The 57,671-nt window shown below is 76.3% G+C and carries 7 protein-coding genes (2 of these 7 only partly in view); 2 read left to right on the forward strand and 5 right to left on the reverse strand.

Annotated features, from left to right (window positions below; translation table 11 throughout):
* From GA0070622_RS19245 to GA0070622_RS19260, 4 genes are all read right to left on the reverse strand, one after another.
* Positions 1-10, reverse strand: partial view of a type I polyketide synthase gene (locus GA0070622_RS19245; protein WP_425412771.1) — the beginning only. The gene continues 11,270 nt to the left of window position 1, outside the view; the window shows 10 of its 11,280 coding nt (coding positions 1-10); the start codon lies at positions 8-10; the stop codon falls past the left edge of the window.
* A 7-nt stretch (positions 11-17) separates the two neighbouring features.
* The gene (locus GA0070622_RS19250) at positions 18-14,828 is read right to left on the reverse strand and encodes a type I polyketide synthase (protein ID WP_091574859.1); all 14,811 of its coding nucleotides are present in this window, start codon (positions 14,826-14,828) and stop codon (positions 18-20) included.
* Between the two features lie 38 nt (positions 14,829-14,866).
* Positions 14,867-25,120 (reverse strand): type I polyketide synthase, encoded by a 10,254-nt coding sequence (locus GA0070622_RS19255; protein ID WP_091574863.1) that lies wholly within the window; start codon positions 25,118-25,120, stop codon positions 14,867-14,869.
* A gap of 406 nt (positions 25,121-25,526) precedes the next feature.
* A complete protein-coding gene (locus tag GA0070622_RS19260) occupies positions 25,527-31,253 on the reverse strand; it encodes a tetratricopeptide repeat protein (protein ID WP_091574866.1) in 5,727 nt (1,908 codons plus the stop codon).
* Between the two features lie 239 nt (positions 31,254-31,492).
* On the opposite strand from GA0070622_RS19260, the gene GA0070622_RS19265 reads away from it, so the two are divergent.
* A complete protein-coding gene (locus GA0070622_RS19265) occupies positions 31,493-31,933 on the forward strand; it encodes a hypothetical protein (RefSeq protein WP_141684593.1) in 441 nt (146 codons plus the stop codon).
* Positions 31,930-32,790: a pentapeptide repeat-containing protein gene (locus GA0070622_RS33220; protein ID WP_245666423.1), complete on the forward strand. Its 861-nt coding sequence runs from the start codon at positions 31,930-31,932 to the stop codon at positions 32,788-32,790. Before GA0070622_RS19265 ends, GA0070622_RS33220 begins: the two co-directional genes overlap by 4 nt.
* A 22-nt stretch (positions 32,791-32,812) precedes the next feature.
* On the opposite strand, the gene GA0070622_RS19275 is transcribed toward GA0070622_RS33220, so the two are convergent.
* A protein-coding gene (locus tag GA0070622_RS19275; RefSeq protein ID WP_091574873.1) for a type I polyketide synthase crosses the window boundary here: on the reverse strand, positions 32,813-57,671 show its 3' portion. The gene runs 4,814 nt beyond the window's last position; only the last 24,859 of its 29,673 coding nucleotides appear in the window; its start codon lies off the right edge, out of view; its stop codon occupies positions 32,813-32,815.

A 57,671-nucleotide genomic window follows, 5' to 3' on the forward strand; every position in this document is an offset into this window, starting at 1 on the left:
GGTGTGCCACGCGTGCCTCAGGACAGCCCGAGATCGCGGTCGAGAAGGTCGAAGAGCTCCTGGTTGCTGGCCGTCCGCAACCGGTCGGCCACGTCGCCGGCCGGCTCGTCCGGTTCGTCGGCGCCGAGGCGTTCCAGCAGCCGTTGCAGCCGCATGGTGATCCGCACCCGGCCGAGGTCGTCGCGCTCGCGCAGCGTGAGCGCCTCCTCCAGCCGGTCCAGCTCCTCGCCGGTGGGCAGCTCGCCCACCGACGCCTCGTCGACGAGCTGGGCGCGCAGGTGTTCGGCGAGGGCCTGCGGGGTCGGGTAGTCGAACACCACCGAGCTGGCTGGGGCGAGGCCGGTGAGCCGGACCAGCCGGCCGCGCAGCTCCACCGCGGTCAGCGAGTCGAACCCGAGGTCCCGGAACGGCCGGTCGGCGTCGAGGGCGTACGGGCTGTCGTGGCCGATCACCTCGGCCGCGGCGGCCCGGATCAGGTCCACCAGCAGCCGGTTCTGCTCGGTGGTGGTGAGGTCGGCCAGGCGCTTGCGCAGCGCGGCGAGCGTCTCCGTGCCGCCGGTGTCGGCCGGGTCGGTCCCGGCGGCCGGCGTCGCCACCTCGGGCAGGTCGGCGATCAGCGGGCGGGGTCGGGCGGCGGCGAAGACCGGGGCGAAGCGCGCCCAGTCGACGTCGGCGACGGTGAGCACCGGGCCGTCACCCTCGATCGCGGCGCGCAGCGCGGCCATCGCCGGTTCCCGGTCCAGCAGGGTGACGCCGCGCCGGCTCATCGCGGTGGCGTGGTCGTCGCTGACCATGCCGCCGCCAGCCCACGGTCCCCAGTCGACCGACACCACCCGGGCCCGACCCGCCGGGCGGGACTGCGCCCAGGCGTCGAGGAAGGCGTTGCCCGCCGCGTACGCGCCGTGGTCGCCGACGCCCCAGGTGGCGGCGATGGAGGAGAAGTAGACGACCAGGTCCAGCGGCTCCGGGTCGAGCAGCTCGTCGAGGTGGCGGGCGCCGGCGGTCTTGCCGGAGACCACGTCGGCGAGTTCGTCGGTGGTGACCGCGCGCAGCGGGTTGAGCCGGCCGACGCCGGCGGCGTGCACCACCGCCCGTACGGTCTCGCCGTCGGCGCGCAGCGCGTCGACCAGCCGGGCGACGGCGGCCCGGTCGGCCAGGTCGCAGGCGAGCACGCGGGCGTGCGCGCCGAGGTCGGCCAGCTCGGCGACGGTGTCGGCGACGCCGGGGGCGTCCGGTCCGCGCCGGCTGACCAGGATCAGCCGGCGGGCGCCGTGCCGGGCGAGCCAGCCGGCGGCGTACCGGCCGATGGCGCCGGTGCCGCCGGTGACGAGCACGGTGTCGGGGGGCTGCCAGGCCGGCGTGTCCGGCCGGTCGGGGCGGGGCGCGCGGGTCAGTCGGCGCAGGTGCACGCCGGACGGGCGGACCGCGAGCTGGTCCTCGCCGTCGGCGTTGGTCAGCGCCCGGATCAGGTGGTCCCCGGCGCCGCCGTCGAGATCGGCCGGCAGGTCGATCAGCCCACCGGCGTGCGCCGGGTGTTCCAGCGCGGTGACCAGGCCCAGGCCCCAGGTGGTGGCCTGGGCGGGGCGGGTGAGCGGGTCGCCCGCGCCGGTGCTGACCGCCTGCCGGGTGAGCAGCCACAGCGGTCCGGTGGGCGCGGCGTCGGTGACGGCCTGGACGAGGGTCAGGTTGCCGGTGAGTCCGGCCGGCACGGCCGGATGGTCCGGGTGCGGGCGCTCGTCCAGGGCGAGCAGCGAGACGACGCGGGTCGGCCCGTCCGGCAGGTGGTCGGCCAGCTCGGCACGGGTGACGGTGGCCGGGTCGACGGTGAGCACGCGGGCGTCGCCGCCGTGGTCGCCGATCAGCGCGGCGATCCGGCCCGCCGCGTCGGCCGCGTCGTCGGACGTCACGAGCAGCCAGTCACCGGCGGCGGGGCCGGCGGTGAGCTGCCGCCGGGGCCAGGTGATCCGGTAGCGCCAGCCGTCGGCGGCCGCGTCGGCGCGTCGCCGCTGGTGCCAGTCGGCGAGTGTGGGGAGCTGGTCGCGCAGCGGCCGGTCGGGGTCGACGCCGAACCGGGTCGCCAGGGCGTCGCCGTCGCCGGCGGTGACGACCTGCCAGAACGCGTCGTCGACCGGGTCGGCGAGGGCCGGCGCGGCCACGCCGACCAGTTCGCCGTCGCCGACCGGCCAGTACCGCCGGCGCCGGAACGGGTAGGTGGGCAGGTCGACCGGCTCGGCGGCGGGCAGCAGCGCGGCCCAGTCCACCGGCACGCCGTGGCAGTGCAGCCGGGCCAGCGCGCCGAGCAGGGCGTCGACCTCGTCGCGGCCGCGGCGCTGCACGCCGGTGACCAGCGGGCCGCCGTCGGGCAGCGCGTCCGCGGCCAGCGCGGTGAGCACCGTGTCCGGGCCGATCTCCAGCAGCGTGCCCACGCCGAGGTCGCGCAGGTGGGTGACGGTGTCGCCGAAGCGCACCGCCTCGCGGACGTGCCGGACCCAGTAGTCGGGGGTGCAGACCAGGTCGGCGTCGGCGACCCGACCGGTCAGGTTCGACACCAGCGGCACCGTCGGCGGGGCGTAGGCGAGGCCGGCGGCGACGGTGGCGAACTCGGCCAGCATCGGCTCCATCAGCGGGCTGTGGAACGCGTGGCTGACGGCGAGCCGCTTCACCCGTACGCCGAGGGTGGTGAAGTGGTCGGCGAGCGCGGCCAGCGCGTCGTCGGCGCCGGCGACCACGACGGCGGCCGGACCGTTCACCGCGGCGATCGCGGCCCGGTCGGCGTGGCCGGTGAGCGCGTCGGTCACCTCGGTCTCGCCGGCGGCGACGGCGAGCATGCCGCCGCCGGCCGGCAGCGCCTGCATGAGCCGGCCGCGCTGGCCGACGAGCGTGCACGCGTCGGCCAGGGTGAGCACCCCGGCGACGTGGGCGGCGGTGATCTCACCGACCGAGTGCCCGGCGACCAGGTCGGGACGTACCCCCCAGTCGGTGAGCTGCCGGTGCAGCGCCACCTCGACGGCGAAGAGCCCGGCCTGGGTGAAGGCGGTCTGGTCCAGCAGCGCGGCCTCGGCGCTGCCCTCGGGCGCGAACAGCACGCTCTTGAGCGGGCGGGGCAGGTGCGCGTCGAGGTGCTGGCAGACCTCGTCGAGCGCCTCGGCGAAGGCGGGCAGCGCCTGGTAGAGCTCCCGGCCCATCCCGGCGTGCTGGGCGCCCTGCCCGGAGAAGAGCACGGCGAGCGTGCCGCCGGACGCGGCGACGTCGCGGTGCACGGCGGGGTGGCTCTCCCCGGCGGCCAGGGCGCGCAGCGCGGCCAGTCGGGTGTCCGGGTCGGCGGCCACCAGCACCGCGCGGTGGCGCAGGTGGGAGCGGGCGGTGGCGAGCGTCCATCCGACCGGGGCGGCGCCGTCGCCGGCCGCTGCGGTCCCGTCGCCCGTGGCGGCCGGCCCAGTCGAGGCCGGCTCGGTGGCGGCCGGGCCGGCGAGCCGGGCGGCGAGGCGGGCGGCCTGGGCGCGCAGCCCGTCCTCGTCGGCGGCGGAGAGCGGCCACGGCAGCAGCGGCAGCGCCGGGCGGAGGATGTCCTCCCGCTCCGGCGTGTCCCCGGCCGGTGGGGCCGCCTCGAGGACGACGTGGGCGTTGGTGCCGCTCACCCCGAACGCGGACACCGCCGCCCGCCGGGGGCGGTCCGTCTCCGGCCAGGGCCGGGCCTCGGTGAGCAGCGCCACCGCGCCGTCGGACCAGTCGACGTGCGGGGTGGGTTCGTCCACGTGCAGCGTCGGCGGGAGCACGCCGTGCTGCAACGCCAGCACCATCTTGATCACACCGGAGACGCCGGCCGCGGCCTGGGTGTGGCCGATGTTGGACTTGACCGAGCCGAGCAGCAGCGGCCGGTCGGCGGGTCGGTCCTGGCCGTACGTGGCCAGCAGCGCCTGCGCCTCGATCGGGTCGCCGAGGCGGGTGCCGGTGCCGTGCCCGTCGACCGCGTCCACGTCCGCCGGGGTGAGCCCGGCGTTGGCCAGCGCCTGCCGGATGACCCGCTGCTGGGCGGGCCCGTTCGGCGCGGTGAGGCCGTTCGAGGCGCCGTCGGAGTTGGTCGCCGAGCCGCGCACCACGGCCAGCACCCGCCGGCCGTCGCGGCGGGCGTCGGAGAGCCGTTGCAGCAGCACCAGGCCGGCGCCCTCGCCCCAGCCGGTGCCGTCGGCGGCCCCGGCGAAGGACTTGCACCGGCCGTCGGCGGCGAGGCCGCGCTGCCGGGCGAACTCCAGGAACGGCCCGGGCGTGGCCATCACGGTCACGCCGCCGGCCACCGCGAGGTCGCACTCGCCGGCGCGCAGCGACTGCACCGCGAGGTGCAGCGCGACCAGCGACGACGAGCAGGCGGTGTCCACGGTGACCGAGGGACCCTGCAACCCGAAGGTGTAGGAGAGCCGGCCGGAGACCACGGCCGCCGCGTTGCCGGTGGCCTGGTAGCCCTCCGTCTCGGCCCGGGCGGCCATCAGCAGCGTGGCGTAGTCCTGCCCGTTGGTGCCGACGAACACGCCGGTGCCGCTCTCCCGCAGCCCGTCCGGCGGCAGGCCGGCCCGTTCGAACAGCTCCCACCCGGTCTCCAGCAGCAGGCGCTGCTGCGGGTCCATCACCAGCGCCTCGCGGGGCGAGATGCCGAACAGGCCGGCGTCGAAGCCGCCGACGTCGGTGACGAAGCCACCCTCGCGGGCGTACGAGGTGCCGGGGGCGTCCGGGTCGGGGTCGTAGATGGCGTCGAGGTCCCAGCCCCGGTCGGCGGGGAACGGGCCGATGGCGTCGCGGCCCTCGACGACCAGCCGCCACAACTCCTCGGGGCTGTCGACCCCGCCCGGGTAGCGGCAGCTCATGGCCACCACGGCGATCGGTTCGTCCAGCGCGGCGACGGCCCGGGTGGGCGCGGCGGCGGCCTCGGTGACGCCGAGGATCCGGTCGGCCAGCCAGCCGGCGAGCAGGTCCGGGGTGGGCCGGTCGAAGACCAGGGTGGCGGGCAGCCGCAGCCCGACCGCCTCGGCGATGCGGTTACGCATCTCCACCGCGCTCAGCGAGTCGAAGCCGATGTCACGGAACGGCCGGTCCGCGCCGACCGCCTCGGCGGAGGCGTGGCCGAGCACGGCGGCGGCGTGCATCCGGACCAGTTCCAGCAACGCCCGGCGGCGCTCCGGCGCGGCCAGGCCGGCGAGCCGGCCGCGCAGCGGGGACGCCTCGGCCGGCTCGTCGTCGGTGCGGGCGGCGGCGAGGAGTCGGGCGACCTCGGGCAGCTCCTCGATCAGCGGGCGGGGGCGGGCCAGCGCGTACGTCTGGTGGAACCGGTCCCAGGCGATGTCGGCCACGGCGAGCGTGACCTCCTCCTGGGCCAGCGCCCGGGCCAGCACGGCGACCGCCAGCTCGGGGCGCATCGGCCGGACGCCGGAGCGGAACATCTGGTCGGCGGCGCCCTCGGTGTCCATCATGCCGCCGCCGTCCCAGGCCCCCCAGGCCACGGCCGTGGCGGGCCGGCCGCGCCGGCGCCGGTCCTCGGCGAGCGCGTCGAGGAACGCGTTGCCGGCGGCGTACCCGCCCTGCAGGCCGCCACCCCAGACGCCGGCGCCGGAGGAGAACAGCACGAACGCGGCCACGTCGTCGCCGAAGGTCCGGTCGAGGTTGACCGCACCGGCCACCTTGGCGCGCAGGCCGTCGGCGAGCTCGGCCGGGCCGGTGGCGTCGAGCGGTCCGGCGTGTGCGACGCCGGCCGCGTGGAAGACCGCGTCGATCCGGACGTCGAGCCGGTCGACCAGGTCGCGCAGGGAGTCGGGGTCGGCGACGTCGCAGGCCGCCACCGTGACGGTCGCGCCGAGCGCGGTCAGCTCCGCCTCCAGCTCGGCCGCGCCGGGGGTGGCCGGGCCCTGCCGGCCGGTGAGCACGAGGTGCGCGGCGCCGTCACGGGCCAGCCAGCGGGCCACATGCGCGCCGAGCGAGCCGAGGCCGCCGGTGACCAGGACCGTGCCGGCGGGCCGCCAGCCGCCGCCGTCCGGCGGGCTGTCGCCGCCGGCGCGGGCGAGCCGGCGGCCGAACAGCCCGGAGGGGCGTACGGCGAGCTGGTCCTCGTCGCCGACGCCGGCCAGGACGACGGCCAGCCGGCCCCGGGCGCGCCGGTCCAGGACGGCCGGCAGGTCGACCAGGCCGCCCCAGCGGTCCGGGTGTTCCAGCGCGACGACCCGGCCCAGCCCCCAGACCGGGGCCTGCCACGGGTGGTCGAGCGGGTCGGCGCGGCCGGTGCTGACGGCGCCCCGGGTGGCGCACCACAGCGGGGCGGTGACGCCGGCGTCGCCGAGGGCCTGGACGAGGGCGAGCGTGCCGGCGAGCCCGGCGGGCACCACCGGGTGGTCCGGATGGCCGGTCTCGTCGAGCGCCAGCAGCGAGAGCACGCCGGTGATGTCGTCGAGCCCGGCCAGCTGTGCGGCCAGCGCCGTCCGGTCGGGTTCGTCGACGGTGACCGGGACGACACCGGCGCCGGCCTCGCCGAGGGCCGCCACGACCTGCCCGACCAGGGCGTCACCGGCGTACGCGGCCGGCGCGACGAGCAGCCAGGTGCCGGCGAGCCGGGCGGTCGGTGCGGTGGTGAGCGGCGCCCACCGGACCCGGTACCGCCAGGCGTCCACGGTGGATTCGTCGCGCCGGCGTTGCCGCCAGTCGGCGAGCACCGGCAGCGCCTCCCCCAGCGCCCGCGCCTCGGTGCCGTCGACGTCCAGGGCGGCGGCGAGCGCGTCTGCGTCGGCCCGCTCGACGGCGTCCCAGAACTGCCGGTCGGCCTGGTCCTCGACGGCCGCCACCGGCCCGGTGCGCACCGGCGAGTCGGGCCAGTAGCGCTGGCGGTGGAAGGCGTACGTGGGCAGCGGCACGGCCGGTCCGGCGGGGACGCCGCAGACCGCGGTCCAGTCCACGCCGACGCCGCGGGTGTGCAGCTCGGCCAGCGCGGTGAGGAGCCGGGGCCAGCCGCCGGCGTCGCGGCGCAGCGTGTTCACCACGGCGGCCTCGTGCTCGGCGTCGTCGATCGTCTCCTGCATGCCGAAGCTGAGCACCGGGTGCGGGCCGATCTCCAGGAACACCTGGTGCCCGTCGGCGAGCAACGTCCGGACGGCCTGCTCGAAGTTCACGGTCTGGCGCAGGTTGCGGTACCAGTAGTCGGCGTCGAGCGTGGTGGTGTCGGTGGGCAGGCCGGTGAGCGCGGAGTAGAACGGCACCTCGGCCGGGCGGGCGGTGATGTCGGCCAGGCTGTCCAGGAGCCGGTCGGCGACGGCCTCGACGTGCGGCGAGTGGGAGGCGTAGTCGACGTCGAGCGGGCGGATCCGCACGTCGTCGGCGGTGCAGGCGGCGACCAGCTCGGCCAGCGCGTCCGGGTCGCCGGCGACCACCACCGATCCGGGACCGTTGACCACGGCCACGCAGAGCCGCCCGTCCCAGCGTCGCAGCATCCGCTCGACCCGGTCGGCGGGCAGGCCGACGGAGGCCATGCCGCCCCGGCCGGCGATGTCGGCGAGCACCTGGCTGCGCAGCGCGACGATGCGGGCGGCGTCCTCGAGGGAGAGCGCGCCGGCCACGCAGGCGGCGGCTATCTCGCCCTGGGAGTGCCCGACCACGGCGCCCGGGCGTACGCCGAGGGACCGCCACAGCCGGGCCAGGGAGACCATCACGGCCCAGAGCGCGGGCTGCACCACGCCGGAGGCGACCAGGGGTGGCGCGCCGTCGGCGCCGCGCAGCACGTCGGTGAGCGACCAGTCGACCCACGGCGCGAGGACCGCTTCGCACTCGGCGATGGAGGCGGCGAAGACGGGTGAGCTGTCCAGCAGGTCGACGGCCATGCCGGGCCAGTGGCCGCCGTGGCCGGAGAAGACGAAGACGGGCGCCGGGTTGCGCAGCGCGGTCCCGGTGACCACTGTCGGCACGGTGTCGCCGTCGACCAGGGCGGTGAGGCCGCGGACCAGGTCGTCGGGGTCCTGGCCGAGGACGACGGCCCGGTGCGGGAACGCCGCCCGGGTCGCGGTCAGCGCGTAAGCCACCTCGGCCGGTCCGTACTCGGGGTAGGCGGCGAGGTGGGCGCGCAGCCGGGCGGCCTGTTCGGGGAGCGCGGCCCGGTCGGCGGCGGAGAGCGCGAGCGCGACGACGCCGGCGTCGGTGGCGGCGCCGGGCCGGAACTCGGCCGGGGCGGCGGGTTCGGGGGTGTGTTCGAGGACGACGTGGGCGTTGGTGCCGGAGATGCCGAACGACGACACGGCGGCCCGGCGGGGCCGGTCCCGGTCGGGCCAGGGCGTGGCGGCGGTGGCCAGGGTGACGGCCCCGGCGGTCCAGTCGATGTACGGGGACGGCTCGTCCACGTGCAGCGTCGCGGGCACGATGCCGTGCCGCATGGCGAGGACCATTTTGATCACCCCGGCGACGCCGGCGGCGGCCTGCGTGTGCCCGAGGTTCGACTTGACCGACCCGAGCAGCACGGGGGTGTCCCGCTCCTGGCCGTAGGTGGCGAGCACTGCCTGCGCCTCGATCGGGTCACCCAGGGTGGTGCCGGTGCCGTGCGCCTCCACCGCGTCCACGTCGGCGGTGCCCAGCCGCGCGTTCGCGAGGGCCTGCCGGATCACCCGCTGCTGCGACGGCCCGTTGGGGGCGGTGAGTCCGTTGGACGCGCCGTCGGAGTTGACGGCGGTGCCGCGTACCACGGCGAGGACGCGGCGGCCCTCCCGCTGGGCGTCGGAGAGCCGCTGCACCAGCAGGACGCCGGTGCCCTCGCCCCAGCCGGTGCCGTCGGCGGACGCGGCGAACGACTTGCACCGGCCGTCCGGGGACAGGCCGCGCTGGCGGGAGAACTCGATGAACGTCCCCGGAGTCGCCATCACGGTCACGCCGCCGGCGAGCGCGAGGTCGCACTCGCCGGAGCGCAGCGCCTGCGCGGCGAGGTGCAGCGCGACGAGCGACGACGAGCAGGCGGTGTCCACGGTGACCGCCGGACCTTCCAAGCCGAACGAGTAGGCCACCCGGCCGGACAGCACGCTGGCGGAGGTGCCGGTACCGATGTAGCCCTCGACCTCGGCGGGCAGCTCCATCAGGCGGGAGGCGTAGTCGTGGTACATCACGCCGGCGAACACGCCGGTACGCGAGCCGCGCAGCGTCGCCGGGTCCAGGCCGGCGGACTCGAACGCCTCCCACGACGTCTCCAACAGCAGCCGCTGCTGCGGATCCATGGCGAGGGCCTCACGCGGGCTGATGCCGAAGAAGCCGCTGTCGAACTCCGGCGCACCGTAGAGGAAGCCGCCGTGGCGGGTGTAGGAGGTGCCGCTGTGGTCGGGGTCCGGGTCGAACAGCGATTCCAGGTCCCATCCCCGGTCGGCCGGGAACTCCGAGATCCCGTCCCCACCGGCGGCGAGCAGCTCCCACAACTGCTCCGGGTTGTCCACCCCACCCGGGTAGCGGCAGGCCATCCCGACGATCGCGATCGGCTCGTCCGGGCCGGTGGTGGTGGCGGTGTCGGGCGCGGCGGTGGTGTCGGCGCGGGCGCCGGCCAGCTCGGCGTACACCTGGCCGGCGAGGATCTGCGGCGTCGGGTAGTCGAAGACCAGCGTGGACGGCAGCCGCAGCCCGGTCGCGGCGTTGACCCGGTTACGCAGGTCGACGGCGGTCAGCGAGTCGAACCCGAGTTCCCGGAACGCCCGGTCGGCCGGCACCGCGTCCGCGCCGCCGTGCCCGAGCACCTGCGCGACCAGGCCCCGGACCAGCGCGTCGACCTGGTCGCGGGCCTCCTGCGGGTCGAGGCCGGCCAGCCGGTCGGCCCAGTTGCCCCGGCCGGCCTGGCGGCGGGTGGTGACCGGGCCGAGCAGCGCGCGCAGCAGGGACGGCACCCGGCCGCCGACGATCTGCGACCGCATCGCCGGTACGTCGACGACGGCCGGCACGAGCGTGGCCCGCCCGGCGGTCAGCGCGGCGTCGAACAGTTCCAGCCCGACCTCGGGGCTCATCGCGGCGAGGCCGGCCCGGGTGGAGCGGGCCCGGTCGACGTCGGACTGGGACGCGGCCATGCCACCGGTGTCCCACATGCCCCAGGCGAGGCTGACCGCCGGCAGGCCGTCCTGCCGGCGGTGCGCCGCCAGCGCGTCGAGCACACCGTTCGCGGCGGCGTACGCGGCCTGGCCGGGCGAGCCGAGCACCCCGGCGACGGAGGAGAAGAGCACGAACAGGTCCAGGTCGAGGTCGCGGGTGGCCTCGTCCAACCACCAGGCGGCGGTGGCCTTCGGGGCGAGCACGTTCGCCAGCCGGTCCGGGCTGACCGCCGAGACCACGCCGTCGTCCAGGACGCCGGCGGTGTGCACCACCCCGGCGAGCCGACCCGGAACCTCGGCGACCAGCCGGTGCACCTGGTCCCGGTCGGTGACGTCGCACGCCACCACCGACACCGACGCGCCCAACCCGGTCAGTCGCTCGACAAGGACCTCCGCACCCGGCGCGGCCGGACCCTGCCGCGACACCAGCACCAGCGACCGTACGTCGTGTCGGGCCACCAGGTGCTCGGCCACCAGCGCACCCAGGGATCCTGTGCCACCGGTCACCAGCACCGTGCCGCCGGGCACGGCCCCGCCGCCACCGGTAGTGGGGCTGTCGGCGGCCGGAACCGGGTCGGCCGTCGTGTCTGCGGGCGGCGTCGTGTGGGCGGCCGGCGGGAGCGCCGCGCGGACCAGGCGGGGGGTCAGTACGGCATCGCCGCGCAGCGCCACCTGCCCGCCGGTGACCGGCAGGTCCGCCACCACCGCGGCCAGCACCGACAACACCGCTGCGTCGACGTCCCGGTCCAGGTCGGCCAGGACGATCCGCTCCGGATGCTCCGACTGCGCCGACCGCAGCAACCCCCACACCGCCGCACCGGCCAGATCCACCACCCGGTCGTCGTCCGAGACCGCCACCGCACCCCGGGTCACCACCACCAACCGCGAATCCGCCAACGGCTCCGCGGCCAGCCACGCCTGCACCGTCGCCAGCACGTCCGACGCGACCATCCGGACGGCCTCCGGAACGTCCACCCCGGACGGCGCGGCCACCGGTAGCACGAGCCTGCCCGGCGTCTCCTCCCCCGCCTCGGCGGCGGCCGGCACGTCCGGGTACGCCGGCAGCCCGCCGACCGGCGCGCCGAGCGCCGCCCAGCCGGACAGGTCCTCGACGGGCGGGACCGGCTCGTGCTGCCAGCGCACCTCGAACATCGACCGGGCCGCCGCGCCCGGGGCGGTCAGGCCGGTCATCTCCCGCAGGACCAGCGCGTCCACCGACACGACCGGGGCGCCGGCGTCGTCGGCGGCGACCAGCCGCACCGTGCCTCCGTCGCGGGACAGCCGCACCCGCAGCGCGGTGGCCCCGGCGGCGTGCACCTGCACGCCCTCGAAGGCGAACGGCACGCGCGGACCACCGCCGTCGGTGGCGAGCAGCAGCCCGATCGGGTGCAGCGCGGCGTCCAGCAGCGCCGGGTGCACCGCGAAGCCGGCCGCGCCGTCGGCGACCTCCTCGGGGAGGGCGACCTCGGCGTACACCTCGCCGTCGCCGGTCCAGGCCCGGCGCAGGCCGCGGAACGCCGGCCCGTACGCCAGGCCGTGCTCGGCGAGCGTCGGATACCAGCCGTCCAGGTCGATCTCGGTGGCGGTGGTCGGTGGCCACGCCGGCAGGGCGGGCTCGTCGGCGGCGGCGGGTTCGAGGACGCCCTCGGCGTGCCGTACCCAGCCGGCGTCCGGGTCGTCCTCGGTCTGGGCGTGCACGGTGACCGCGCGGGCGCCCGCCCCGTCGGCCGGACCGACCCGCACCTGCACCCGCACGCCCCCGGCGGCGGGCAGCACCAGCGGCGCGGCGATGGCCAGCTCGCGCAGCCGGGAGACGCCGACCTCGTCGCCGGCCCGGACGACCAGCTCGACCAGCGCGGCGCCGGGCAGCACCACCACGTCGCCGACCGCGTGGTCGGCGAGCCAGGGGTGGGTGGCGGCGGCGAGCCGGCCGGTGAGCAGCACCATGTCCTCGCCGGCGACGGAGACGGCGGCGCCGAGCAGCGGGTGCCCGGCGGCGCCGAGGCCGGCGCCGGACACGTCGGCGAGCCGCCCGACCGGCTCCAGCCAGTACCGTTCGTGCTGGAAGGCGTACGTGGGCAGGTCGACGCGGCGGGCGCCGGCGAGCAGCGCGTCCCAGTCGACGGTCAGACCCTCGGTGTGCAGCCGGGCCAGCGCCTCCAGCACGGCGCGGGGTTCGGCGCGGTCCTTGCGCACCAGCGGCACCAGCACGGCCGTCGGGTCGGTGAGGCAGCTCTCGGCCATGGCGGTGAGCACGCCGCTGGGGCCCAGCTCGACGTACGTCCCGACGCCCGCCTCGGCGAGCCGGTCCACCGCGTCGGCGAACCGCACCGCCTCCCGGACGTGCCGGACCCAGTAGTCGGGGGCGCAGATCAGCTCCGGCTCGGCGATCCGGCCGGTCAGGTTGGACACGATCGGCACGGTCGGCGGGGCGTAGCGCAGACCGGCGGCGACCGCGGCGAACTCGGCCAGCATCGGCTCCATGAGGGCGCTGTGGAACGCGTGGCTGACCCGGAGCCGGTGGGTGGGCGTACCCCGGTCGGTCCAGTGGGCGGCGAGCGCGTCGATCGCTTCGGCGTCGCCGGAGACGACCACGGCGGCGGGGCCGTTGACGGCGGCCACGCCGACCCGCCCGTCGACGCCGGCCAGCGACGCGGTCACGTCCGTCTCACCGGCGGCCACGGCGAGCATCGCGCCACCGGCCGGCAACGCCTGCATGAGCCGGCCCCGGGCGGCGACCAGCGCGGCCGCGTCGGGCAGCGACAGCACGCCGGCGACGTGCGCGGCGGCCAGCTCGCCGATCGAGTGGCCGACCAGGAGGTCGGGGACCAGCCCGAACGAGCGGGCGAGCCGGTGCAGCGCCACCTCGACGGCGAACAGGCCGGCCTGGGTGAACTGCGTCTGGTGCAGCAGGTCGTCGTCGCCGAACAGCACCGGCCGCAGCGGCTGCGGCAGCAGCGGGTCGAGGTGGGCGCAGACCTCGTCGAGCGCGGCGGCGAAGACCGGGAACGCCGCGTACAGGTCGCGGCCCATGCCGGCGCGCTGCGCGCCCTGCCCGGAGAAGAGGAACGCGACCCGGCCGCGCGGCGCGGCGGTGCCGGTGACCACGGACGGCGCGGGTTCGTCGGCGGCGAGCGCGCGCAGCCCGGCGAGCAGCTCGTCGCGGTCGGCGGCGAGCACCACGGCCCGGGCGTCCAGCCCGGCGCGGCGCCGCGAGGCGGCGGCCAGGTCGACCGGGCGGGCGGTGTCGTCGGCGGCCACGTGGTCGGCCCAGCGGCGGGCCTGCGCCGCGAGCGCGTCGGGGTTGCGGGCGGAGAGCAGCACCGGCGCGACCGGCGGCGGGGTGCCGGCCTCGGGCTCCTCGACGGCCGGTGGCTGCTCGACGATGACGTGGGCGTTGGTGCCGCTGATGCCGAACGAGGAGACGGCGGCACGGCGGGGCCGGTCCGACGCCGGCCACGGCCGTTCCTCGGTGAGCAGCTCGACCGCGCCGGCGGACCAGTCGATGTGCGGGGACGGCTCGTCCACGTGCAGCGTGCGGGGCAGCACCCCGTGCCGCATCGCCAGGACCATCTTGATGATCCCGGCGGCGCCGGCCGCCGCCTGGGTGTGCCCCAGGTTCGACTTCACCGACCCCAACCAGAGCGGGTCGCGCCCGTCGCGGTCCTGCCCGTACGTGGCCAGCAGCGCCTGCGCCTCGATCGGGTCGCCGAGCGTGGTGCCGGTGCCGTGCGCCTCCACCACGTCCACGTCGGCCGGGGACAGCCGGGCGTTGGCGAGGGCCTGCCGGATCACCCGTTCCTGGCTGGGCCCGTTGGGGGTGGTGAGGCCGCTGCTGGCGCCGTCCTGGTTGACGGCGCTGCCGCGGATGACGCCGTGGATGTGCCGGCCGTCGCGTTGCGCGTCGGAGAGGCGTTGCAGCAGCAGCATGCCGACGCCCTCGGCCCAGCCGGTGCCGTCGGCGGCGGCGGCGAACGACTTGCACCGCCCGTCGGCCGCCAGGCCGCGCTGGCGGGAGAACTCGGCGAAGACGCCGGGGGTGGAGAGCACGGTGACGCCGCCGGCCAGGGCCAGGTCGCAGTCGCGCTGCCGCAGCGCCTGCACGGCGAGGTGCACGGCCACCAGCGACGAGGAGCAGGCGGTGTCGATGGTGACGGCGGGTCCTTCCAGCCCGAACGTGTACGCCACCCGGCCGGACACCACGCTGCCGGAGTTGCCCGTGCCGAGGTAGCCCTCGACGCCCTCCGGGAGGTCGACCACCCGGGAGGCGTAGTCGTGGTACATGACGCCGGCGAACACGCCGGTGCGGCTGCCGCGCAGCCGCTGCGGGTCCAGGCCGGCGGACTCGAACGTCTCCCAGGTGCTCTCCAGCAGCAGCCGCTGCTGCGGGTCCATGGCGAGCGCCTCGCGCGGCGAGATGCCGAAGAACGCGGGGTCGAACGCGGTGGCCTCGTAGAGGAAGCCGCCCTTGTCGGTGGAGGACGTGCCGGGGTCGTCCGGGTCGACGGAGAAGAGCCGTTCCAGGTCCCAGCCCCGGTCGGTCGGGAAGTTCCCCACCCCGTCGCGGCCGTCGGCGACGAGCTGCCACAGCGCGTCCGGACCGTGCACCCCGCCCGGGTAGCGGCAGGCCATGCCCACGATGGCCATCGGCTCGCGGTCCTTGGCCTCCACCTCGCGCACGCGCCGCCGCGCCTCACGCAGGTCGGCCGTGGCGCGCCGGAGGTAGTCGAGGAACTCTTCCTCAGTGGGCATCGGGCCGCTCCGTATCGGGATCAGAGGTCCGGGGCATCTCAGGCGGTTCCGAGTTCGTCGTCGAGCAGGTGGAACAGTTCCTCAGCGCTGGCGGAGCCGAGGTTGCCGTCGTCCGCGCCGGTGCCGTCGGCGGCGCTCTCGGCGTACGTCCAGAGCGACAGCAGTTCGCGCAGCCGGACGGCGACGGCGGCGCGGTCGGTGTCGTCGGCGGCGATGGCGCGCATCGCGGTCTCCAGCTTGTTCAGCTCGCCGAGCACGGACAGCGCGGAGGTGCTCCGCTCGGCGAGCAGCGCGCCGCGCAGGTGCGCGACCATGGCCGCGGTGGTGGGTCGGTCGTAGATGAGCGTGGACGGCAGGCGCAGCCCGGTGGCGGCGGCGAGCCGGTTGCGGAACTCCACCGCGGTCAGCGAGTCGAAGCCCAGCTCGACGAAGCCCTTGTCGGTGTCCACGTCGCGGATCGAGGCATAGCCGAGCACCGCCGCCGCGTGCGTGCGGACCAGGTCGGAGAGCACCCGGTCGCGGTCGGACTCGGCGGTGGCGGCGAGCGTGTCGCGCAGCGCGCTCGCCGCGTCCGCGCCCGGCGTCGCGGCCGGCGCCGCGCCGGTGACCCGGACCAGGCCGTGCAGCAGTCGGGGCAGCGCCGGTCCGAGCCGGCCGAGCACCGCGTGGTCCAGGTTGACCGGCGCGATCGCCGGCTCGTCGTACCGCAGGCCCGCGCTGAACAACGCCATGCCCTCGTCCGGGCCGAGCGGGCGGAAGCCGGCGCGGGTCATCCGCCGCTCGTCGACGTGGCCCTGCGGACCGCCGGGCTCGTCCGGGTTGGCCCACGGCCCCCACGCCATCGACGTGACGGGGAGCCCGCGGGCCCGGCGGTGGTGGGCGAGCGCGTCGAGGAAGGCGTTCGCGGCGGCGTGGTTGGCCTGGCCGGGGCCGCCGAACAGCCCGGCGGAGGAGGAGAAGAGCACGAACGCGGCGAGGTCGAGCTTCTCGGTCAGTTCGTGCAGGTGCCAGGCGGCGTCGACCTTGGGCGCGAGGACGGTGTCGAACCGGGCCGGGGTCAGCGCCGGCAGCACGCCGTCGTCGAGGACGCCGGCGGCGTGCACCACGCCGACCAGCGGCCGGTCGGCGGGGATCTCGTCGAGCAGCACGGCCAGCGCGTCCCGGTCGGTGACGTCGGCGGCGACGACCCGCGCGGTGGCGCCGAGCGCGGTCAGGTCGGCGACGAGGTCCGCCGCGCCGGGCGCGTCCGGGCCGCTGCGGCTGACCAGCAGCAGGCGCGGCACGGCGTGCCGGGTGACCAGGTGCCGGGCGACGAGCCGGCCGAGCGCGCCGGTGGCGCCGGTGACCAGCACGGTGCCGGTGGACAGGTCCGGCTCGGGCCGCTGCGGCGGCGGGCCGAGGCGGACCAGGCGGGGCGCCCGGAGCTGGCCGGCCCGCAGCGCGAGCTGCGGCTCGCCGGTGCCCAGCGCGGTGGGCAGCGCCACCGTGGAGCGGGGGTCGTCGTCGAGGTCGAGCAGCACGAACCGGCCCGGGTTCTCGGACTGGGCGGAGCGGATCAGGCCCCACGCGGCGGCGGCCGGCAGGTCGGCGGGGCGGTCGGTCGGGTCGACGGCGACCGCGCCGCGGGTGACCACGACCAGCGGGGTGCCGGCGAACGGTTCCCGGGTGAGCCAGTCCTGCGCCAGCGCCAGCGTCTCGTGGGTGACCAGGTGCGCGGCGCGGGCGGGGTCCGGCTCGTCGGCGCGCTGTCCGGGGCGGATCGCGACCACCGCGTCGGGCCGGGCCGCGCCGCCGGTCACGGCCGCGACCAGGTCGTCCAGGTCCCGGTACGCCTCGACGCCGGGCCATCCGTCGGCGTCGCCGAGCACGGCGATCCGGGTGGGGCGGGTGGTGCCCGGCTCCGGGGTGGTCCAGTCGAGGCGGTGCAGTGAGCGGGCGGCGGCCCGGCGGGCGGTGTCGAGCTGGTCGGCGCTGATCGGGCGCAGCACGAGCGCGTCGAGGGAGGCGACGGGCGTGCCACCGGTGTCGGTGACGGTGACGGCGACCGCGCTGTCGGTGGGGGTGAGCCGGACCCGCAGCTCGCGGGCCCGGGTGGGTTGGATCGCCAGTCCGGTCCAGGAGAACGGCAGTCCGGGCCCGGCCGCGTTCGCGGGCGCGGCGGCGGCAGTGGTGGCGCGGTGCAGGGCGTCGGCGCCGATGGTGTGCAGTGCGGCGTCGAGCAGCGCCGGGTGCAGGGTGAACGGGTCGACCGGCGCGTCGGTGTCGAGCGCGACCTCGGCGAGGAGGTCGTCGCCGCTGCGCCAGGCGGCGCGCAGCGCCTGGAACGTCGGCCCGTACCGGTAGCCCTGCTCGGTGAGGTGCGGGTAGAGGGTGTCCAGCGGGATCGGTTCGGCGTCGGCGGGTGGCCAGGCACCGCCGGCGGTGCCGGTGACCGGCCGGGTGGGGGCGAGCAGGCCGGTGGCGTGGCGCTGCCAGGTCCGGCCGGTGCCCGGGGCGTCGCCGCCGTCGTCGAGGTGGGAGTGGACGGAGACCGGCCGGCATCCGTCGTCGTCGGCGGCGCCGACGCGGATCCGCAGGTCGACGCCGCCGGTCGGCGGGACGACCACCGGTGCTTCCAGGACCAGTTCGGTGACGTGGGCGGTGTCCAGGGCGCGTCCGGTCCAGGACGCCATCTCGACCAGGGCGGTGCCGGGGAGCAGGACGGTGCCGAGCACGGCGTGGTCGGCGAGCCAGGGGTGGGTGGTCAGGGAGATCCGGCCGGTGACCAGCAGGCCGTCGTCGCCGGGCAGGTCGGCGGCGGCGTGCAGCAGCGGGTGGTCGACGGCGTCGAGTCCGGCGGCGGGCAGGCCGGCCGGTCCGGTGCCGCCGCGCGACAGCCAGTACCGGTCCCGCCCGAACGGGTAGGTGGGCAGGTCGACGGTGGGCGCGGGGGCCAGGACCCGGCCGAGGTCGACGGGTAGGCCGATGGTGTGGGCGGTGGCGAGGCTGGTCAGCAGCCGGGTCGGGTCGTCGTCACCGCGCCGCAGCGTGGACAGGGTGTGGCCGGTGGTGTCGGTGTCGTCGAGGATCGCCGTCACCGGCAGCGTCAGCACCGGATGCGCGGACACCTCCACGAACGTGGTGTGCCCCGCCGCTATCGCGGTGCGCACCGCCTGCTCGAAGCGGACGGGTTGACGCAGGTTGGTGTACCAGTAGCCGCCGTCCATGCCCTGCGGGTCGGCCCACTCCCCCGTCACCGACGACACCATCCGGACCTGACCCGGCTGCGGCGACAAGCCCGCCAGGTCGGTGAGCATCCGCTCCCGGACCTGCTCCACCGCCGGGTTGTGCGAGGCGTAGTCGAACGGCACCGGCTTCGCCCGCACCCCCTCGGCCAGCCACCGCTGCCGCAGCTCGTCCAGGGTCTCCGGCGGCCCGGACACCACCACATGCCCCGGACCGTTGAGCACCGCCACCACCGTGTCCGGCACACCCTCGATCCGCGCGGCAACCTCCGCCTCAGGCAGATCCACCGCCAGCATCCCGCCGGAACCGGCCAGGGTGGACAACGCCCGCGCCCGCAGGATCACCGCCCGCGCCGCGTCATCCAAGGACAACACCCCCGCCACGCACGCGGCGGCCATCTCCCCCTGCGAATGCCCGACCACCAACGCCGGTTCCACACCGGCGGCCCGCCACACCTGCGCCAGCGACACACCGACGGCAAACAACACCGGCTGCAGGATCTCCACTCGACCCAGCCAGGCGTCGTCGTCGCCGGTGAGCACCGACACCAGGTCCACGTCCAGATACGGCGCGAACGCCCGCTGACACTCGGCAAGACGCGCGTCGAACGGCCCGCACCGGCCCACCAGACCCGCCGCCATCCCCACCGACTGACCACCCTGACCCGGGAACACGAACACCGGACCCGACCCGTGGACGCCCGCCGTCCCGGTGACCAGGGCGGAGGACGGCAGGCCGGACGCGAGGGCGTCCAGGCCGGCCAGCAGGTCGTCGCGGTCCGTACCGACGACGGCGGCGCGCTGGTCGAGCGCGGCGCGGGTGGTGGCGAGTGACCAGGCCACGGCGGCCGGGTCGTGGTCCGGGTGTTCGCGAACGTGCCGGGCGAGCCGCTGCGCCTGCTGCGCGAGCGCGGTGACGGAGCGAGCGGACAGCGGCCAGAGCGCCGCGTCGGTCCGCACCAGCCCTTCCGTCGGCGCGGGCGCGGCGACCTCCGGCTCGGCGGGCTGCTCGACGATGACGTGGGCGTTGGTGCCGGAGATGCCGAACGACGACACCGCCGCCCGACGCGGCCGGTCCACCACCGGCCACGGACGGGCCTCGGTCACCAACTCCACCGACCCCGCCGACCAGTCGATGTGCGGCGACGGCGCGTCCACGTGCAGCGTGGCCGGCACGGTCGCGTGGCGCATCGCCTCGATCATCTTGATCACGCCGGCGACGCCGGCGGCGGCCTGCGCGTGGCCCATGTTCGACTTGACCGAGCCGAGCAGCAGCGGCGTGTCCCGGCCCTGCCCGTACGTGGCCAGCAGCGCCTGCGCCTCGATCGGGTCGCCGAGCGTGGTGCCGGTGCCGTGCGCCTCCACCACATCCACGTCCGAGGTGGACAGCCCCGCGTCGGCCAGGGCCGCCCGGATCACCCGCTGCTGCGACGGCCCGTTCGGCGCGGTCAGGCCGTTGGACGCGCCGTCGGAGTTGACCGCCGAGCCGCGCACCAGCGCCAGTACCCGGTGGCCGTGCCGCCGCGCGTCCGAGAGCCGTTCCACCAGCAGCATGCCGACGCCCTCGGACCAGCCGGTGCCGTCGGCGGCGGCGGCGAACGACTTGCACCGACCGTCGGCGGCGAGGCCGCCCTGCCGGGAGAACTCGGCGAACGTGTCCGGGGTGGCCATCACCGCGACACCGCCCGCGAGGGCCAGGTCGCACTCGCCGCGGCGCAGCGACTCGCCGGCCAGGTGCAGCGCGACCAGCGACGACGAGCAGGCCGTGTCGACGGTGACCGCCGGACCTTCCAGCCCGAGCGTGTACGCGACCCGGCCGGAGATGACGCTGTGCGCCCCGCCGGTCATCAGGTAGCCCTCGGTGCCCTCCGGCACCTCGGTCAGCCCGGTCCCGTACCCGGAGGTGGAGGCGCCGACGAACACGCCGGTGCGGCTGCCGGCCAGGCCGGTCGGGTCGACGCCGGCCCGTTCCAGCACCTCCCAGGCGGCTTCGAGGGTCAGCCGCTGCTGCGGGTCCATCGCGAGGGCCTCGCGGGGCGAGATACCGAAGAACGCGGGGTCGAAGCCGGTGGCCTCGGGCAGGAATCCGCCGGCCGGGGTGTAGCCGCTGTCCGGCGCGGGCACGGCCCAGCCCCGGTCGATGGGGAACCCGCCGATCGCGTCGACGCCGTCGGCGACCAGACGCCACAGCTCCGCCGGGCCGCTGACCCCGCCCGGGTAGCGGCAGGCCATCCCGACCACCGCGATCGGCTCGTCGGTGTCGGCGGCGCGGGTCGGACCGGCGGACGCGGCGGGCGCGGTGCCGAAGGCGGTCTCCCGCAGGTGTCGGGCCAGTTCGGCCGGGGTGGGGTGGTCGAAGACGAGGGTGGACGGCAGCCGCAGCCCGGTGGCCTCGTTCAGTCGGGTGCGCAGGTCCACCGCGGTGAGTGAGTCGAAGCCGAGGTCCTTGAACGGTCGGCCGCGCAGGTCGTCGGCGGTGGCGTGGCCGAGGACGCGGGCGGTCTGCTCGTCGACGATGCGCAGCAGTTCCCGTTCCTGCTCCGCCTCGGGCCGGTCGGCCAGGTGGCGTAGCGGCTCGGCGACGCCGGCCGGCGCGGCGGCGTCCCGGGCCGCCTCGTCCTCGGCGAGCGCCCGCACCTGCGGCAGGTCGGACAGCAGCGGGCTGGGCCGGGTGAGCGTGAACGCCGGGTGGAAGCGACTCCAGTCGACGTCGGCGACGGTGACGCCGGGGGTGGGTCGGTCCATCGCCCGGTCCAGCGCGAGCAGGGCCCGCCGGGGGTCGATGGTGGGCAGTCCCATCCGGTGCAGCTGTTCGGTGGCGGCGTTCTTCGCGGCCATGCCGTCGGCGCCGCCCCAGGCGGTCCAGGCGACGGCGGTGGCGGCCAGGCCCCGGTCGCGGCGGTGCACCGCGAGCGCGTCGAGCAGCGAGTTGCCGGCGCCGTACGCGCACTGTCCGGCGCTGCCCCAGGTGCCGGAGACGGAGGAGAAGAGCAGGAACGCGGTCAACGGCCGGTCGGCGAGGCACTCGTCGAGGTGCAGCGCGCCGAGCACCTTGCCGGCGACCACGTGGGCGAACTCGTCGAGGGTGGTGCCGGTCAGCGGGGTGAGCTGGTCGGTGCCGGCCGCGTGCACCACGGCGGTCAGGTCGGGCAGCGAGTCCAGCAGCGCGGCGACGGCCGTGCGGTCGGTCATGTCGCAGGCGGCGGCGGTGACCCGCCCGTCGGCGCCGTGCTCGTCGAGCAGCGGGGCCAGGCCGGGGGTGTCGGCGCCGCGCCGGCCGGCGAGCACGACCCGGCGGGCGCCCCGGTCGAGCAGCCAGCGGGTGACGTGGCCGCCGAGCGCGCCGGTGCCGCCGGTGACCAGCACGGTGGCGTCGGCCCACCGGTCGTCGGCGGGCTGCTCGGGTGCGGCGGCCGGGCCGAGCCGGCGGCCGAAGACACCGCCGGCGCGGACGGCCACCTGGTCCTCGCCGCTGCCGCCGGTGAGGATCGCGGCGAGGCGGCGCCGGCCGGCGTCGTCGGGTGTCTCCGGCAGGTCGACCAGGCCGCCCCACCGGTGCGGCTGTTCCACGGCGGCGGCGCGGCCGAGGCCCCAGACCAGGTTCTGCACCGGGTGGGTGAGCCGGTCGGCCGGACCGGCCTTGACCGCGCCGCTGGTCAGGCACCAGACGGGCGCGTCGAGGTCGAGGTCGGTGAGGGCCTGGAGCAGCACCAGCGTGGTGGCGGCGGCGACGCTGACGCCGGGGTGGGCCGGCAGCAGCCGGTCCTGCCCGGCGACCAGGTGCAGCACGCCGGCGACCGGCGCGTCGCCGATCGCCTCCCGCAGCCGGTCGGCGAGCGCCGCCCGGTCCAGGTCGTCGGCGCCGAGGCGCAGCACCGCCGCGTCGTCGACGAGTCCGGGCAGGTCGTCCGCCCAGCCGCGCTCATCGGGGTCGGTGGGCAGCAGCACCAGCCAGCGGCCCGCCGGCCGGTCACCCTCCGGGACGGCGACCGGTTGCCACCGCACCTGGTACGTCCAGCCGTCCACCACGGACCGGTCGTGCCGGCCGCGTCGCCAGGCGGAGAGCACCGGCAGCGCCGGCAGCAGCGTGTCCACCGCGCCGAGCTGGTCGCGCAGGGCGTCGATGTCGGTCCGCTCCACCGCGGCCCAGAACTCGGCGTCCGCCCCGGTCTGCTCACCGGCGGCGGAAGGCGGCGGCTCCGGCCAGAACCGCTGCCGGTGGAACGCGTACCCGGGCAGCCGGACCCGGCGCGGGTCGGCGCCGGCGAACAGCTCCCGCCAGTCGACGGTGACGCCGTCGACGTGCAGCTCGGCCAGCGCGGTGAGCAGCGCGGCGGGTTCCGGCCGGTCCCGGCGCAGCAGCGCCACCGCGCTGACGTCCGGGCCGGCCACGTCGCGGGTCAGCGCGGTGAGCACGCCGCTCGGCCCGACCTCCAGGAACGTGCCGGCGCCGAGCGCGCGCAGCCGGGTCACGCCGTCGGCGAAGCGGACCCCCTCCCGGACGTGCCGCACCCAGTGCTCGGCGGTACGGATCTGGTCCGGGTCGACCGGCTCGCCGGTCAGATTCGACACGATCGGCAGGGTCGGCGCGCGCAGCTCCAGCCGCTGCACCACGGCGGCGAACTCGGCGAGCATCGGCTCCATCAGCGGGCTGTGGAACGCGTGGCTCACGGCGAGTCGCTTCGTGCGTACCCCCTGCTCCGCGCAGCGGCGCTCGACCTCCGCGACGGCCGCCTCGGCGCCGGAGACCACGACGGCGGCGGGCCCGTTGACGGCGGCGACGCCGATCGGCCCGGCGACGTCGGTGAGCAGCGCGTCGACGTCGGCGGGCGGCGCGGTGACGGAGAGCATGGCGCCGCCGGCCGGCAGCTCGTGCATGAGCCGTCCGCGCGCGACGACCAGCGTGGCGGCGTCGGCGAGCGACAACACGCCGGCCACGTGCGCGGCGACCACCTCGCCGATCGAGTGCCCGGCCAGCAGCTGCGGGCGGACGCCCCAGGACGCGAGCAGCCGGACCAGGGCCACCTCGACGGCGAACAGCGCGGGTTGGGTCCACCGGGTCAGGTCGAGCAGCGCCGCGTCCTCGGTGCCGGGTTCGGCGGCGAGGATCGGCCCGAGCGGGCGGGGCAGGTGCCGGTCGAGTTCGGCGCACACCTCGGCGAGCGCGTCGGCGTAGGCCGGGAACGCGGCGGCCAGTTCGCGGCCCATCCCGGGCCGCTGCGCGCCCTGGCCGCTGAACAGGAACGCCAGCTGCCCGCCGCGTGGGCCGGCGCCGGCGACCAGGCCGGGGGCGGTCCCGCCGGCGGCGAGGGTACGCAGGTGGTCGCGGAGCGCGGCGCGGTCCGGGGCGAGGATCACGGCCCGGTGGTCCAGCGCGCCCCGGGTGGTGACCGACGACCAGCCGATGTCGGTCAGCGGCACGTCCGGTCCGGCGTCGGCGTCGGCGTCGGCGTCGGCGTCGAGCCAGTCGGCCCAGCGGGCGCCCTGGGCGGCCAGGCCGGCGGCGTCGCGCGCGGAGACCAGCACCGGCACCAGGCCGGCGGCCGTCACCGGCGCCGGACCGGTCGGCGCGACGGCGGTCGAGGACGGCCCGTCCCCGGCGACCGCCGCGTCCGGGGCGGACGACGAGGCCGAGGCGGACGACGGGGGCGAGGCGGACGACGGGGGCGAGGCGGACGACGGGGGCGGGGCCTCCTCGACGATGACGTGGGCGTTGGTGCCGCTCATGCCGAACGAGGACACCCCGGCGCGGCGGGGCTGCTCGCCCGGCGGCCAGGGCTGCGCCTCGGTCAGCACGGACACCGCGCCCGCGGTCCAGTCGACGTGCGGAGTGGGCGCGTCGACGTGCAGCGTGGCCGGGAGCCGGCCGTGACGCAGCGCCATCACCATCTTGATCACGCCGGCGACGCCGGCGGCGGCCTGGGTGTGGCCGATGTTCGACTTCACCGACCCGAGCCGCAGCGGCCGGTCCGCGGGCCGCCCCTGCCCGTACGTGGCGAGCAGCGCGGTCGCCTCGATCGGGTCGCCGAGACTGGTGCCGGTGCCGTGCGCCTCCACCGCGTCGACCTGCTCCGGGGCGAGCCGGGCGCTGGCCAGCGCCTGGAGCACCACCCGCTGCTGGGAGGGGCCGTTGGGGGCGGTGAGCCCGTTGGACGCGCCGTCCTGGTTGACCGCGCTGCCCCGGATCACCGCGAGCACCGGGTAGCCGAGGCGCTGGGCGTCGGAGAGCCGGGCCAGCAGCAGCACACCCACGCCCTCGCCCCAGGCGGTGCCGTCGGCGGCGGCGGCGAACGCCTTGACCCGCCCGTCGGCGGCGAGCCCGCGCTGGCGGCTGAACCCGACGAACGCGGCCGGGGTGGACATGACGGTGGCGCCGCCGGCCAGCGCGAGCGTGCACTCCCCCTGCCGCAGCGCCTGGCCGGCGAGGTGCAGCGCGACCAGCGACGACGAGCAGGCGGTGTCGACCGAGACGGCGGGTCCCTCGATGCCCAGCACGTAGGAGATCCGCCCGGAGACGACGCTGGCGGCGGTGCCGGTCAGCACGTACCCCTCGACGCCGGGCGGGGGCGTCTGGAGCAGCGCCGCGTAGTCCTGGCCGGTGGTGCTGGCAAACACGCCGACCTGGTGCCCGCGCAGCGCCGTCGGGTCGATGCCGGCGTGCTCGAACGCCTCCCAGGACGTCTCCAGCAGCAACCGCTGCTGCGGGTCCATGCCGAGCGCCTCACGGGGCGAGATGCCGAAGAAACCGCTGTCGAACTCGGTGGCCGAGTCGAGGAAGCCGCCCTCGCCGACGTACGAGGTGCCGGGATGGTCGGGGTCCGGGTGGATCAGCCGGTCCAGGTCCCAGCCCCGGTCGGCGGGAAAGGCCGAGACGGCGTCGGCGCCGGAGTCGACCAGCCGCCACAGGTCCTCCGGTGACCGCACCCCGCCGGGGAACCGGCAGCCGATGCCGACGACGGCGATCGGCTCCCGTTGCGCGGCCTCCAACTCGCCGAGCTTGCGCCGGGTCTGGTGGAGGTCGGCGGTCATCCATTTCAGGTATTCCCGGAGGGTGTCCTCAGTCGCCATCAGCGCCACCTTTTCGGGCCGGAGAAACAGGCGACCCAATACCGTTCGGCGTGACCATGAAATGCACTGTCCCGCGCCCCACCAGGTCTCACTTACGGTGAGGAAGGTAAGTGTCCGCGGAGGCGGGTCACAACCCCTACGACGCCCCTAGGGCCGCCCCTAGCAGGGACGTCGTCGCGAGGTGCCCAGGCTGGGCGGGTGCGCCCGGGTCGGCGGCCCGGTGGGACCGGTGGCGGCAGCGTCCAGAAAGCCGCCGCGACCGGTCCGCCGACGCAACTCCACAATGGCGACGGAATCGTTCAGGAATCGCGCCGGGGAAGGCCGGGCTCGCGGTGGATGAATGCGAATGGTCCGCCGTCGTCCCGGCGGACGTCACACACCTGACCGGGCCGGTTCTTCCCGGCGCTCAGGCCTGATCCGACGACGGCCATTCGTCGATCACGGCATCCACCGGCTCCGTGCCCAGCAGCGATCGCAGGAGGTCGTACAGCGGCTCCTGCCGGCTGTCGCCCGGGCGTCGTCGGTTCGCGACCCGGCGAATCTCGGCCACCGCGCCGTCGGTGTCCCCGATCAACAGACGCGCGACGGATCGCAGTTCGCCGTGCCGGAACGGTGAGATGTTGGGCTGCTCCCGGTACGTGAGCCCCCGCCGCACGAGATCACCGGCCTCGCCCGGGTCGCGCGGGTGCACCGCGATCGCGAGCATCACCGCCGCCTCGATGTCGTTGTTCGGGCCGAGCCGGACAGCCTCCCGCAGCTCCTGTTCCGCCTCGGCCAGCCGACCGAGGAGGATCAGCGCCTCGGCGTGGTTGGCCCGGCTGCCGCTCATCGCCGGGTTCAGCCGGACCGCCTCGGCCAGCGTCTCCGCGGCCTCGGCGTAGCGGCCCAGGCTGTTGAGCACGACGCCGTGCGCGTCGTGCGTGATCGCGTCGGCCGGGTCGATGGCGAGCGCCTCGGTGATCGTGACGAGCGCGTCCTCGGGGTGACCCGCGTCCAGTTGGGCGTAGGCCAGGAATCGGCGCACCTGCGCCGCCTTCGGCTGCAGCGCGACGGCCCGGCGCAGCAACTCCATCGCCTCGTCGTTGCGGTCGACGGCTCGCAACGCGTAGCCGAGGTTCGCCAGGTGGTACGGGTTCGCCGGGGCCAGGCGGCTCGCCTCGCCGTACGCCTCGACCGCCTCGGTGAGGCGGTCGAGGCCCATGAGGATGCCGCCCCGGATCCCGTGCGCCAGATGGTCGGACCGGTCGAGTTCGAGTGCCATGTCCACCTCGACCAGCGCCTGGTCGTGGGCGCCGGTCTCCGACAGGGCGTGGGCCAGCGCCCGGCGCCGCCGGGCGTCCGGCAGGAGCTCGACCGCCCGCCGGTAGGCGTCGACGGCCTCGGCGTGCCGCCCGGCGCGCTGCAGGGCGATACCGAGGTTGAAGTGGTTGACGGACGACGTCGGTTCCCGCGCCACCGCCCGTTCGTAGGCGCTCAGTGGGGTCGTCTCCACGCCCTGGTGGTACGCCTTGACCAGTTCCGCGGCCACCGTGTCGCTCCAACCCAGGCTGAGCTGGAGCTGTTCGAGGGTCGCGGTGCCGTTCTGCTTCTCCGCCGGCGGGCCGTACTGGCCGGCCCATCGCACCAGGCTGAGCGCCAGGTCGTGCTCGCCGCACTGCTCGGCGCCCACCGCCGCGTAGAGCCAGCTGTCGGCGTACTCCTCGAACCGGAGGACCGCGAACGCGCCGCCGTAGAGCACGTCCGCGTAGCCGCCCTCCTCCAGCCGACCCTTCAGCCAGTCGATGAGGTTGGAGTGTTCGAACACCATCGAGGCGTCACCCCTGGCGAGGAGTGTGGCCACGAACTCCGCAGCCTCGTATCGCCCCCACCCCGCGTCGAAGGACGCGCTGAGGCGCAGAATCTGCCGGGCCAGCGCGGATCCGATCAGCTCGGCGTTGCGGACCGTGAGATCGTCCCAGCGGTCCCACCTGCGAGCGTCGGCGGAGGTGACCCACTCGGAGAGCACGGCCGCCACGAGGGAGATGTTGGTCAGGATGGCAGAGCCCGGGCCCGGGTCGGTATCCGGCCGCGGCGGCCGGATCGCGCCGCTGCGCAACTGCTCCTTGATCTCCGCGTACGTCTCGTCGACGATCTGCCGATATTCGGGGAACTCGTGCTCGAGGAAACTGAGCGCCCCCGCCTGGTCGTTCCTGCCGATGAACACGCCGAACTCGTCGATCTGCTCGGCGAGCATGAGCTTCGCCGTCTTCATTCCGACCCGTTCCTCGAGGCGGCTGCTGATCCAGTCCAGGATCTGGCGCGCCTCCGCCTCGGACCGGTACTCGATCCCCACCTCGGTCAGCAGGTCGGGCCCGAGGGAGATCCGTTCGCCGGTCGGCTCCTCCAACGTCTGGCCGTGCTGGAGCTCCGTCGCGGTGGCCACCAGATCCCGCACCGCGCGGAGGTCCACGGCGGCGCGTCGGAGGAACTCGAAGATGATGCGGTAGCCGGATCGTTGGGCTCTCGCTATCGACACGAACTCGGAGAGATCGGGCGCCAGCCCGTTGCGGGCGAGCCCGAGCACCAACCTGCGGTACCAGGTCGGCGGCATCGCGGTGACGGTGTCGGCGAGCACGCCCCGGGTGAGAGGCGCCCCGGATGTCTTCTTGACGGCCAGCACCGCGTCGCACCGCACACTCCACTGGAGGTCGGGGTCCCGGGCGACGGCTTCCAGGCATCGCAGGCCCAGGCGGCCGGCCTCGGCGAGCCGCTTCGACGCGTCCGGCCAGGACTCCGCCCCGTCACTGCGTTCCCGGAGCACGCTCCTGAGCGCCGTCTCGGCCGACTGCAGGCCGTGCCGAGCCATCTCCGTGATCAACTCCAGCCGCGGCGGCTGACTCAGCTCGTCGAAGGTGGCCAGGTGGATCAGCGCCTCTTCGTCGGCGAGCGACGGGTTGCTGCGCATCAGACTCTCGGCCACCCGGAGCCGGATCCAGGCCGGCACCCCGACGTCGCTGTGCCAGGTCAGGGCGGCGGTGAGTCCACGCTGGTCCTGGACCTCCGTCAGGGCGCAGACGTGGCGAAGCTTCAGCTCCAGCGCCACGCCCCCGTGGTCCAGCTGCGCCGCGAGCAGGTCGCGCCCCGCGTCACCCTGACGCGCCAGCGCGCGGGCCAGCGACTGCCGCACGGTCCAGCTGACGTGCCGGTTCGCCAACGCGTACGCCGCGTGGGAGACCGCGTCGGTGACACCGTCCTCGATGAGCGCCAGGGTCAGCTCGGCACGGTCGTCGTACCGCGGCTGCGAAGCGGCGAGGAGTCGCAGGCTGGGCCCGACGACGTCGGGAACAGCCGCGCGGATCAGATCGGCGTAGAGCCGGCAGCGCAGCCCCCACTCCATGCTGCGGTCGCCGGCGGTGTCGCGGACCGCTTCGACCCCGGTCGCGCCGCACTCGAGCAGCACTCGCCCGATCTCCAGTCGCACGCCCACGTGCATGCGTCGGTTGCGCAGCAGTCTGATGGCCGCGGTGACCGCTGGGCGGGAGTGCGGGCGGAGAGCGGCGAGGAAGGCGGTCAGTTCCTCCCGGGCGGCCGACTGGTGGTCGAGCCGCTGGCGGACCAGGTCGGCGTCGTCGCGGGTGTCGAGGGCGACCAGGCCGGCGATGAGCCGCAGCCGTAGTTTGTGCGGGCAGTCCTCGGCGGTGACGAGCGCCCGTGCCCGCCGAGCCGCCGCCTCGTCCCGCGCGTCGAGAAGGCTGGACATGGCGACGTACGCGATCTCGGTCTCGACATCCGCGCCGGCCTCGTCGTCGGACGACCCCTCCAGCGCCGCCGCCCTCTCGGCGGCCCAGTCGCGCAGTGGGCGCAGCGGCGATCGCAGCAGGACGCTCAGCGCGTCGAGAGCCCGGCGGCGTTCGAAGACCAGCGGCGACTGGGTGGCGGCCAGGATGGCGTCCCGTACCGCCTCCGCCGACGCCTCGTCCCGGTAGTCCGGCACCTCGGCGATGATCTGCGCCGCCAGGGTGCGCTGGGTCACCCAGGGATCGCCCTCCTCGGCCAGGATGTGGGCCACCAGGGCTGCCGGGTCCGACACCCGACTGGCAGCCGTCACGAAGACCCGCGTCCAGCTGGTGTCCATCCACCGGTGCCTGTCGATGCAGTGGCGTTGCTCGTCGAGGGTCAGCCCGGCGAAGTAGGCGGCCAGCAGGGTCTCGCGCAGGATCGGGTGGATGAAGCGAACGGTCGGCCGCATCGAGACGTCACCGGCCTCCATCAGGATGCCGTCGTAGAGCAGCTCCCAGACGACCGGCTCGGCGACGTCGGCGATCGGGTTGCGGGCCGTCTGCACCCGGGTCGTCATGCGGATCTTGGCGGTGGCGGCGACGACGTCGTAGTCGGGGTGCCGGCTGATCGCCGCGCGCAGCTCCGCCTTCGGGATGTCCTCGACGCCGCACCGCCAGGAGTCCTGGAGTTCACCGAGCACCTCGGCGAGCACCCGCATGCGGAGGATCGCGTCCGGCATCGCCTCCCGATCGGCCGGGATGCGGTGCCACTGGCCGGAGAGCAGGTGCAACGCCACGTCGTGATAGAGCTGCGGCAGCGTCGAACGGCGGTAGTCCTGGTGCTGTGCCGGTTCGGCCAGCCGGCACAGGAACGACAGCAGCAGGGGAACCTCGGCCAGTTGGGCCAGTTCCGGACGGTTGCCGATGGCAGCCAGCAGGGACTCGGCGGTGTCGGACCGGTCGTGCAGCCAGGTGTTGACGAAGTTGACCACTTCCCGGGAGGAGAAGCCGACCAGTTGGAAGTCCTCCCGGTTCCCGACGGCGATCTCGTCGATGATCGCCAGGGCGGCGGGGCGGGAGGTCACCAGCAGGGTGTTGTTCACCGCGAGCAGCGTCACCAGGACCTGCTTGAGCCGGCCGGCCAGGCTGGTCGGCATCTCGTCGAGCCCGTCGACGCACAGGAACACCCGCCCGTCGGTGAGGGCGCGCTCGGCCACGGCCACGTACCCCCGGACGTCGCCGTCCTCGGCCTGCGCGGGTGACAGCGTGGCGGCGACCAACGTACGCGCGAGCCCGCGCAGCCCGGTGCCGTGATCGTTCTCGGCCGCGAGCGTCGTGCAGGTCAGGCGTACGGGAATGATGCAGTCGTCGAGCGACCCACCGGCGTCGAGCTGCGCCACCGCCTGGTGCGCGGCGTACCTCACCTGGTGCTTGATCAGCCAGGACTTGCCGAAACCCGGGTCGCCGCTGACGACGGTCAGACTGGGCATCGCGCGGTCGGTTCGCCAGCGCTGACGGATCGGAACGCTCTCGCCGGACACCCGGTTCGGGCCGGGGCTGCGACGACGCAACCAGATGGTCTGGTGCAGCGCCTCGGCGTCGATGCCCTCCGGCATCGTGTCGCGCTGGGATTCCACCTCGTGGATGACCGCGTGGAGGATCTCGCGGGTGGCCGCGACCGGATCCGGGCCGTCGAAGTCACCCGCGACCGCCGAACGCCACGCCGGGTTCTTCCGGTGGTGGAGTTCGTTGAGCGCCCACACCTCGTGCTCGAGGCGCTGGAGCGTCGCCGCGGCGACCACGTAGGCGCCGTGGGGCCTTCCGGCGCCCCTGGTCGCCTTGACCACACCGACCACGCGGCCGGCGTCGTGGTCGAGGACCGGCGCGCCGCTCATCCCGGGATCGACCGCCCCCAGCTTGACCTTCAGCAGGTCGATTCCCTGTTCCTCGAGGATCGCCTCGAAGGTGAAGGTCGCCACGTCCGGCCCGAAGGATCCCGGTAGGTCGATGGCACGCCTGCTGTGCCCGATCGCCGTCAGCTCCCTGGCCGTTCCCGGCGGGCCGAGCAGCACGCACGGCATGTCGTCGAACATCCCCGGTTGGGCCGCGACTATCGCCAGGTCGGGCAGGGGGTACATGAGCGGGTCCAGGCCCGGCGCGATGGTCTGCGGATGCTTGTTCCAGACCTTGAGCGCGCGCTGCACGCCCTGCCGGTCGGGCGCGAACACCAGGTCGTCCGGTGCGTCGTGCACCACGTGAGCGGCGGTGACCGCGACGCCGGGCGCCACGAAGAAGGCGGTGCCGAGGAGGAGCCCCGCCGCGTCGGTCAGCGGGACAGTGGCCGCTCTGACATGGGCGGCCAGCTTTGTCGTCACTGCGTGTCACCGCCCATCCGAGCCGAGTCACGGAAGGAATGACGTCACTCTATTGTGGCCCCGGCCGCACCGCCGCGCCGTACGCCCGTAAACGCACCGATCGGTCGAGGTGTCAAGGTCCAAGGTCCCCACGTCACTGTCCGAACTGGCCGGCCACGGGACGCCACTTCTGGTGTACATAGGCTGTCAGGACATCCCACGCCGCAAGGAGGGCCATGCACGTTCCCCACGCCCGCCGCTTGCTGGCCCTGCCGGCCAGATCGTCGGACGGACAACAGCTCGGCAGGACCGGTGCCGTCTACGTCCCCGAGGGACAGAGACAGCCGCTGCTGGTCGCCCTGCCATTGGAGAGGGCGGCGCCCTGGGTGGTGCCGTTGTTCGGCGCACGACTCGACGCGGACGGCCTCGTGCTCGACTACCCGGCCGAGACGATCGTCAAGGGCCCCACCGTCGACGCCGACGCGCCGCTGTCGTTGGGCGAGGTCGCCGCCGTCCTGGCGCACTACCGGCCGGCCGTCGCCGAGCTCGTGCGCGGCCTGCCGTTGACGCGACGGGCACCGGAGGGCGGTGACGTCGGCGCGGGTTTCGTCCACCGGATCCCGGTGGTTCCGGGGATCGGCGACGATGACCTGCCCCCCATCGTGATCGCCAGCCCGGGTGTGACCGGGACCCCGCAATGACCTCCCCCGAGCCGACGCCGTCACCGCTGGCGGTCGCCAACCAACGGATCCGGGACACCGCGAAGTGGTTCATCGGCAGCGCGGCGGCGGTGGGCGCCGCGCTCGTCGCCGGCAGCCAACTGTCCGACATCGGCCGGCTGGCCGCCGGATGGCCCACCTCGGCCGCGACCGCCCGGTTGTGGGTGGCCGCCGCCGGCGTCCTGCTGGGCCTGGCCGGGGTCGTCGTCGCGATCGCCTCCGCGGTGCGCGTGCTGCTGCCGGTACAGGTCTTCATCTCCGACCTCGCCGAGAACTGGGAGGTGCCCACCGCCGACCTGCGCCCGGTGGTGGCGTTCTTCCGACGGCGCACGAAGTACCTGCAGGGCGCCAAGGATCCGGCGGAGCTCATCGACCGGCGCGAGCGACTGACGACCCAGCTGGCGGACCCCGAGCGGAGCCCGGAGGCGCGGGCCGAGGTCCGTGCCGGCATCGCGTCGTACGACCTGCGCATCGCCGCGATCGAGGAGATGGCCAACCACGAGGCGTTGAAGGCCACCTTCGCGCACGCACTGCGCCGGCTGATCCTGGCGACGGTCGTGGCCGGTGCGGGAATCGTCGCGTTCGCCTGGGCGGCGAACCCGCCGACTCCGCCCACCGGCGCCGATCTGCGCGACGCCAAGCTGGTCGGGGCTCAGCTCCGCGACGCCGACCTGACCGGGGCGAAACTCGACGGCGCCGACCTGACCGGGGCGGACCTGACCGGGGCCGACCTGACCGGGGCCTCGGTGGTCGGGGTGACCTGGTCGGGCACGACCTGTCCGGACGGCACATCGAGCGACGCCGGCGGCGGCACCTGTCGGGGACATCTCCGGCGCTGAGTCGGCAGGGGCGCCCACAGAGTCAGGATTCGCCGCCGGGGCCACCCAACTCGCGGTGGATGAAGTCGAACAGTTCGGCGTCGCTGGCCCCGTCGAGCGTGCGGGTCACCGGCGCCTCCTGCGGCGCGGACCGGTCGTCGCCCCAGCGGGCGAGGAACGCCTGCATCTGCACCAGCAGTTTCCGCCGGGTCAGCTCGTCCGGCGCGCCGGCGGCGAACAGCCCGTCCACCTTCTCCAGCTCGGCGAGCAGGCCGGTGGTGGCGGCGGCGCCGTCGGGGGCCAGCAGCGTACGCAGGTGCCGGGCGAGCGCCAGCGGGGTCGGGTAGTCGAACACCACGCTCGCCGGCAGCGTGGCCCCGGTGGCGGCCCGGAGCCGGTTGCGCAGCGCCACGGCGGTCATCGAGTCGAAGCCGACCTCGCGGAACGCCCGGGCGGGGCCGAGGTCGGTGGTGTCCGGGAGGCCGAGCACCGAGGCGGCCTGCCCGGCGACGAGGTCGACCAGGATCGCGTCCCGCTCCGCGTCGCCGAGCGGGCGCAGTCGTTCCCGCAGCGCGGTCGCGGCGGCGTCGTCGGTGGGCTGGTCGGCGTGCAGGCCGCGCAGCGCCTCCCGGGCCTCCGGCAGGTCGCCGAAGAGCGGCCGGTCGCGGACCGCGGCGACGGCCGGCACGAACCGGTCCCAGCGGACGTCGGCGACGACCAGCCGGGCGCCGTCCGCGACGGCCCGCCGCAGCGCGGCGACGGCCAGTTCGGGATCCATGCCGGGTAGCCCGCCCCGGCTCAGCTGCGCCAGGTCGGTGTCGGTGAGGCCGTCGGCCCAGGGGCCGAACGCGACCGAGGTGACCGGCAGCCCGGCCCGCCGCCACCCGGCGGCGAGCACCTGGAGCAGGGCGTCGCCGGCCGCCTGCCCGCAGCGCCCGCCGGAGCCCCACACCCCGGAGGTGGAGGAGCAGACCACGAGCGCGCCGAGCGTCCGCTGTTCCACCTCGTCGGCGTACCGGGGCAGGTCGCCGACGGTGGCGAGCAGGTCGGCGGCCAGGTCGGCGGGGGTGAGGTCGGCCAGCGGCACGGTGCCGGTGTCGGCGGGCACGTGCACCAGCCCGGTGACCGGGCGTCCGTCGGCGGCGAGCTGCGCCATCCGGTCGGCCAGCTTCCCGCCGGCCGGCTCGTCCAGCGGCACCACGGTGGCGCCGGCCCGGTCGAGCCAGGCGGTGGTGTGCCGGGCGACCGGTCCGGTACCGCCGCTGAGCAGGACGCTCCCGCGCGGCGTCCAGCCGCCGTCCGTACCCCCGGTCGGGTCGGTGGCGCGGATCAGGCGGCGCACGAGCGGCCCGGCCGCGCGCACGGCGACCTGGTCCTCGGCCTCCCGGTTGGTCAGCGTGGCGAGCAGCGCGGCGGCGGGCTCGGCGGTCACCGTGCCGGGCAGGTCGACCAGACCGCCGACGTGCCGGGGGTGTTCCAGCGCGGCGGCCAGCCCGAGACCCCAGGTGGTGGCCTGCCACGGCCGGGTGGCCGGTTCGTCGTCGGTGGCGACCGCGCCGGTGGTGGCGAGCCACAGCGGCGCGTCGTCGTCGCGGGCGGTGTGCGCCTGCAGGAGCAGCAGGTTCGCCGCGAGCCCGGCCGGCAGGGCGTCCTGCTCGGGGTGGGGCGCCTCGTCGAGCGCGAGCAGTGACAGCAGTCCGGTGGGCCGGTGCTCGGCCGCGGCCCGGGCCAGGTCGGCGGCGAGGCCGTCGCGGTCCACGGTGGCCGGGTCGACGGTGAGCAGCCGCACGTCGGCGCCGCCGGCCCGCAGCGCCCCGGTGACCGTGGCGGCGGTCTCGCGGGGCGGCGCGACCACCAGCCAGCGGCCCGGCTCCCCGCCGGTGAGCGGGCGGGGCTGCCAGGCGACCCGGTAGCGCCAGCCGGCCAGCACGCCGTCCTGGCGCCGCCGACGACGCCACGTGTCGAGCTGCGGCAGCAGGTCGCGCAGCGGCTGTCCGGTGTCGATGCCGAGACGGTCGAGGTCGCCGTCGGTGACCGCCCGCCAGAACTCGCCGTCGTCCGGCCCGGCCGCGCCGCCGATCGGCGTGGTCAGGGTGGGCCAGTAGCGCTGCGGCCGGAACGGGTAGGTGGGCAGTTCGGGCAGGTCGCGGGCGGCGGGTCGGGGGCCGGCGAGCAGCGCCGGCCAGTGCGGGTCCCGGCCGGTCGCGTACCAGGCGGCGACCGCGGTGAGCAGGGCGGTGACCTCCGGTACGCCGGCGCGCAGCGTGGCCACGGCGGTGGCGTCGTCGGGGAGCAGGTCGGCGTTCATCGGGGTCAGCACGGCGGCCGGCCCGATCTCCAGGAACGTGTCCGCGCCGGCCGCGCGCAGCGCGGTGATCCCGTCGGCGTAGCGGACCGCCTCGCGGACGTGGCGCACCCAGTAGTCGGGGGTGCGCAGGTCGTCACCGTCGGCGAGCGCGCCGGTCAGGTTGGACACCACCGGCAGCAGCGGCGCGGCGAACGTCAGCCCGTCCAACACGTCGCGGAAGTCGGCCAGCATCGGTTCCATCAGCGGGCTGTGGAACGCGTGCGACACCGTGAGCCGGCGGACGCGGACACCCCGGTCCCGCCAGGTCCGCTCGATCTCCGTCAGCGCGTCGACCGGGCCGGAGACCACCACCGACGTCGGGCCGTTGACCGCCGCGACGCCCACGTCCGGACGGCCGGCGATCGACGCGGCGACCTCGGCCTCCGGCGCGGCCACCGCCAGCATCCCGCCGCCGGCCGGTAGCGCCTGCATCAGGCGGCCCCGCGCCGCCACCAGCGCGCACGCGTCCGGCAGCGACAGCACACCGGCCACGTACGCGGCGGTGATCTCGCCGACCGAGTGCCCGCCGATGAGGTCGGCCACCACCCCGAACGACTCGACGAGCCGGAACAGGGCCACCTCCACCGCGAACAGACCGGCCTGCGTGAACCACGTCTGGTCGAGCAGGTCGTCGTCGCCGAACAGCACCGGCTTCAGCGGCTGCGGCAACAGCGGGTCGAGGTGCCCGCACACCTCGTCGAGGGCGGACGCGAACACCGGGAACGCCGCGTACAGCTCCCGGCCCATCCCGGCGCGCTGCGCGCCCTGCCCGGAGAAGAGGACGGCGGCGCCACCGGTGCCGGCCGGCGCGGCCGACACGAGGGCGGGGTGGGGGTCGCCGGCGGCGAGCGCGGCGAGCGCCTCCCGCCGGGTCGCCGGGTCGGCGGCGACCACCACGGCCCGGTGGGTCAGGTGCGCCCGGCCCTCGACCAGCGCCCAGGCGGTCGCGCCGGGGTCGGCGGCGGACAGCGGGTCGGTCGGGTCGGTGAGCCGGGCGGCCAGGCGGGCGGCCTGGTCCCGCAGGCCGGCGGCGGTGGCCGCGCTGACCGGCCACGGCAGCGCGACGTCGCGGGCCGGGCCGGCGAGGTCCGGGCCGGTCGGGTCGGCCGGGGCCTCCTCCAGGATCACGTGGGCGTTGGTGCCGCTGATGCCGAACGACGAGACGCCGGCCCGGCGGGTACGCCCGTCGGCCGCCCAGGGGCGCGCCTCGGTGAGCAGCGCCAGCGGGCCGGCGGACCAGTCCACGTGCGGCGTGGGCGCGTCGACGTGCAGCGTCGCCGGGAGCGTGCCGTGACGCAGCGCCAGCACCATCTTGATCAGGCTGGCCGCGCCCGCCGCCGCCTGGGTGTGACCGAGGTTCGACTTGACCGAGCCGAGCCAGAGCGGCCGGTCCGTCGGGCGGTCCGGCCCGTACGCGGCGGCGAGCGCCTGGGCCTCGATCGGGTCGCCGAGCGTGGTGCCGGTGCCGTGCGCCTCGATCGCGTCGACGTCGGCCGGGGTGAGGCCGGCGTTGGCCAGGGCGGCCCGGATGACGCGCTGCTGGGCCGGTCCGTTCGGCGCGGTCAGGCCGTTGGACGCGCCGTCGGAGTTGACCGCGCTGCCGCGCACCACGGCGAGGATCTTCCGGCCCTCCCGCTGGGCGTCGGAGAGGCGTTGCAGCAGCAGGACACCGACGCCCTCGCCCCAGCCGGTGCCGTCCGCGGCGGCGGCGAACGCCTTGACCCGCCCGTCCGCGGCGAGTCCGCGCTGCCGGGAGAACTCCAGGAACGCGCCGGGTGTCGACATCACCGTGACGCCGCCGGCGAGGGCCAGGTCGCACTCGCCGGAGCGCAGCGCCTGCGCGGCCAGGTGCAGCGCGACCAGCGACGAGGAGCAGGCGGTGTCGACGGTGACGGCGGGGCCGTGCAGGCCGAACGCGTACGCCAGCCGGCCGGAGACGACGGACGCGCCGTTGCCGGTGGCCTGGTAGCCCTCGACCTCGGCGCGGGCGCCGAGCAGCAGGGTCGCGTAGTCCTGCCCGTTGGTGCCGACGAACACGCCGGTGGCCGAGCCGCGCAGCCGCTGCGGGTCGAGGCCGGCGGACTCGATCGCCTCCCAGGTGGTGTGCAGCAGCAGCCGTTGCTGCGGGTCCATGGCGAGCGCCTCGCGCGGGTTGATCCCGAAGAACGCGGCGTCGAAGCCGGCCACGTCGGCGAGGAAGCCGCCGCTGCGGGTGTAGCTGGTGCCGACGCGCTCCGGGTCGCTGTCGAAGAGCCCGTCGAGGTCCCACCCCCGGTCGGTGGGCATCGGGCCGACGGCGTCCACACCGTCGGCGAGCAGCCGCCACAGCTCCTGCGGGGAGGACACGCCGCCGGGGAACCGGCAGGCCATCGACACGATCGCGATGGGTTCGTCGGCGGCCGGCCGGGCCGCCGGGTGGGTGGCCTCGACCGGCGCGTCCGCGCCGGCCACCATCGCGGTGCGCAGGAAGCGCGCCAGCTCGGCCGCCGACGGGTGGTCGAAGACCACTGTGGAGGGCAGTGTCGTGCCGGTGGCCCGGCCGACCCGGTCCCGCAGCTGCACCGCGGCCAGCGAGTCGAAGCCGAGGTCGCGGAACGCGCGGTCGGCCGGCACCTGGTCGGTGGAGGGGTGTCCGAGCACGGCGGCGGCCTCGGCGCGGACCAGGTCGAGCAGCAGCGTCTCCTGCCCGGCCGGCGGCAGCCCGGCGAGTCGGGCGCGGAAGCCGTCGTCGGTCGGCTCCGGCTGCCCGCCGTCGACCGCGACGGCCGGGGCGACCCGGTCGAACAGGTGGCTGGGGCGCGCCGCCGTGTACGCCGCGACGAACCGGGACCAGTCCACGTCGGCGATCACCGGGGCCGGCTCGGGAGCGTTGACCCAGCGGCCCAGCGCGGCGACGGCGGTGGCCGGCGGGACCGGGTCGAGCCCGCGGCGGCGCAGCCCGTCCGCCGTCTCCCCGGCGGCCATTCCGTCCTGCGCCCACGGGCCGTAGGCGAGCGCGGTGGCCGGCAGACCGGCCGCGCGGCGGGCGGCGACCAGCGCGTCGAGCAGGGCGTTGCCGGCGGCGTAGCCGGCCTGCTCGCCGCCGCCCCAGACGCCGGCGACGGAGGAGAACACCACGAACGCGTCGAGGTCGCGGTCCTGGCAGGCGGCGTCCAGGTGCATCGCGCCGAGCACCTTGCCGGAGAGGGTGCGGGCCAGCTCGGCGGTGGTCAGGTCGTGGGCGGCGGCCGGGTCGCCGGCGACGCCGGCGGCGTGCACGACGGCGGTCAGCGCGGGCAGGTCGTCCACCAGGTCGGTGACGGCGACCGGGTCGCTGACGTCGCAGGCGACCACCCGGACCGCGCCGAGCGTGGCGGCGAGGTCGGCCGCGCCGGGGGCGTCCGGGCCGCGCCGCGACGCCAGCACCACCTCGTCGGCCCCGTTCGCCAGCAGCCAGCGGGCGACGTGCCGGCCGAGCGCACCGGTGCCGCCGGTGACCAGCACGGTGCCCCGGGGTCGCCAGCCGGCGCCGGCCGGCGCCGTGGCCGGGAGGAGCCGCCGGGCGTAGACGCCGCTGCGGCGTACGGCCACCTGGTCGTGGGTGCCGTCGGCGAGCAGCGCGACGAGCGCGGCGCGGGTGGTCCGGTCGGCGCGGGCGGGCAGGTCGACCAGGCCGCCCCACCGGTCCGGGTGTTCCAGGGCGACGGCGCGGCCGAGGCCCCAGGCGGACGCGGCCCGGACGTCGCCGCCCCGGTCGCCGGGGGCGACGGCCAGCGCGGCGCGGCTGAGCGCCCACACGCGGCCGGGCCGGCCGGTGTCGGTGAGCGCCTGCACGAGCGTGAGCAGCGCGGCGGTGCCGGCCGGGACCGCCGGCGCGCCGGGCAGCGGCCGGTCCTGCCGGGGCAGGACGCAGAGCACGCCGGTCCAGCCCTGGTCGTCGCCGAGGCGTCGGAGGCGCTCCGCCAGGTCGTTGCGGTCGGCGCCGGCCGCGATGGTGAGCGTGTCGACGGTGGCGCCGGCCTCGGTGAGCGTCCTCGGGACGCCGCCGTCGGCGCCGCCGCCGACGGTGGCGACCAGCCACCGGCCGGTCAGCCCGGCTGCGGCGGCGGGACGCACCGGCTCCCAACCGATCCGGTACGCCCCGGTGTCCGGTCCCCGGGTGCGGGCGCGGTGCCAGTCGGCGAGGACCGGCAGCGCGGAGCTGAGCACGTCGGCGGCGGCGTCGTGGCCGAGGTGCGCGGCGAGCACGGCGGGGTCGCCGCTCTCCACGGCGGCCCAGAACTCGGCGTCCGGCGCGACCGGCGTGCGGGCGCTTGGCGCGGGCCAGTAGCGCTGGTGCTGGAAGGCATAGGTGGGCAGGTCGACGCGGGTGGCGTCGGTGCCGGCGAACCAGGGCGTCCAGTCCACCGGCACGCCGTGGACGTGCAGGTCGGCCAACCCGGCCAGCAACGCGGCGCTCTCGTCCCGGTCCCGACGCTGCACCGCGACCGCGAGCCCGTCTCCTTCGGCAAGGACCTCGGCGGTCAGCGCCGTGAGCACGCTCTGCGGCCCGATCTCCAGGAACGTGTCCACCCCGACGTCACGCAGCGCGGTGATCCCGTCGGCGAAGCGGACCGCCTGACGCACGTGCCGCACCCAGTAGTCCGGGTCCGTCAGCTCCCCCGGGTCCGCGATCGCACCGGTCACGTTGGACACCACCGGCAGCAACGGCGCGGCGAACGTCAACCCGTCCAGCACGCCGCGGAACTCGGCCAGCATCGGCTCCATCAGCGGACTGTGGAACGCGTGACTGACGGTGAGCCGGCGGACCCGGACGCCCCGGTCCCGCCAGGTGTGCTCCAGCGCGGTCAGCGCGTCGAGGTCACCGGAGACGACCACCGAGGACGGCCCGTTCACCGCCGCGATCCCGACGTCCGTCCGGCCGGCGATCATTCCGGCCACGTCGGACTCGGGTGCGGCGACCGCCAGCATCCCACCGCCGGCCGGCAACGCCTGCATCAGCCGGCCCCGCGCCGCCACCAGGGCACACGCGTCCGGCAACGACAACACCCCCGCCACATGCGCGGCCGTGACCTCACCGATCGAATGACCACCCACGAAGTCCGGCGTCACCCCGAACGACTCCACCAGCCGGAACAACGCCACCTCGACCGCGAACAACCCGGCCTGCGTGAACCGCGTCTGGTCGATCAGGTCACCGTCGCCGAACAACACCGGCTTCAACGGCTGCGGCAGCAACGGATCCAGGTGACCGCACACCTCATCGAGGGCGGACGCGAACACCGGGAACGCCGCGGACAACTCCCGACCCATCCCCGCGCGCTGCGCGCCCTGACCGGAGAACAGCACCGCGAGCGGGCCGCGCCGCACCGCGTCACCGGAGAGCACCGCGCCCGACGGCGTACCGGCCGCCAGCGCGCGCAGCGCGGTGAGCAGGTCGTCCCGGTCGGTGGCGGCGAGCACGGCCCGCCGTTCCAGGGTGGCCCGGGTGGTCACCGAGGACCAGGCCAGGTCCACCGGTCGGAGCGTGGCGTCACCGGCCAGGCGACGTGCCCACCGCTCGGCCTGGCTGGCCAGGGCCGCGTCGGTCCGCGCCGACAGCAGCACCGGCAGGTGGGCGCGGGCCGCGCCGGCGGTGGTGGCGGGCCGATCCTGGCCGTCGGCGCGGGTGGGGAGCACGGCACCGTCGATCACCGTTCCGGCCGGGCCGGCGGTGGCGGGTGGCTGTTCGAGGACGACGTGGGCGTTGGTGCCGGAGATGCCGAACGACGACACCGCCGCCCGGCGGGGCCGGTCCCGGTCGGGCCACGGGGTCGGCGCGGTCGCCAGCTCGACCGCCCCGGCGGTCCAGTCGATGTGCGGGGACGGCTCGTCCACGTGCAGCGTCGGCGGCACCAGGCCGTGCCGCATGGCCAGGACCATTTTGATCACCCCGGCGACACCGGCGGCGGCCTGGGTGTGCCCGAGGTTCGACTTGATCGACCCCAGGAGCAGCGGCGTCTCGCGGTCCTGGCCGTAGGTGGCCAGCAGCGCCTGCGCCTCGATCGGGTCACCGAGCGTGGTGCCGGTGCCGTGCGCCTCGACCACGTCCACGTCGGCCGTGCCCAGCCGGGCGTTCGCGAGGGCCTGGCGGATCACCCGCTGCTGCGACGGCCCGTTGGGGGCGGTCAGCCCGTTCGACGCGCCGTCCTGGTTGACCGCCGTGCCCCGCACCACGGCCAGGATCCGGCGGCCGTCCCGCTGGGCGTCGGCGAGCCGCTGCACCAGCAGGACGCCGGTGCCCTCGCCCCAGCCGGTGCCGTCGGCGGACGCGGCGAACGACTTGCACCGCCCGTCGGCGGCGAGTCCACGCTGCCGGGAGAACTCGATGAACGTCCCCGGTGTCGACATCACCGTCACCCCACCGGCCAGGGCGAGGTCGCACTCGCCGGAGCGCAGCGCCTGCGCGGCGAGGTGCAGCGCGACGAGCGACGACGAGCAGGCGGTGTCCACGGTGACCGCCGGACCCTCCAACCCGAACGTGTACGCCAGCCGGCCGGACAGCACGCTGCCCGAGGTGCCCACGCCGACGTACCCCTCGACCTCGGCCGACGACTCGACCAGCCGGGTCGCGTAGTCGTGGTACATGACGCCGGCGAACACGCCGGTACGCGAGCCGCGCAGCGTCGCCGGGTCCAGGCCGGCGGACTCGAACGCCTCCCACGACGTCTCCAACAGCAGCCGCTGCTGCGGGTCCATGGCGAGGGCCTCACGCGGGCTGATGCCGAAGAAGCCGCTGTCGAAGTCGGCGGCGTCGTAGAGGAAACCGCCCTGCGTCGCGTACGAGGTGCCGCTGTGGTCCGGGTCCGGGTCGAACAGCGACTCCAGGTCCCAGCCCCGGTCGGCCGGGAACTCGGAGATCCCGTCTCCACCGGCGGCCAGCAGCTCCCACAACTGCTCCGGGTTCGCCACCCCACCCGGATAGCGGCAGGCCATCCCGACGATCGCGATCGGCTCGTCCAGCCCGGTGGTGGTGGCCGCCGTCGGGGTGGCCGCGTCCGGCCGGCCGCCGGCCAGTTCGGTCCACACCTGCGCGGCGAGCGCGGCCGGGGTGGGGTGGTCGAAGATGAGCGTGGACGGCAGCCGCAGCCCGGTCGCGGCGTTGACCCGGTTACGCAGGTCGACGGCGGTCAGCGAGTCGAAGCCCAGTTCCCGGAACGCCCGGTCGGCCGGCACCGCGTCCGCGCCACCGTGCCCGAGCACCTGCGCGACCAGGCCCCGGACCAGCACGTCGACCTCGGCGCGGGCCTGGTCGTCGGTGAGCCGGGCCAGCCGGTCGGCCCAACCCCCGGTGCCCGCGAGCCGCCGGGTGGCGGCGGGCCCGACGAGCGGGGCCAGCATCGACGGTACGGGAGCACCGGCCGCGCGCAGCGCGGTCAGGTCGATCACGATCGGTACGAGGGCCGGACGGCCGGCGGTGAGCGCGGCGTCGAACAGCTCCAGCCCGGTCCCGGTGCTCATCGGGGGCAGCCCGGCCCGCGCCGACCGCCGCCGCTCTCCCTCGCTGAGCGTCGCCGCCATGCCGGCGGTGTCCCACATCCCCCATGCCAGGCTGACCGCCGGCAGACCCTCCTGCCGCCGGGCCACCGCCAACGCGTCCAGGAACGCGTTCCCCGCCGCGTACGCCGCCTGCCCCGGCGAACCCAGCACCCCGGCGAGGGACGAGAAGAGGACGAACAGGTCCAGGTCGAGGCCCTGGGTGGCCTCGTGCAGCCACCACCCCGCCGTCACCTTCGGCCCCAGCACGCCCGCCAACCGGTCCGCGGTCATCGCGGACACCACGCCGTCGTCCAGGATCCCGGCGGTGTGCACCACTCCGGCGAGCCGACCCGGAACCTCGGCGACCAGCCGGTGCACCTGGTCCCGGTCGGTGACGTCGCACGCCACCACCGACACCGACGCACCCCACCCGTTCAGCCGTTGGACAAGTGCCGCCGCGCCCGGCGCGGCCGGGCCCTGCCGCGACACCAGCACCAGCGACCGTACGTCGTGTCGGGCCGCCAGGTGCTCGGCCACCAGGGCACCCAGGGACCCGGTGCCACCGGTCACCAGCACCGTGCCGCCGGCGTCACCACCGATCGCGGGAGTGTCGGCGGCCGGAACAGGACCGGCCACGTCACCACCGGTCACGGGCGTGTCCGCGGCGTGACCGGCCGTCATGTCCCCGGACGACCTCGCGGGAACAGCCGGCGGAAGCGTCGCGCGGACCAGACGCGGCGTCAACACGGCATCGCCGCGCACCGCCACCTGCCCGCCCGTCACCGGCAAATCCCCCACCACACCGGCCAGCACCGACACCACCGACGCGTCCACGTCCCGATCCACATCCGCCACGACGATCCGGCCCGGATGCTCCGACTGCGCCGACCGCAGCAACCCCCACACCGCCGCACCGGCCAGGTCCACCACCCGGTCGCCGTCCGACACCGCCACCGCACCCCGGGTCACCACCACCAACCGCGAACCCGCCAACGGCTCCGCGGCCAGCCACGCCTGCACCACCGCCAGCACGTCCGACGTGACCATCCGAACCGCTTCCGGCATCGCCACCCCGGACGGCGCGGCCACCGGCAGGACGAACACCTCGGGCGCCCCGGCAGCGAGCGCCGCCGGCACGTCCGGGTACGTCGGCAGCCCGTCGACGGGCGCGCCGAGCGCCGCCCAGTCGCCGATCCGCCCCGGGCGCGCCGGCGTGGGCTCCCAGCGCACCTCGTACAGGGAGCGGGCGCCGGTCGCGGGCAGGCCGGTCATCTCCCGCAGGTGCAGCGCGTCCACCGACACGACGGGCGCGCCGGTCTCGTCGGCGGCGGCCAGCCGGACGGCGTCGCCGTCGCGGGTGAGCCGTACCCGCAGCACGGTGGCGCCGGTGGCGTGCACCTGGACGCCCTCGAACGTGAACGGGACGCGTGGTCCCCCGGCGCCGGGCGTGGGCAGCAGGCCGATCGGGTGCAGGGCGGCGTCGAGGAGCGCCGGGTGGATGCCGAAGCGCGCCGCGTCGCCGGCCACGTCGTCCGGGAGGGCGATCTCCGCGTACGCCGCGTCGTCGCCGGTCCAGGCCCGCCGTACGCCCCGGAACGCCGGCCCGTACGCCAGGCCGTGCGCGGCGAGCGTCGGGTACCAGTCGGTGAGGTCGACCTCGGTCAGCCCGGCGGGCGGCCAGGCGCCGACGGTGGGCTCGTCCGGCACCGACGGTTCGAGGATGCCGTCGGCGTGCCGGGTCCAGCCGGCGTCGGGGTCGTCCTCGGGTCGGGAGTGGACGGTGAGGGCGCGTCGGGTGCCGGCGCCGTCGACGCGTACCTGGAGGCGCAGCCGACCGGTGTCGGGCAGGACCACTGGCGTGGCGACGGTGAGGTCGCGCAGCCGGGGCACGCCGGCCTCGTCTCCGGCGCGGACGGCGATCTCGACGAGCGCGGCGCCGGGGAGCAGTGTGGTCCCGGCGACGGCGTGGTCGGCCAGCCAGGGGTGGGTGGCGAGGGAGAGTTGGCCGGTCAGGACGACCGTGCCGTCGCCGGCCAGCTCGACGGTGGCGCCGAGCAGGGGGTGCGCGGCGTCGCTCAGCCCGGCGCCGGAGACGTCGCCGGGGCGGTGGCGGGCGGTCTCCGGCCAGTAGCGCCGGTGCTGGAACGCGTACGTGGGCAGGTCGATCCGGGTGGGCGCGGGGCCGGTGAACCACGCCTCCCAGGAGACCGGGACGCCGTGCACGTGCAGCTGGGCCAGCGCGGTGAGCAGCGCGGGCGTCTCGGCGCGGTCGCGACGTTGCGCGGCCACGGCGAGCGCGGCGTCGTCGTCGTCGTCGTCGTCGTCGGGCAGGATCTCGGCGGTCAGCGCGGTCAGCACGCTCTGCGGGCCGAGTTCGAGGAACGTGTCCGCGCCGGCCGCGCGCAGTGCGGTGATCCCGTCGGCGTAGCGGACCGCCTCGCGGACGTGGCGCACCCAGTAGTCGGGGTTGCGCAGGTCGTCGCCGTCGGCCAGCGCGCCCGTCACGTTCGACACCACCGGCAGCAGCGGCGCGGCGAACGTCAACCCCGCCAGCACACTGCGGAACTCGGCCAGCATCGGCTCCATCAGCGGACTGTGGAACGCGTGCGACACGGTCAGACGGCGGACCCGCACGCCCGCGTCCCGCCACGTGCCGTCGAGCGCGGTCAGCGCGTCGAGGTCACCGGAGACGACCACCGACGACGGCCCGTTGACCGCGGCGATCCCCACGTCCGCCCGGCCGGCGATCATCTCGGCCACCTCCGCCTCGGGGGCGGCCACGGCGAGCATCCCGCCACCGGCCGGCAACGCCTGCATCAACCGACCCCGCGCCGCCACCAACACGCACGCATCAGGCAGCGACAACACCCCCGCCACGAACGCGGCCGTGATCTCCCCGACCGAGTGCCCACCGACCAGATCCGGCATCACCCCGAACGACTCGACCAACCGGAACAGGGCCACCTCGACCGCGAACAAACCGGCCTGGGTGAACTGCGTCTGGTCGAGCAGGTCCCCGTCGCCGAACAACACCGTCTTCAACGGCTGCGGCAACAACGGATCCAGGTGACCGCACACCTCATCAAGGGCGGACGCGAACACCGGGAACGCCACGGACAACTCCCGACCCATCCCGACGCGCTGCGCGCCCTGCCCGGAGAAGAGGATCGCCAGCCGGCCGCGCGGCGTCGGGACGCCGCTGATCGCTTCGCCGGACGGTTCGCCGGCGGCCAACGCCCGCAGACCGGCCAGCAGGTCGTCCCGGTCGGCGGCGGGCACCACGGCTCGTCGCTCCAGCGCGGGTCGGGTGGTCACGGACGACCAGGCGACGTCGACCGGTCGCCACGCCGCGTCGCCGGCGAGCCGGTCGGCCCACCGGTCGGCCTGGGCGGCCAGGGCCGCGTCGGTACGCGCCGACAGCAGCACCGGCACCACCGCGGGGCCGGCCGGCCGGTCGGTTGCCGCGTCGCCGGCGTCGGAGACAGGGGGCTGCTCCAGGATGACGTGGGCGTTGGTGCCGGAGATGCCGAAGGAGGACACGGCGGCCCGGCGGGGCCGGCCCTGGTCGGGCCACGGTGTGGCGGCGGTGGCGAGGGCGACCGCGCCAGCGGTCCAGTCGATGTGCGGGGACGGCTCGTCCACGTGCAGCGTCGCGGGGACGATCCCGTGCCGCATGGCCAGGACCATTTTGATCACCCCGGCGACGCCGGCGGCGGCCTGCGTGTGCCCCAGGTTCGACTTGATCGACCCGAGCAGCAGCGGCCGGCCGTCCGGCCGGTCCTGCCCGTACGTGGCGAGCAGCGCCTGCGCCTCGATGGGGTCACCGAGCGTGGTGCCGGTGCCGTGCGCCTCCACCGCGTCCACATCGGACGTGCCTAGCCGCGCGTTGGCCAGGGCCTGCCGGATCACCCGCTGCTGCGACGGACCGTTGGGGGCGGTCAACCCGTTGGACGCGCCGTCGGAGTTCACCGCCGTGCCCCGCACCACAGCCAGGATCCGGCGGCCCTCCCGCTGGGCGTCGGAGAGCCGCTGCACCAGCAGGACGCCGACGCCCTCGGACCAGCCCGTCCCGTCGGCCGAGGCGGCGAAGGACCGGCACCGGCCGTCCGGGGACAGGCCACGCTGGCGGGAGAACTCGACGAACGTGCCGGGCGTCGCCATCACCGTGACGCCGCCGGCCAGGGCCAGGTCGCACTCGCCCGACCGCAGCGCCTGCCCGGCGAGGTGCAGCGCCACCAGGGACGACGAGCAGGCGGTGTCCACCGTGACCGCCGGACCCTCCAACCCGAACGTGTACGCCACCCGACCGGACAGCACGCTGGCGGAGGTGCCGGTGCCGACGTAGCCCTCGGCGTCCGGCGGAAGGTCGGCCAGGCGGGAGGCGTAGTCGTGGTACATCACGCCGGCGAACACGCCGGTGCGCGAGCCGCGCAGGACGGCCGGGTCGAGGCCGGCGGACTCGAAGCTCTCCCAGGACGCCTCCAGCAGCAGCCGCTGCTGCGGATCCATGGCGACCGCCTCGCGGGGCGAGATGCCGAAGAAGCCGCTGTCGAAGTCGGCGGCGCCGGTCAGGAAGCCGCCGTGCCGGGCGTACGAGGTGCCGGGGTGGTCCGGGTCCGGGTCGTAGAGCGCGTCGAGGTCCCAGCCCCGGTCGGCGGGGAACGCGGAGATCCCGTCCCGGCCGCCGGCCAGGAGTTGCCAGAGCTGTTCGGGGTTGTCGACGCCACCGGGGTAGCGGCAGGCCATGCCGACGATGGCGATGGGCTCGTCGGTGTCGGCCGCCCGCACGGCCGCGCGCCGGGCGGTGATCCGGCCGGAGACCAGTTCGAAGAGGTGCGCGGCGAGGGCGGCCGGGCTGGGGTGGTCGAAGACGAGCGTGGACGGCAGTCGCAGCCCGGTCGCGGCGTTGACCCGGTTACGCAGGTCGACGGCGGTCAGCGAGTCGAACCCGAGTTCCCGGAACGCCCGGTCGGCCGGCACCGCGTCCGCGCCGCCGTGCCCGAGCACCTGCGCCACCAGCCCTCGGACCAACACGTCGACCTCGGCGCGGGCCTCGTCCTCGGTGCGGCCGGCCAGCCGGTCGGCCCAGTCGCCGCCGGCGCGGACCTGCCGGCGGGTGGCGGCCGGGCCGGTGAGGGCGCGGAGCACCGCCGGGACCGGCCCGCCGTCGAGGGCGGCCCGCAGCGCCGGTACGTCGACGACGGCCGGCACGAGCGCCGGCCGTCCCTCGGCGAGGGCGGCGTCGAACAGGGCCAGCCCGACGTCGGTGTTCATCGGGGGCAGCCCGGCTCGCGCCGCGCGTTGCCGCTCCCCCTCGCTCAGCGACGCCGCCATCCCCGCGGTGTCCCACATCCCCCACGCCAGCGACACCGCCGGCAGACCCTCCTGCCGCCGCACCAGCGCCAACGCGTCCAGGAACGCGTTTCCCGCCCCGTACGCCGCCTGACCCGGCGAACCCAGCACCCCGGCGAGGGACGAGAAGAGCACGAACAGGTCCAGGTCGAGGTCGCGGGTCGCCTCGTGCAGAGCCCATGCGGCCGTCACCTTCGGCGCGAGCACGCCCGCCAACCGCTCCGGGGAGATCGCCGACACCACACCGTCGTCCAGCACACCGGCGGTGTGCACCACCCCGGCCAACCGACCCGGCACCTCCGCGACCAGCCGAGACACCTGATCCGGATCGGTCACGTCGCACGCCACCACCGACACCGCCGCACCCAACCCGGCCAACCGCTCGACCAGGACGTCCGCGCCCGACGCGGACGGGCCCTGCCGTGACACCAGCACCAGCGACCGGACCCCGTACCCGGTCACCAGATGCTCCGCCACCAGGGCGCCCAACGCGCCGGTGCCGCCGGTCACCAGCACCGTGCCGTCACCGACACCGACACCGACGCCGGAGGCGGAGGCGACGGAGGCGGCGCGGACCACTCGGGGCACCGACACCCGGCCTTCCCGGATCGCCACCTGGCCGCCGGCCGGGTCGGCGGTGACGCGGGCGAGCAGCGCCAGGGTGTGCGCGTCCGGCTCCCGGTCGAGGTCGGCCAGCACGATCCGGCCCGGGTGCTCGGACTGCGCCGCGCGCAGCAGACCCCACGCCGCCGCGCCGGCCAGGTCGGTCACCGGGTCACCGTCACCGGTGGACACGGCGCCCCGGCTCAGGACGACCAGCGCGGTCTCCGCGAGCGGGTCCGCGGCCAGCCAGGACCGCACGGTGGCGAGCACGTCGGTGGTGACCGCGCGGACCGCGTCCGGGGTGGGCAGGTCGGAGGCGGGCAGCGGCAGGACGAGGACGCGCGGGGGCGTTCGGCCCGCGTCGACGGCCTCGACCAGCGCCGCCACGCCGGCGTACGCGGACAGCCCGGCCGGGCCGTCGCCGGTCAGCGCCGCCCAGTCGGACGGCGCCTCGGCCGGCGTGACGTCCTCCGGCTGCCAGGTGAGCGCGTACAGGGACCGGGCGGCGACGCCGGGGACGACCGCGCCGGTCAGCTCCCGCAGCACCAGCGAGTCGACGGAGACCACCGGCGCGCCGGAGGAGTCCACGGCGACCAGCCGGACGGCGTCGCCGGCGCGGGTGAGCCGGACCCGCAGGACGCGGGCGCCGGCGGCGTGCACCTGGAGTCCGTCGAGGGTGAACGGCACGCGCGGGCCGTCGCCGGGGAGCACCAGCCCGGCCGGGTGCAGGGCGGCGTCCAGCAGCGCCGGGTGGACCCCGAACCGGGCCGCCTCCCCGGCGGTGTCGTCCGGCAGCGCCACCTCGGCGTACGCCTCGCCGTCGCCGGTCCAGAGCCGGCGCAGGCCCTGGAAGGCCGGCCCGTAGGTGAGGCCGTGCCCGGACAGGGTCGGGTACCAGTCGGTCAGGTCCACCTCGGTGAGCCCGGCGGGTGGCCAGGCGAGGGTGGGCTCGTCCGGCCGGGGCGGGTCGAGGACGCCCTCGGCGTGCGCGGTCCAGTCGGTGTCGCCGTCGGGCTGGGAGTGGATGGCGACCGGACGGCCGCCGGTGCCGTCGGGTGCGCCGACACGTACCTGCACCCGCACCGCGCCGGTATCGGGCAGCACCAGCGGCGCGGCGAACGTGAGGTCGCGGATGCGGGAGGCGCCGACCTCGTCTCCGGCACGGACGGCCAGTTCGGCGAGCGCGGTGCCGGGCAGGAGCACGGCGCCGGCCACCACGTGGTCGGCGAGCCACGGGTGGGTGGCCAGCGACAGCCGGCCGGTGAGCAGGACCATCTCGGCGCCGGCGACGGCGACGGCCGCGCCGAGCAGCGGGTGGCCGACGTCGCCGAGCCCGGCGCCGCTGACGTCGCCGGGACGGATCCGGCCGGTGGGCAGCCAGTACCGCTGGTGCTGGAACGCGTAGGTGGGCAGGTCGACCCGGGTCGGCTCGGCGCCGGTGAACCAGGGCCGCCAGTCGACCGGCACGCCGTGCACGTGCAGGTCGGCCAGCGCGCCCAGCAACGCGGCTGACTCGTCCCGGTCGCGACGCTGGGCGGCGACCGCGAGCGCGTCGGGCAGGATCTCGGCGGTCAGCGCCGTGAGCACGCTCCGCGGGCCGATCTCCAGGAACGTGTCCACCCCGGCGTCGCGCAGCGCCGCGACGCCGTCGGCGAAACGGACCGCCTGCCGGACGTGCCGCACCCAGTAGTCGGGATCGGTCAGCTCCGCCGGGTCCGCGATCGCACCGGTCACGTTGGACACCACCGGCAGCAGCGGCGCGGAGAAGCCCAGCCCGTCCAGGACGGCGCGGAACTCGGCCAGCATGGGCTCCATCAGCGGGCTGTGGAACGCGTGCGACACGGTCAGCGCGCGGGTCCGGACGCCGCGTTCGTGCCACCGCCGCGCGATGCCGTCGAGCGCGTCGACCGGTCCGGAGACCACGACGGAGGACGGGCCGTTGACGGCGGCGACACCCAGGCCGGGCACGCCGTCGAGCGACGCCAGCACATCCGCCTCACCGGCGGCGACCGCCAGCATCCCGCCGCCGGTCGGCAACGCCTGCATGAGCCGGCCCCGCGCCGCGACCAGCGTGCACGCGTCGGGCAGCGACAGCACCCCGGCCAGGTACGCGGCGGTGACCTCACCGATCGAGTGCCCGCCGACGGCGTCCGGGGTCACCCCGAACGACTCGACCAGGCGGAACAGCGCCACCTCGACCGCGAACAGTCCCGCCTGCGTGAACCGCGTCTGGTCCAGCAGATCGTCCTCGCCGAACAGCACCGGCTTCAGCGGCTGCGGCAGCAGCGGATCCAGGTGTGCGCACACCTCGTCGAGCGCGGCGGCGAACACCGGGAACGCCGCGTACAGGTCCCGGCCCATGCCGGCGCGCTGCGCGCCCTGACCGGAGAAGAGGACGGCCAGCCGGCCGCGCGGGGTGCGCGTACCGGTGCGGGTGCCGGCGGCCGGTGCGCCGGCGGCCAGCGCCCGCAGCCCGGCCAGCAGCTCGTCGCGGTCGCCGGCGGCGACGACGGCACGGTGGTCCAGGACGGTCCGGCCGGTCACCGAGGACCAGCCGACGTCGACCGGGCGGGCCGCGTCGTCGCCGGCGAGCCGGCGGGCCCAGCGGTCGGCCTGCGCGGCGAGCGCGGCGTCGGAGCGGGCGGAGAGCAGCACCGGCGTGAGCGCGCGCGGCGTCGGGCCGGCGGCGCGGGCGGGCTCGGCGGGCGGCGTCGGGCCGGCGGCGCGGGCGGGCTCGGCGGGCGGCGCCTCGATGACCACGTGGGCGTTGGTGCCGCTGACCCCGAACGAGGAGACGGCGGCGCGGCGGGGCCGGCCCGACTCCGGCCACGGCCGCGCCTCGGTGAGCAGCTCGACCGCGCCGGCGTCCCAGTCGATGTGCGGGGACGGTGCGTCCACGTGCAGGGTCGCCGGGGCGACGCCGTGCCGCATGGCGAGGACCATCTTGATGATGCCGGCGACGCCGGCGGCGGCCTGCGTGTGCCCCAGGTTCGACTTCACCGACCCGAGCAGCAGCGGCCGGTCCGCCGGCCGGTCCTGCCCGTACGTGGCCAGCAGCGCCTGCGCCTCGATCGGATCCCCGAGCGTGGTGCCGGTGCCGTGCGCCTCCACCACGTCCACGTCGGACGGGTTCAGCCGCGCGTTGGCCAGGGCCTGCCGGATGACCCGCTGCTGCGACGGACCGTTGGGGGCGGTGAGCCCGTTCGACGCGCCGTCGGAGTTGACGGCGGTGCCCGCCACCACGGCGAGGATGCGCCGACCGTCGCGGCGGGCGTCGGACAACCGCTGCACGAGCAGCACGCCGACGCCCTCGGCCCAGCCGGTGCCGTCGGCGGCGGCGGCGAAGGACTTGCACCGCCCGTCGGCGGCCAGCCCGCGCTGGCGGGAGAACTCGATGAACGTGCCCGGGTTCGCCATCACGGTCACGCCGCCGGCCAGGGCCAGGTCGCACTCCCCCGACCGCAGCGCCTGCGCGGCCAGGTGCAGCGCCACCAGCGACGACGAACACGCCGTGTCCACGGTGACCGCCGGGCCCTCCAGCCCGAACGCGTACGCCACCCGGCCGGACACCACGCTGCCGGAGGTGCCGGTGCCCAGGTAGCCCTCCACGCCGTCGGGCAGGTCGCGCACCCCGGCCGCGTAGTCGTGGTACATCAGGCCGGCGAACACGCCGGTGCGGGAGCCGCGCAGATTCGCCGGGTCCACGCCGGCGGACTCGAAGCTCTCCCAGGACGCCTCCAGCAGCAGCCGCTGCTGCGGGTCCATGGCGAGCGCCTCGCGCGGGGAGATGCCGAAGAAGCCGCTGTCGAAGTCGGCGGCGCCGGCGAGGAAGCCTCCGTGCCGGGCGTACGAGGTGCCGGGATGGTCCGGGTCGCTGTGGAACAGGGTGTCGAGGTCCCAGCCCCGGTCGGTGGGAAACTCGCCGATGCCGTCGCGCCCGGCGGCCAGCAGCTCCCACAGGTCGTCGGGGCTGTCGATCCCGCCCGGGTAGCGGCAGGCCATCCCGACGATCGCGATCGGCTCGTCGACGCCGGTGACCACCGCCGCGCCGGCCCGGGTGGCGGTGGCGGTGGCGCCGCCGAGCTGCGCGTACACGTGGGCGGCCAGCGCGGCCGGGTTCGGGTGGTCGAAGACCAGGGTGGACGGCAACCGCAGCCCGGTCGCGGCGTTGACCCGGTTGCGCAGGTCCACCGCGGTCAGCGAGTCGAAGCCCAGTTCCTGGAACGCCCGGTCGGCCGGCACCGCGTCCGCGCCGCCGTGACCGAGGACCTGGGCGACGAGGCCGCGGACCAGCAGGTCGACCTCGGCGCGGGCCTCGTCGGCGGGCAGCGCGGCGAGCCGCCCGGCCCAACCGTCGGCCGCCGCGCCGGCCTGCCGCCGGGCGGGTGCGGCGCCGGCGAGGGCGCGCAGCATCGGGGGTACGCCGCCGGCGGCCCGCAGCGCCGGCAGGTCGAGCACGGCCGGTACGAGCGTGGCGTCGTCGGCGGTGACGGCGGCGTCGAAGAGCGCGACGCCGACCGGGGCGGTGATCAGGCCGAGTCCGGCGCGGGTCACCCGGGACCGGTCGGCCGCGCCGAGACCGGCCGCCATGCCGTCGGTGTCCCACATGCCCCAGGCGAGCGCGTGCCCGGGCAGGCCGAGGGCGCGGCGGCGGGTGGCGAGGGCGTCGAGGAAGGCATTCGCGGCCGCGTACGCGCCCTGGCCGGGGGAACCGAGCACGCCGGCGATCGACGAGTAGGTGACGAACAGGTCGAGGTCGAGCCCGGCGGTCGCCTCGTGCAGGTGCCAGGCGGCGTCGACCTTGGGGGCGAGGACCCGGGCCAGGCGGTCGGCGTCGGTGCCGGTGACGACCGCGTCGTCGAGCACGCCGGCGGTGTGCACCACCCCCGCGAGCCGGTCGCCGTCGGTGAGCCCGGCGACCAGGTCACGCACGGCGTCGGGGTCGGTGAGGTCGACGGCGAGCACCCGGACCCGGGCGCCGAGCGCGGTCAGGTCGCCGGCCAGTTCGGCCGCGCCGTCGGCGTCGGGTCCGCGCCGGCTGACCAGGGCCAGCGAGTCGACGCCCCACGCGGTGACCAGGTGCCGGGCGAGCAGGCCGCCGAGCGCGCCGGTGCCGCCGGTGACCAGGACGGTGCCGCCGCGGGTGCGCGGGCCGGGCGCGGGCGGGGCGTCGGCGCGTACCAGTCGGGGGGTGAGGGTGGTGTCGCCGCGCACCGCGACCTGCGCCGCGGTCGGGTCGTCGGCGGCGGCCGCGAGCAGCGCCAGGGCGGCGGCGTCGGGGTCCCGGTCGAGGTCGGCCAGGACGATCCGGCCGGGATGCTCGGACTGGGCGGAGCGGACCAGGCCCCAGACGGCGGCGCCGGCCAGGTCGGTGGCCGGGTCGTCCGGCCGGGCCGGCATCGCGTCGCGGGTGAGCACGACGAGGCGGGCGTCGGCGGTCGCGTCGGTGGTCAGCCAGTCGCGCAGCGCGGCGAGCACGCCGGTGGTGGCGGCCCGGACCGTGGCCGGCGACGTCGGACCGGTCGGCACCGGCAGCAGCACCAGCGGGGGTACGTCGCCGGCGGCGAGCAGTCCGGTGACGTCCGGGTGGGCGGGGGCGTCGGGCAGGGCGGGCAGCGGCGCGCCGAGCACCGCGACGGGGGGCGGCGTGGCCGGGGTGAGCGGTTCGGCGTGCCAGGCGACCCGGTACAGCGCGCGGGCGGCCCGGGCGGCGGCCGGCGGCTCGGCGCCGGTCAGCTCCCGCAGTACCAGTGCGTCGACGGTGACGACGGGCCGGTCGGTGGGGTCGACGGCGAGCAGCCGCACGGCCGTGCCGGCGCGGGTGAGCCGGACCCGCAGCGTGTCCGCGTCGACGGCGTGCACCTGGACGCCGGTGAACGCGAACGGGGCCTTGGGTCCGGTGGTGCCGTCGCCGGGCAGCAGCGCGGCGGGGTGCAGCGCGGCGTCGAGCAGGGCGGGGTGCACGCCGAACCCGGCGGTCCGGTCGGGGCCGGTCGCGGGCAGTGTCACCTCGGCGTAGACGGTGCCGTCGTCGGCCGTCCAGGCGCGGCGCAGGCCCTGGAACGCCGGCCCGTAGGTCATGCCGTGGCCGGCGAGGGCGTCGTACCAGCCGGTGAGGTCGGTCTCGGCGGCGTGCGGCGGGGGCCACGCGCCGAGGCCGGCGTCGTCGGTGGGAACGGCGGCGGTGAGCAGTCCCTCGGCGTGGCGGGTCCAGTCGCCGTCGGGGTCGTCGTCGGGCTGGGAGTGGACGGTGACGGCGCGCCGCCCGGTGTCGTCGCGCGGGCCGACCCGGACCTGCACCGGCACGGCGCCCCGCTCGGGGAGCACCAGCGGCGTGACGACGGTCAGCTCGCCGATCCGGCAGGGGCCGAACTCCTCGCCGGCGCGCAGCGCGAGTTCGACGAGCGCGGTGCCGGGGACCAGGACCGCGCCGGCGACCACGTGGTCGGCGAGCCACGGGTGGGCGGCCAGGGAGAGGCGGCCGGTGAGCACGGCGGCGTCCTCGCCGGCCAGCCGGACGGCGGCGGCCAGCAGCGGGTGGCCGGCGGCGCCGAGACCGGCGCGGGTGACGTCGGCGCCGGCGCCGGCCGGGCGCAGCCAGTACCGGTCGCCGCCGAACGCGTAGGTGGGCAGGTCGACCGGGCCGGTCGCGGCGCCGCCGAGGATCGGGGTCCAGTCGACGTGGCCGCCGGTGGCGACGAGTTCCGCCAGCCCGGTGAGCAGCGCGCGCGGCTCCGGGCGGTCCGCGCGTTGGACGGCGACGGCCGACGCGGTGTCGGCCGTGTCCCGGACGAGCGCGGTGAGCACGCCGCGCGGCCCGATCTCCAGGAACGTGTCCACCCCGGCGCTGCGCAGCGCGGCCACCCCGTCGGCGAAGCGGACCGCCTGACGCACGTGCCGCACCCAGTAGTCCGGGTCCGTCAGCTCACCCGGGTCCGCGATCGCACCGGTCACGTTGGACACCACCGGCAGCAACGGCGCGGCGAACCTCAACCCGTCCAGCACGCCGCGGAACTCGGCCAGCATCGGCTCCATCAGCGGACTGTGGAACGCGTGCGACACCGTCAGGCGGCGGGTGCGCACGCCGGCGTCCCGCCACCTGCTCTCCAACTCGGTGAGGGCGTCGAGCGACCCGGAGACCACGGTCGACGTCGGACCGTTGACCGCCGCGACACCCAGCTCCGCCCGACCCGCGATCGACTCCGCCACCTCGGCCTCCGACGCGGCGACCGCCAGCATCCCGCCGCCGGCCGGCAACGCCTGCATCAGCCGGCCCCGCGCCGCCACCAACGCACACGCGTCCGACAGCGACAACACCCCCGCCACGAACGCGGCCGTGACCTCACCGATCGAGTGCCCACCCACGAAGTCCGGCGTCACCCCGAACGACTCGACCAGCCGGAACAACGCCACCTCGACCGCGAACAACCCGGCCTGCGTGAACCGCGTCTGGTCGATCAGGTCACCGTCGCCGAACAACACCGGCTTGAGCGGCTGCGGCAGCAACGGATCCAGGTGACCGCACACCTCATCGAGGGCGGACGCGAACACCGGGAACGCCGCGGACAACTCCCGACCCATCCCGGCGCGCTGCGCGCCCTGCCCGGAGAACAGCACCGCCAGCGGACCCCGGTCGGTGGCGCGGCCGGTGACCAGGTTGTCGGCCGGCTCGCCGGCGGCGAGCGCGCACAGCCCGGCGGCCAGGTCGTCGTGGTCGGCGGCGAGCAGCACCGCCCGGTGCTCCAGCGCGGTCCGCGCGGTCAACGACGCACGGGCGACGTCGGCGAGGTCGGGCCGGTCGGGCGCGGCCAGCGCGTCCGCCCAGTGGGCGGCCTGCCGGGCCAGCCCGCCGTCGCCGCGCGCCGACAGCAGCACCGGCACCAGCGGCGGCGTGGGCCGGTCGACCGGCTCGTCCGCGACCGCCGGCGGCTGCTCCACGATGACGTGGGCGTTGGTGCCGCTGACCCCGAAGGACGAGACGGCGGCCCGGCGCGGTCGGCCGGTCTCCGGCCACTGCCGGGCCTCGGTCAGCAGTTCGACCGCGCCGGCCGACCAGTCGACGTGCGGGGTGGGCTCGTCCACGTGCAGCGTGCGGGGCAGGACACCGTGGCGCAGCGCCTGCACCATCTTGATCACGCCGGCCACCCCGGCGGCGGCCTGGCTGTGCCCGATGTTGGACTTGATCGAGCCCAGCCACAGCGGCTCGCCGGCCCGGTCCCGCCCGTACGTGGCCAGCAGCGCCTGCGCCTCGATCGGGTCGCCGAGCGTGGTCGCGGTGCCGTGCGCCTCGACCGCGTCCACGTCGGCGGTGGTCAGGCCGGCGGCGGTGAGCGCGGCTCGGATGACCCGCTGCTGGGAGGGGCCGTTGGGGGCGGTCAGGCCGTTGGACGCGCCGTCCTGGTTGACCGCGGAGCCGCGGACGACGGCGAGCACGCGGTGGCCGTTGCGGCGGGCGTCGCCGAGCCGCTCCACGACCAGCACGCCGACGCCCTCGGACCAGCCGGTGCCGTCGGCGGAGGCGGCGAAGGAGCGGCAGCGGCCGTCGGCGGCCAGCCCGCCCTGCCTGGTGAACTCGACGAACGCGCCCGGGGTGACCAGCACGTTCACGCCGGCGGCGACGGCCAGGTCGCACTCGCCCTGGCGCAGCGACTGCACCGCGAGGTGCAGCGCCACCAGCGACGACGAGCAGGCGGTGTCCACGGTGACCGCCGGGCCCTCCAGGCCGAACGTGTAGGCGACCCGGCCGGAGATGACGCTGTGCGCGCCGCCGGTGAGCCGGTAGCCGTCCAGGTCGCGGGTCTCGTCGCCGGCGCCGTAGCCGGACGGGGACGCGCCGACGAACACGCCGGTCGAGGTGCCGTGCAGCGTGTCCGGGGCGACCGACGCCTGCTCGAACGCCGCCCAGGTGGCCTCCAGCAGCAGCCGCTGCTGCGGGTCCATCGCGAGCGCCTCACGCGGTGAGATGCCGAAGAACTCGCTGTCGAACTCGGTGGCCCGGTCGATGAACCCGCCGTGGCGGGTGAACGAGCGGCCCGGCGCGTCCGGGTCGGTGGCGTAGAGCCGGTCCAGGTCCCAGTCCCGGTCGGTGCGGAACTCGGTGATG

Source organism: Micromonospora sediminicola, from assembly GCF_900089585.1.
Taxonomy (GTDB): Bacteria; Actinomycetota; Actinomycetes; order Mycobacteriales; family Micromonosporaceae; genus Micromonospora; species Micromonospora sediminicola.

Coding starts and splice junctions, on each gene's coding strand:
- GA0070622_RS19250 (WP_091574859.1), bottom strand. CDS start 14,828: ATGCCCACTGAGGAAGAGTTCCTCGACTACCTCCGGCGCGCCACGGCC.
- GA0070622_RS19255 (WP_091574863.1), bottom strand. CDS start 25,120: ATGGCGACTGAGGACACCCTCCGGGAATACCTGAAATGGATGACCGCC.
- GA0070622_RS33220 (WP_245666423.1), top strand. CDS start 31,930: ATGACCTCCCCCGAGCCGACGCCGTCACCGCTGGCGGTCGCCAACCAA.